Origin of the sequence: Aliiroseovarius lamellibrachiae (assembly GCF_018599245.1) — a bacterium.
Lineage (GTDB): Bacteria > Pseudomonadota > Alphaproteobacteria > Rhodobacterales > Rhodobacteraceae > Aliiroseovarius > Aliiroseovarius lamellibrachiae.
On sequence record NZ_JAHEVJ010000005.1, the window covers coordinates 109,061 to 166,731 of the forward strand.

Genomic DNA, 57,671 nt, shown 5'->3' on the forward strand with positions numbered 1-57,671 from the left:
CCGCCCATGCGCCGACAGTTGAAATCACCCAGATAAGTGCCGCCCGGATCACATTTTGCATTTGCTCTTTCCTCTTTTCACAATCTCCCTTATAAGCCACGAAAGTTCCCCCACAACGGAAACCGGTCTGGAAAGTTCCCCGTAACCCCAGACAGCCCAGCCAGGGCGCGGGAAAGTTGTATCCGGGACCCAGAGTTTTAACAGGAGTGTTCCGATGTCGAACAAACCGATTATGGCCAAAGCAACCGCCGTTTGGCTGGTGGACAACACAACGCTGAGCTTTAAGCAGGTCGCAGATTTCTGTGGGCTGCACGAGCTGGAAGTACAGGGCATTGCCGATGGCGATGTGGCCGCTGGCGTGAAAGGGTTTGACCCGGTTGCCAACAACCAGCTGACCCAGGAAGAGCTGGACAAGGCGCAGGAAAACCCGCTGCACAAGCTGAAGCTGAAGTTTTACGCCGCCGCTGTGGGCGAAGAAAAACGCCGTGGGCCACGCTATACCCCGTTGTCGAAACGTCAGGATCGTCCGAATTCGATCCTGTGGCTGGTGAAATTCCACCCCGAACTGGCAGATGCGCAAATCGCCAAGCTGGTCGGCACCACCAAGCCAACCATTCAGTCGATCCGCGAACGCACCCATTGGAACATTTCCAACATGGAACCAATTGATCCGGTGGCCTTGGGTCTGTGTAAACAGTCCGAGCTGGATCTGGCCGTGCAAAAAGCCGCCGCCAAGCAAGAAAGCGTAATGTCGGATGACGAGCGCCGCAAGCTGGTGTCGACCGAGCAAAGCCTTGCCATGGACGCCGAACCCAAAATGCCAAGCGCAATTGAGGGGCTTGAAACCTTCTCTTTGTCGCCTGAGCCGAAGGAAGAAAAAGAAGAAGATGTGCGCGACGCAGACAGCTTTTTCAACCTGCCGTCCGGCGACGATGACGACGCCGAAGACGACAAGTAATCTTTCGCGCCTTTTACAGGTTAGAATTGGAAAGCCCCGGCCATGTGTCGGGGTTTTTCTTTTGGAACAAATGGTTGCGGGGGCTGCCGTGCGCCTTTCGCATTGGATGATGTGCCGCCGCTTTTCCGGCTTTCAAAATCCCGCTCATTTTTAGAACGATTTTCTGCATCTTGTTAAACTCCTGTTCATCCTCGTCGGGGCAATGTTGCCCATGACCGGAACGCAGAATGCGGAGTATCAGATGAAAATCGACGACATCCTTGCACAGGAACGGCGCGCCAGAATGGCCGCCGAACGCTTGTTGGCTCAGAAACAAGCTGAGCTTTCCAACGCAAACAAGATGCTCTCGCTGCATGCGCGGTCCCTGTCGGAAGAAATTGTGGAAACCCGCGAAGAGATGCAGGAAACCTTGACGGAAAATACATCCGTAAAGGCCGATTTGGAACGCGCCACCCAAGAGGTGGTCATCGCCAAACGACGCCTGTGGGACAGTCTGGAAACCATCGAAGATGGGTTTGCGGTGTTTGACCAAAGCGAACGGATGATTGCCGCCAATTCTGCCTATCTGAAACCCTTTGACGGGCTGGAATGCGTCGGGCCCGGTATTCCCTATATCGACATTCTGCAAATCGCGCTGGACGAAGGCATTGTGGACATTGACGACATGCGCCCCTTGGCTTGGCGCGACATGATGCTGGCCCGATGGCGCGCGCCCAAAATTGACCCGCACACCATTCGCCTGTGGAATGGCACCTATATCAAACTGGCGGATCGACGGTCGCAAGACGGGGATACCGTTAGCCTTGGTCTCGATATCACCGACACCATAAAATACGAGTCTGAACTGGTGGATGCACGCTCGAAAGCCGAAGCTGCCAGCCGCGCTAAATCCGCTTTCCTCGCCAATATGAGCCATGAAATTCGCACCCCAATGAATGGCGTGGTCGCGATTGCCGAACTGATGGCAGATGGCGATTTGGACGATGAACAGAAGCTTTATGTCGACACGATCAAAAAATCTGGCGAGGCGCTTTTGACGATCATCAACGACGTCTTGGATTATTCTAAAATCGAAGCGTCAAAACTGACCCTACATCCAGAGAGTTTTGATCTCGAACGTAAAATTCACGACGTGGTGACGCTTCTGAAACCTTCTGTTCAGGAAAAGGGGCTGCAACTCTCCGTCGACTTTGACATTTTCATGCCAACCAAGCTCAGGGGCGACCCGGTGCGCATCGGGCAGATCTTAACCAACCTTTTGGGCAATGCGGTCAAATTCACCACCAAAGGCCACGTTCTGGTGCGTGTCTTGGGTTTGCCGGTCGAAGATGGCGCAAAGCAAAAGATCCACATCACGGTTGAGGACAGCGGGATTGGCATTCCCGCCAGTATGCGGGACCATATTTTTGGCGAATTCAATCAGGTCGAAGACGAGCGCAATCGTAAATTTGATGGCACCGGCCTTGGTCTTGCGATCACCCGCCAACTTGTCGATCTGATGGACGGCGAGATTTGGGTGGAAAGCGAAGAGGGCGTCGGCTCTTGCTTTGGCCTGCATATCACGCTGCCCGTCGAAGAAAGTGTAAACATCCCCAAGCTGCCTTTGGGTCTGCGCCACGCCTTGCTGGTCATGCAAGATGGCCTGCATCAAGCGATCTTGGAAAAAAGCCTGCTGGCCTTGGGCCTGACGGTCACCCATCTTCCCGACCCCAGCCATATGCCAGCCACCCCAGAGCCACATCAGGTTGTATTTGTTCAAGAAGACCTGCCCAACAACGCCGCGCAAATGCTTGTGGATCAGTTCCACGCAAACGGCTCTTCTGCAAAGATAATTCTGCTCAACGCGCCCATCACCTCCGGCGCCCGTACCAGCGTTTTGACCGATAAGGTCGACAGCGTTCTAAGCACCCCAATCCTGCGAAAAGAACTCTTTAAAACACTTGAAAGAATAGATGCCCCATTGGCGCAACATCTTCCAGTGGAGGAGAGTAACCTCGCCGCGAAAGACAGCACAGCCGAGGCAGTTGCGGATCTTATTGCCGACCCGACGAGCGATTTGAACGCCGATCACACAGCCGAGATCATCGCCCCGGCTGATATTCCGGCCCCCGTCCCAAACCTCACGCCGACTGAGGAAGGCACCACAGATAATATCTTCGCCGAGGCCCCATCCACGCCCAACACCACAGCGTTCGATAGCGTCCCGAGCGAACAGCGCACGATGCGCGTTTTGGCGGCAGAGGACAACCGGACCAACCAATTGGTCTTTTCCAAACTCGTGAAAGCCCTGGATATCGACCTGAAGTTTGCCAACAATGGCCGCGAGGCGGTAGAGCTGTTTCAATCCTTCGATCCGGACATCATCTTCATGGATATCTCCATGCCCGAGGTGGATGGCAAAGAAGCAACCCAGTGCATTCGCGCCTTGGAGCAAGAGCAAGGTTTACAGCGCACCAAAATTGTGGCCCTCACCGCCCATGCCATGACCGGCGACGCCGAGGAAATCTTGTCACACGGGTTGGACAAACACCTGACCAAGCCGCTGAAAAAGCCCGTGATCCTGTCTGAAATCGCAGACGCCTGCCCCTCTGAGGCCCGCGCGCCCATCCCCGAGGATTAAGCTTCACCGTCGCGCAAAAACACCAGGTTATCCCCTTGGCTCATCTCGGGGTGATGGCGGTAGCCCCCCAAATCGAATGTTTTCAGATCTTCAGGGTCACTCAACCGGCGCTCGATCATAAACCGCGCCATCGCGCCACGGGCCTTTTTGGCAAAAAACGAAACGATCTTTGGCGCGCCGTTTTTCATCTCATAGAAGCTGGGTGTGATCACCCGAAGCCCCAATGCATCGCGATCTGCGGCGGTGAAATACTCAACTGACGCGCAGTTGACCAAAACCTCGGTCCCCGCAGATTTCGCACGATCGTTCAGTGCCTCTGCCACGCGATCGCCCCAAAATTCATAGAGGTTCTTGCCGCGGGCATTTGCCAACCGCGAGCCCATCTCCAAGCGGTACGGGGCGATATGATCCATCGGGCGCAGCAAACCATAAAGGCCGGACAAAATGCACAGATGATCCTGCGCATACCGCATTTCATCCTCGCTGAGGCTGACCGCATCAAGGCCCGCATAGGTGTCGCCCGCAAACATCTCAATCGCGGGTTTCTCGCCCTGACCAGTTCCAAAAGCCTCAAACCGGTCTACATTCAACGCCGCCAGATTGGGCGAAATATGCATGAGCTTTTCCAGCTCGCCCGCGGTCAATGCACCAGCGGTTTTGGCCAACTCCTGAGCCTGCTCGAAAAATACCGGCGTGCTGCCGCCATCGCGGCGCGCCTCTGTTTCATCCAATCTTTTCGCGGGGGATACAGCCACCAACATCACTCGGCCTCCATCAAGATTTCAAAAAAAGTGGGGCCGAAACGGTCGGCCTTTGCTTCGGTCATGCCTGACAATCGCGCAAGATCGCCAATCGACATGGGTTTACGTTCGGCAATTTGGCGCAAGGTGCCCGGCGTCAGGGTCAGGTATTTTCCGGTGCCATCTTCGCCGCGCAAAAGCTCGGTCGCGGCGGCTTGCAATTGATCGTAAAGCCCACCGGACGCGCGCCCCGCAAGCTTGCGACGCACCGGGTGTAAATCAGGTGCATCCCCGGCGATCACCTCAAGAAAGGCTTGGCCATATGTCTCAAGCTTTTTGGCACCAACCCCACCAATTCGCGCCATATCATCCAGCGTCATCGGTCGGCGTTCTGCCATTTCAATCAAGGTCTTATCGGTGAACACAACATAGGCAGGCGCGCGGGCCGCTTCGGCCAAAGCCCGGCGTTTCGCCTTAAGCGCGGACAACAGTGGCGCATCCTCTTCTGACACCATCATCTTGGCGGCCGGACGGCGCGTGGCTTTTAAGGTATCACGCCGCAGCTGCACCTCTGCCTCGCCCCGCAGCACCGGATGCGCCTTGGTCGTGATGCGCAGCGCCCCGTGGCGTTCGGGATCTGGCCGCACCAAATCAAGCCCAAGAATTTGCCGGAAAATCGCCTGCCACATGCGCTTGTCATGGTCACGTCCAACCCCAAAGGTCGGCAGGGCATCATGGCCGCGTTCACGCATTTTTTCGGTTTTATTTCCACGCAGAATGTCGATCAAATGCCCGGAGCCAAAGCATTCATCCGTGCGCAAAATTGCCGACAGCGCCTTCATCACGTCGACAGTCCCGTCAAACAATTCCGGCGGGCGATCGCAAAGATCACAGTTTCCGCAAGGCTCTGATGCCTCGCCGAAATAGGCCAAAAGCTGTTGGCGGCGACAGCCATGTGCCTCGGCCAGACCCAAAAGCGCGTTCAGCCGCCCGTGATCCGCACCGCGCCGTTCGGCTGGTGCCAACCCTTCGTCAATTTGCGTGCGTCGCAGGCGAATGTCATCCGGGCCGAACAAGGTCAGGGTTTCGGCGGGTGCCCCATCGCGTCCAGCGCGGCCAATTTCCTGATAGTAGGATTCAATGGATTTCGGCAGATCCGAATGCGCAACCCAGCGGATGTCCGGCTTGTCGATGCCCATGCCAAAGGCGATTGTGGCCACAACAATCAACCCATCTTCTTGCTGAAACTGACGTTCCACATAGCGGCGATCGTCGGCCATCATCCCGCCGTGGTAATGCACAGCACTATGCCCCGCATCGCGCAACGCTTTGGCCAGGGTTTCGGTACGCGCGCGGGTGGCGGTGTACACAATGCCCGATTGGCCGCGGCGCGCGTCCGCAAAATCAAGAATTTGCGCGCGCGGGCTGTCTTTCACCGCAAAGGCGAGATGAATATTGGGCCGATCAAAACCGCGCAGAAACGACGTCGGGGGCTCGCCTGCAAACAGTTTTTCAACAATCTCTTCGCGGGTTTCTTCATCTGCTGTCGCGGTGAAGGCGGCGAGCGGCACGTTCAGCGCCCGTTTGAGGTCCCCAATGCGCAGATAATCCGGGCGAAAATCATGGCCCCATTGGCTGACACAGTGGGCTTCATCGACCGCAATGAGCGACGTCCCGACCCGTTTCAACAGATTAAACGTCCCGCCCGAGGCCAGCCGTTCAGGCGCCATATACAAAAGCTTAAGCCGCCCCTCGCCCAGCGCATCAAAGACGGCGTTGTTTTCCTCTTCGGTGTTGCCAGAGGTCAGCGCGCCGGCCTCTACCCCCGCCGCTTGTAACGCGCGCACTTGGTCGCGCATCAGGGCAATCAGCGGTGAAATCACCACCGTCACGCCGCCGCGCACCAGCGCAGGCAATTGAAAGCAAAGGGATTTCCCGCCACCTGTGGGCATGATCGCAAGGGTATTTTCCCCCGCAATCACAGCGTCCACAATCTCGGCCTGACCAGGTCGAAAGTCATCAAACCCAAAAACGGATTTCAAAAGGTCCATGTCGCGGGGCATGTTTGGCAGCTGCTCGTTTGTTTCAGCGACACTCTCATGCGGGGCGGCGCGCGACAAGCATTTAACGCGCGGTTAGTAGAAACTTGAGGCGTTATTGATCAGCACAATGCGGATCGCCATCAGCCCCAGCAAAAGCACCAGCGGCGCAAGGTCCAGCCCCCCCATTGGCGGCAGGAACGACCGGATTTTGGCATAGATCGGCCCCAAGAGACGCTCGAGCCCATACCAGATTTGCGCGACCAATTGCTGACGCAGGTTCAGCACCTGAAAGTTGATCAGCCATGACATCACCACATGGGCAATCACGACATACCAAACGATTTGGATAATCATCAGCAGAATCTGGATCAACGACAGCATGGTGGCTCCTTTTCATGGTCTTCATCCCATCTAGGGACAGCGGAGCAAAAGGGCAAGAGTGACGCGCGGTCTTGGTTGACGGCGCGCGCCCCACGCGGCAAGGGGGATTTTTTGACAGGAGCGCGCCATGTATCCCATTATCCGCATGTTCAAAGAGCTGGCCATCAATGCAAGGGCCAAGCCGCTGCCCATCACCGGCGTGCATGTCAGCCATCATATCTGCTGGCCGTGGGATTTGGATTTGTGGCGCGAGCTGAACAATGGGCGCACGCTGACGCTTTATGATCTGGGTCGGATCCCGCTGGCTGGGCGCACGGGATTGACCAAAGTGCTGTTGAAAAACCGTTGGGGGCTGACGATGGCCGGTGCTTCGGTACGCTATCGCAAACGCATCCGCATGATGGCAAAGTTCGAAACGCGGTCGCGCCTTGTTGGGTGGGACGATCGCTTTTTCTATGTGGAGCAAAGCATGTGGTTGGGGGGCGAATGCGCCAATCAGATCGTTTACCGATCCGCCGTGACCGGGCGGCGTGGCATTGTGCCTTCGGCCGATGTGATTGCGGCGATGGGCGTTACGGGTGCCGCACCAGACCTGCCCCGTTGGGTGCAGGCGTGGATTGACGCCGACGCCGAACGCCCCTGGCCACCAGAAATGCCCGTAGAAACCCCCGCCCAGCCCCCCGCCCAGCCCCCTGTGAACGAGGCGAAAACCGACGCCGCATAACATCCCATAGGCGCCGCACGGCACTTGCAGCCTTGCCCCCGCCCCACAAACCCTGTTTGATCGGTCCAAACAGGCGCGAATAGGGGCAGCAGATGGCAGAGATTTCCGCACGCAAGCGTATTTGGGGATGGTTTTGGTTTGATTGGGCCAGCCAGCCCTATAACACGCTGATCCTGACATTTGTGTTTGGCCCCTACATCAAGTCACTGATCGGGGATGGGGCAGAAGCACAGGCAACATGGGGGTTTACCGTTGGGGCTGCTGGGTTGTGCATCGCTTTGCTCGCCCCGATTTTGGGTGCCATCGCTGACACCTCTGGCAATCGCCTGCACTGGATCTGGGCCTTTTCGGTCATGTATGTGGTGGGCAGTGCCGGTGTCTGGATGGCCGCCCCCGGCATGGACAATCTGACCTTTGCGCTTGTGATGTTTGCCATCGGTCTGGTTGGCATGGAATTTGCCACAATCTTCACCAACTCGATGTTACCTGATCTTGGCACCCGCGAAGAGATCGGCCGCATTTCCGGCAATGGCTGGGCCTTTGGCTATATCGGCGGGCTGCTCGCGTTGATCATCATGCTGACGCTATTTGCCGAAAGCCCGCAGGGCAAAACCCTGATCGGGATCGACCCCATTTTAGGGCTGGATCCAGCCACGCGCGAAGGCACCCGTTTTGTCGGCCCGCTAACGGCCCTGTGGTACATGGTGTTTATGGTGCCGTTTTTCCTGTGGGTTCGTGACCCGAAACACAGCAAACCCAGCCCACGGATGATCAAAAACGCGATGACCGAACTGGGGCGTACCCTTCGAAAATTGCCGCAATCCGCTAGCCTGTTTGCGTATCTCGGCAGCTCAATGTTCTATCGGGACGCGCTGAACGGGATGTATACGTTTGGCGGGATTTACGCCGCTGGTGTCTTGAATTGGAGCGTGGTCAATGTTGGGATCTTTGGGATTGTCGCCATTATCACGGGTGCGATTTTTGCCTGGCTCGGCGGCAAGGCCGATCACCGTGTCGGCCCAAAACCCGTCATCACCGTTTCGATCTGTGTGCTGACGCTTGTGGCGATCAGTGTGGTTTTTGTCTCACGCGAAAGCGTATTTGGCGTGGCCGTTGGCCCGGGCAGCAGCCTGCCGGACATCGCCTTTTACTTCGTTGGTGCGGTGATTGGCGCCGCCGGGGGCGCATTGCAATCTGCCAGCCGAACCATGATGGTACGCCAAGCCAACCCCGAACGGATGACCGAAGCGTTTGGCCTTTATGCGCTGGCAGGCAAGGCCACCAGCTTTATCGCGCCCTTCTCGATTGGCGTGGTGACGGCACTGACCGGCAGCCAGCAACTCGGCGTAACACCGCTGATTGGGCTGTTTGCCGTAGGACTTATCCTGCTTGTCTGGGTTAAACCTGATGGGGAACATTAAGAAGGTGCATTTATGATCAGAACATTGGTTGTGGCGTTGGGCTTGATTATTTCGCTGGCCCCACCCGCGTTGGCAGAACGCCCCGCGAAAGAATATTTTGGTGCCGTGCGCCAAGGGTCCGCCCAGCGCGCCGCGCCGTTCGGATCTTACGCCAAAGGCTGTGTTGCCGGTGCCGTCCAATTGCCGCAAACCGGCAAAACATGGCAAGCGATGCGCCTGTCGCGCAACCGCAATTGGGGCCACCCTGAATTGGTGGATTTTGTCAAAGACCTGTCGCGTAAAGCCGCCCGCCAAAAAGGGTGGAAGGGGCTTTATGTTGGTGACATGAGCCAGCCGCGCGGTGGACCAATGCTATCTGGTCACCGCTCGCACCAAATTGGGTTGGACGCTGATATCTGGATGCTGCCGCCCAAACGCCTGAACCTGACAGCAGCAGAGCGTGAGGGGATTTCCTCGATCTCGATGCGCCGCGCGAAAGGTGCCTATGTGAACAACAACTGGACCCGCCAACACCACAACATCCTGCGTGCCGCCGCCAAAGACCCACGCGTGGCGCGGATTTTTGTCTTTCCCGGCGCCAAAGTGCAGATGTGCAAAGATGAAAAAGGCGACCGGAAATGGCTGCGCAAAATTCGACCTTGGTGGGGGCACCATTATCACTTTCATGTGCGCCTGAAATGTCCTAAGGGGGCGCGTGGCTGTCAAAATCAGTCGCCGCCGCCCGCCGGGGATGGCTGTAAAGATGCAGAGAAGTGGGTGCGGGACATCCTGTCCCCGCCGCCGCCTAAACCCGCCCCGAAAAACCCGAAACCGCGCAAGCCGCGCGGCCCCCTCACTCTAGCGGATCTTCCCAACCAATGCGGATCGGTTCTGTCCTCACAATAGCCTCGGCGCTGGTTTTTTTGACCGCCTGGAGCGAGGCCCAATCGGTGGAGAACGCCGATTTCCTGCAGTCGTTTCGCTGGCGGGGCGATGACGCGCAGTTCGGTGGATTCTCTGGGATCGAGGTCGGCCCCAACGGGCGCGCCTTCACCGCGATCACCGACAAAGGCTATTACGTCACCGGGCAAATCACGCGCGGTAACAACGGCGAGATCACCGGGGTGGAGCATATCCCCCCCACCAGATTGCGTACCGACAAGGGCAACGCATTGCCCAAGTTTTTCAACGACAGCGAAGGCTTGGCGATCGGCCCCGATGGTCAGACCTATGTCAGCTTTGAGGCGAAACACCGCGTGCAGGCCTATGACGTGCTGGGGCTGGCCTCGCGCAACCTGCCCAAGCACCCTGATTTTGCCAAGATGCAAAACAACTCGTCGCTTGAGGCATTGGCCATTGATGCGAACGGCACGCTGATCATCATCCCGGAACGCAGCGACAGCAGCTCGAGGTTCCCAGTTTACCGCCTGCGTCAAGGGGCTGAAAACTGGGTCAAATCCCATTCCATCCCGCGCACAGGGCCTTATTTGCCGGTCGGCGCAGACGTTGGCCCCGATGGGCGGCTTTACGTGTTAGAACGTCACCTGGCCGGGATTTTGGGCTTCACCAGCCGCGTGCGCCGCTTTGATCTTGGCCCAAATGGTCCCACGAATGAGGTGGAGCTGTTTCGATCTGGTCTGGGGGTGCATGACAATCTGGAAGGCATCGCCGTGTGGCGGGACGATCAGGGACGGATCCGCCTGACCATGGTGTCGGACGATAATTTCCAGTTCTTTCAGGTGACCGAATTGGTGGAATATGTGGTGCCTGAGGCGCCACAAAGCTAGCCTGAGTTGACGCAAACCGCCCACGCGGGGCTTGATTTGCCGAAAGAACCCGGCTATGCCCGCCCTGCTTCTCAATCCTGAGAGGCCAAGTCTCCGCGACCTTGATAAAACGGATCAGATAAATGACCAAACTCCTTCCTGGCGTTCTCGCCATGGCCGCCGTTGTGGTGGCATCAAACATTCTGGTGCAATACTTGCTGGGCTCATGGCTCACCTGGGGCGCCTTCACCTATCCCATCGCTTTCCTTGTCACCGATGTCATGAACCGCGTTTACGGCGCGGGCCCTGCGCGCAAAGTTGTCTTTGCGGGGTTTGTCGTGGGCGTGATCTGCTCGTTCATCGGCACACAAATCATCGGCGAGTTCGGCCCACTTGTGACCCTGCGCATCGCCATTGGGTCGGGCACAGCCTTCTTGACGGCACAGCTTTTGGACGTTGCCATTTTTGATCGCCTGCGGGCGGGCACATGGTGGCGCGCACCGGTTGTGTCGACCTTGGTGGGCAGCTCGGTTGACACCCTATTGTTCTTTACGATTGCGTTCTCCGGCGCGCTGACCTTCCTTGAACCTGCCAATGATGTCAGCTGGGCCGGCGAGGTTTTGCCCCTGCTTGGCATGGGTCCTGCGGCCCCGTTGTGGGTGTCTTTGGCGATCGCTGACTGGATGGTCAAACTCACGCTTGCTCTCATTGCGTTGATCCCGTTCCGGGTTTTGGTCACAAAGCTTTCACCAAGTGTTGCGTAAAAAAGTTTGACATACACCAGATATGTGTCACCATCCTTGTATAGCAACATTGAGAAAGGAGGTGTCCATGTCCAGAGATACTATGGAGCGGGGTGTCGAGACAGCTTAGGTCGCGCGCTTCCGGGGCAGCCCCCGGTGGTGTTGTGGGTCTGAATTGACGGGCGCTTGATGATGCGGGCAACCGTGCTAACCGGCCTCACCTCCGAAAATCTCGAAAGGGTCGTCCAACGCGGGCGGCCCTTTTTGCTGTTTGGCGCAATACTAGAAAACTAGTTTTCTAGTTTTCTAGTTTTCTAGTTTTCTAGTTTTCTAGTTTTCTAGGAACCACACATCCATCGCTGCTCCCAAGTCAAATGGCCCCGCCGCATTTATTGTATCAACACGCCGCTTGCCCCCCATTCGGGCTTCCATTTTGGATCCAATCCGCTAGGGTGCGCCCATGATCCGCGTGACCGACGATATCATCCTGCAAGACTGGGAGTTGAGCGAAAGCTTTTCACGCTCCTCCGGTCCCGGCGGGCAGAACGTCAACAAGGTCTCGACCGCAGTCGAATTGCGGTTCGAGGCCGCGCGCAGCCCCGCCCTGACCCAAGCCGTTAAAACCCGTCTGCGTCGCATTGCCGGGCGAAAATGGACCCTAGAAGGGGCCATTCTTCTGCGCGTCGAAGACACCAGATCACAAGCCCGCAACCGCGAGATCGCCGCCGAACGGCTGGCCGAAATGATCCGCAAAGCACTGGTTGCCCCCAAACGCCGCATCGCCACACGCCCCACCTTGGGGTCCAAAAAACGCCGCTTAGATACCAAAACCAAACGCGGGCAGGTGAAATCCCTGCGCGGCCGCGTGCAGGAGGACTAATGTCAGATACCCCCGCCATTCTCGCCCGCCGCGAACGACTGCTTGGCCCAAACATGACCACCTTCTACGAAAACCCCGTGCATTTGGTGAAAGGCCAGGGCGCTTGGGTGTGGGACGCCGACGGCAACCGTCTTTTGGACTGTTACAACAACGTGCCGCATGTGGGGCACGCCCATCCCAAAGTGGTTGAGGCGATCACCAATCAGGCGCTGACCTTAAACACCCACACGCGCTATTTGCACGAAGGCATTCTGGATTACGCCGACCGTCTGACCGCCACCATGCGTCACGATCTGTCCGCGATGATCATGGTCTGCACCGGGTCCGAGGCCAATGATATCGCCCTGCGTATGGCGCGCGCGGTCACCGGCAAGATCGGCATCATTGGCACCGACAACACCTATCACGGCAACACCGATCTGGTGTCACATCTGTCGGCCAAGAAAACACCCATCGGCGGCCACGCGGATTTTGTGAAAAAGGTTCCCGCCCCTGACAGTGTGCGCCCGCTGGGCGGATCACATGACCGCCACGCACAGGCGTTTGCCGACGGGGTGCAAACCGCCATTGATGAACTTGAGGCCGCAGGTCACGGCTTTTCCGCGCTCATTCTTGATCCGTTTTTCGCCAACGAAGGCTGCCCCACCCTGCCGAAAGGCTTCCTTGATCCCACAGTCGCTGTGGTCAAGCGCGCGGGCGGCGTGATCATCGCCGACGAAGTGCAGCCCGGTTTTGGCCGCACTGGCCATGATTTCTGGGGGCATGAACGCATCGGTCTGGTGCCGGATATTGTGACCATGGGCAAGCCAATGGGCAACGGTCATCCGGTGGCGGGCGTGGTGGCTCGGCCCGAGATTTTGGCTGAATTTCGCAACGCTTTTGGCTATTTCAACACCTTCGGCGGCAACGCGGTTTCCGCCGCCGCCGCCAATGCGGTGCTGGATGTGCTTGAAGATGAAAACCTGGTGGAAAACGCCCGCGACACCGGCGACTACACGCTTAACCTGATGCGCCAGATCGACCATCCGATGATTGCGGATGTGCGCGGGTCCGGCATGTTTTTGGGCATGGAATTCACGCAAGAAGGCACCGTGACCCCCGCCGCCAACTTCACCAAACAGGTGGTGGAAGAGATGCGCAATCGCGGTGTTTTGCTGCATTCAATGGGGCGAGAGTATCACGCGATCAAAATCCGCCCGCCGATGTGTTTTTCCCGCGAACAGGCTGATTTCCTTGTGGAAACACTGGCATCCGTTCTAAAGGACCTGCCCGTATGACTGAGCTGAAAGACGCGCTGACCGCATGGGGTGCCCAGCATATTCGCATGATCAAAGATCGCGAAAATCAGGTGCATGAGATCAAGATCAAGGGCGCACGCGCTGCATTGCGCCTGCACCGACCGGGTTACATGACGAAGGCGGAAATCCGGTCGGAACTGATCTGGATGGCCGGTCTGTCAGACGCCGGAATGGACGTGCCCGCCCCCCTGCCCGCACAGGACGACAGCACCGTTGTCACGCTCTCATCGGGGCGTCTGGCGACGGTTGTCACTTGGGTCGAAGGCGCCCCCATTGGGGATGGCGATGTGCCGTTTGAGATGCCGGTTGCGGAACAGATTTCGATCTATCACAAGCTGGGGCGTGAACTGGCGCGGCTGCACAATATCACCGACACGCTGACCTTGCCTGCGGATTTCACCCGCCACCGCTGGGATTTGGATGGTCTGCTGGGCGACACGCCGTTTTGGGGGCGATTTTGGGAGTGCCCGGCGCTGAATGCCGAAGAACGCGCGCTGATCAACCGCGCCCGCGCTGTGGCCCATGACCGGGTACAGGCTTACGTCGAAAACGGTGCTGATTTTGGCCTGATCCACGCCGATGCCCTGCGCGAAAATGTGTTCATCAAAGATGGCGCGATCACCTTGATTGACTTTGACGACGCAGGTTTTGGCTTTCGCCTTTATGACCTTGCCGTCATGATGACCCAGAATGAGCGCGAACCCGCCGCCGCCGAAATCCAAGCCGCCGCCATCAAAGGCTATCGCGAATTGCGGGCGTTTTCCGATGAGGCCGAAGAGCTGTTGCCAATGTTCATCATGATCCGCCGCTTTGCGTCGATGGGCTGGGCCGTGCCGCGGTATGAAGTGGGTGGGGAAGCGATCTACGCCTATACGGAGAAGGCTGTGCGGGCGGCGACCTCATTTTTATAATCGGCTAACAGTGCCACTTCAGCCGGCGCATCACCAAACCTATCCATTTAAGATTTCTTTGCTATTCCCCCACAGCAGCAGCATCCCCAAAACCCCCAAAAATGCCGATATCCCAAATACATAGCTTTGAGAAATATACGAGGGTTCATAAAGCACATAAATTCCATCCCGCGCCTGCCCCACCACATGGACTAGCGGGTTTAGCCACAGATATCCTTTTACGGCCTCTGGAACACTCTCAAAGGTGAAGAATATAGCGGATCCGATAAAAAGTGGACGCGTAATAACAGACCAAATTCGTTCCCATGCGGGAAACCGCCAAAACAGATAGCAGTTAATGGTGCCAACGCCAACAGCCAAACTGATCGCCATTACGTAAGACCAAAACAAAACAGGCGCATTTAAAAAGATGTGAGTACGACTAAAGGGAAGGATGCAAGCCAAAAAAATCGCACCAATCATTAGTTGCGTCAGTGAATTAAGAACTACACGCGCAATAAGTGCGTCGACAAAAGTCACCCGCGGATAATAAAGCAAACTCTTGGAAAATCGAATCGATGTCGCGGTTTTTCGGGAAAGATCCATAAAGGCTGAAAAGGGCAAAAAACCCGAAGCGTAAAAGAGTGCAAAGCTATCACCCAAGCCGGGCGCGCGCAAAGCAAGCGAGAAAACAAAGGTTAGGATTGCAACGCCGCCTACCGGTTCAGCCAGCGCCCAAAAATATCCCATGATGGAGTTGCCGTAGGTCGACGACATCTCTCTGAGCATCAGGGCTGAAATTGCCCTGAGACCACGGTAAGATGACGCAGAGGCTGGTTGGGGGTTCGACATAAGTATTTACCCGTTGATACTGCACGTCCAATAACAGATAAGAGCGAGTGGGTCCATAAGGCACTCGCGGACAGACGTAATTGCTTTTTAATTGGCATTTACACAAAAGGGTAAAAAGATGAAAGACGGTAAAGCGCCTGCGGCAGCTGCATCTAACAACACGACCGCTGCGCCACAAAAACCAAAACCAGCTTCGGCTGCTAAAATGAAACCGCGCCATCGTCGGGTAATCTATGCCTTTTATCTTTCAGTATTAGTTCCAACCATCGCTGCAGCAGTCTATCTTTTTGTCTTCGCGAAAGATCAATACGCCTCAACAATGGGGTTTTCTGTCCAATCACAGGAAACTAGATCACCGATTGACCTTCTTGGCGGGATTACACAGCTTACAGGTAATACGGGTTCAGACACTGACATCCTGTTCGAATTTATGCAAAGTCAACGCTTGGTTCAAAATGTGGATGCGGCGCTGGATCTACGAAGCAAATACTACCAGCCCTCCGACCCTTTCTTTAGCCTCTCGAATGATGCTTCTATTGAGCAGTTGGTGAAATACTGGTCTCGTATTGTGAATATCTATTACAGTAAATCAACAGGGCTAATCGAAGTCCGCGTCACCGCGTACGACCCCAAAGATGCACAAATGATCGGCCAAGCCATCTATGACGAAAGCGTGCGGATGATCAACGACCTGTCGACTACAGCTCGTAACGATGCAACGCGCTATGCCCGTGAAGAGCTGCAGCTCGCAAAGGATAGAATGAAGAGGTCACGCGAAGCCATCCAAAGGTTCCGTCTCAGTACACAGATTGTTGACCCACAAGTGGATATCGTGGGCCGTATGGGGGTTCTCAATTCGCTGCAGGAACAATTGGCCACCGCGCAAATCGAGCTTGATTTGCTATTTCAAACTGCGGGAACAGGGGACCCTCGCGTCAAACAAGTCGAACGCCGGGTTAGCGTTATCCAGAAACGCTTGGACTCCGAACGTGAACGCTTTAGTTCCGCAGAGGGTGATACTTCTGGCGCCTACGCTACTTTGGTCGGTGAATATGAAAGACTGTCAGTTGATCGACAATTTGCTGAAACGTCCTACCTCTCTGCCCTCAGCTCACTAGACACCGCCGTAGCTGATGCAGCCCGAAAATCACGATATCTGGCCGCTTATATCGAACCTACGCTTGCGGAAACCGCTGAGTACCCACGCCGCGTAATCGCATTGGCCACTCTCGCGGGTTTTCTTTTTGCAGCTTGGGCGATTTCTGTAATGATCTACTACTCAATCCGCGACCGCAGGTGACACGCCGTGATTGAACTCGTCAACTTAACAAAATACTTCTACTTGCGCGGCTCACGCACGATAGTTGCCGATAGTATCAATGCAGTCTTTCCCTCAGGAAAAACAGTTGCATTGCTTGGTCGAAACGGCGCGGGGAAATCCAGTCTCTTGCGTATGATCGCAGGCACCGTGTGGCCCTCTAGTGGCGAAATCAAAATCACCGGAAGCATGTCTTGGCCGGTGGGCTTTGCAGGCTCGTTTCATGGCGACCTAACCGGATCTCAAAACGCAAGTTTTATTGCAAGAATCTATGGCGTAGATACCCAAGAGCTGCGCGAATACGTTCAAGATTTTGCAGAACTCGGGCAGCACTTTCACCTCCCCGTTCGCAGCTACTCATCAGGCATGCGATCACGTTTGGCTTTTGGTATATCCATGGGCATCCAGTTCGACACTTATTTGGTAGATGAGGTGACATCCGTTGGCGACGCAGCGTTTCGGCGTAAAAGCCGCGAGGTGCTTGTCGACCGCATGAAAAGCAGTGGTGCAATCATGGTTTCGCATGATATGGGAATTATCCAGGACGTCTGCGATCATGCGGCGATACTCGAAAAAGGTAAAATGATATATTTTGAAGATGTTAAAGCCGCGATAGCCGCACACCGCGAATTGATGCTTTAATTATATGTGGCACTTATACGTCCAATTATTTAAACTGCAGTTCTCCTGTTGAGCGTCACACATGATGCTTCTAAGTTGGCACCACAGCAGGGTGGAAAAAGGAAGCAATGTATGTTGCGTCTAGTTTTGTCAGTCGGTGCGATTGCACTTCTATCAGCATGCAATCTTCCACGCGGGGCCGCATTGCAGTCGGAAATTGTAGCGGCAGCAAACGCCCCAACTCCACAGATCGCTTTGTATCAAGTTGATCGCAGCACTTTGCCAGAATATCAAGCTTGGCCAATGACGGGTGGGGTCAAAAACCACGGCTGGTTGCGGCACAAACACCAAGGCCCTGAAAATGCCATTTCCGCTGGGGACGAAATCTCCATTGTGATCTGGGACAGCGAAGAGGCCTCTCTTTTGTCTGGTCGCGGAAACCGCGCCACCCAAATGAAATCTCTGAAAGTCTCCACTGGCGGAACAGTCTTTTTGCCTTTTGCAGGTGCAGTTCAGGTGGCGGGTCTATCCGAAACCAGCGCGCGCAATCGCATTCAACGCAAGATGTCCGAGGTAGTGCCCTCGGCTCAGGTTCAGCTTGCCGTAACCAAAGGGGCCAAAGGCTCCGTATCCGTTGTTTCAGGCGTTTTGCGCCCCGGCAGCTATCCAGTCGACTCCTCACATTTCACTGTGCTGAACGCCGTGGCCACAGCAGGCGGGGCAAATGCGCGGATTGAAAACCCACAGCTGCGCTTAATTCGAGCAGGCAAAGTCTACACCAAGTCCATGTCTGCACTTTTAGAGAACCCAGACCTTGATACTGTGCTGCGCGGCGGGGATAAATTGTCCGTCGAAACAGATAAGCGCTACTTCCGGTCGCTTGGTGCCGCAGCAAAAGAAGCCATCATACCGTTTAGCAAAGACGAGATCAGCGCATTGGATGCAATGTCAATGATTGGCGGCTTATCAGAAAAACGCGCCAACCTGAAAGGGATTATGGTGTTGCGGGACTACGATGCCGCGCATGTTCGCCAAGATGGAAGCGGCCCTTCAAATGAACGTTCGGTTTTTGTCTTTGATTTGGCCTCAGCAGATGGGCTGTTCAGCGCGGGCGAGTTTGCAATCCACCCCAAAGACACCGTTCTTGTGACCGAAACCTCGATCGCATCGGCCACCACGGCCCTGACCGTCTTGTCTCGATTGGCTGGCATAGCATCAGATGTGAATTCGCTGAACTAACTTGCGCAATCCCAGTTTCAAAAACCCGAATGGCGTTCGCCGCACTTAGCGGCCAACGCCATTTTCGTTTCCGGCACACGGTCTGCATCACCAAGTCATATGCACAGACAGCCATTTGGTAACGGACCCAAAAGCTTGACCCTCGTGTTCACGCAACTTACCCATATAAAAAAGATGGAGCCAAAGATGCGCGACGCCACCCACGCCCTGATTGTCATTGATGTTCAAAACGATTTCTGCCCCGGTGGCGCGCTGGCCGTCGCCGATGGCGATGCAATTATCGCCCCAATCAACGCCGCATTGGCGGAGTATCCTGTCAAAGTGTTCACCCAAGACTGGCATCCGGTAGGGCACAGCTCGTTTGCCACATCGCACACAGGAAAAGCTCCGTTTGAGACCACCGAAATGCCTTACGGCACACAAGTTCTGTGGCCAGATCACTGCGAGCAAGGATCCAATGGCGCCGCATTCCACCCTGATCTGAACACCACGCCGGGAGATCTTGTGATCCGCAAAGGCTTCCGCCCCCAGATCGACAGTTATTCCGCGTTTTTCGAAAATGACCGCATCACACCAACCGGGCTCGAGGGCTATTTGCGCACAAGGGGTGTCACCCATCTAACCCTTGTGGGGCTGGCCACCGATTTCTGCGTTGCCTATTCCGCCATCGACGGCGCGACCCTTGGCTTTGACGTCACCGTTGACACGACCCTGTGCCGCGCCATTGATCTGGACGGATCGTTGCAGGTCGCTCTGGATCAGATGAAGGCCGCAGGCGTCACGCTGGTCTGATCCGGATGCACCCAAGCCTATACAAGCACATCCCGCCATGCTCTAACAAGATTTCATAGAAATGGATGGCCCCGATGGTTGATATTGCAACCCGTGTTTTTGATCACAACTGGAAAATCGACCCCATCGTGCGGTCATTGATCGACACGGATTTCTACAAGCTTTTGATGTGCCAATCGGTATTTCGCAACAAACGCGACACGCAGGTGACATTCAGCCTGATCAACCGATCAAAACATGTGCCCCTTGCCGACCTGATCGACGAAGGCGAGCTGCGCGAACAGCTGGATCACATCCGCACACTCAGCCTGTCGCGGGGCGAAAGCACATGGCTGCGCGGCAATACGTTTTATGGCAAACGCCAGATGTTCCGATCTGATTTCATGGAGTGGTTCGAAAATCTGCGTCTTCCACCCTATCATCTGGAACGTGTCGGGGATCAGTATGAGCTGACCTTTGAAGGGTCGTGGCCCGAAGTGATGATGTGGGAAATTCCGGCGCTGGCTGTGCTGATGGAACTGCGGGGACGCGCCGTTTTGCGCGATATGGGGCGGTTTGAACTGCAGGTGCTATATGCCCGGGCCATGACCCGCACTTGGGAAAAAATCGAGAAACTGCGCAAGTTAGACGGGCTGAAACTGGCTGACTTTGGCACCCGTCGACGGCATTCGTTTTTGTGGCAAGACTGGTCCGTACAGGCCATGATTGAAGGGCTGGGCGACGCCTTTGTCGGCACCTCAAACTGCCGCATTGCGATGAAACGCGACATTGAGGCGATCGGCACAAACGCGCATGAATTGCCGATGGTCTATGCCGCTTTGGCCAAGGGCGACACAGCCCTGCGACAAGCCCCTTATGATGTGTTGGCGGACTGGCAGGAAGAACACGACGGCAACCTGCGCATCATCCTGCCTGACACCTATGGCACCAGCGGGTTTCTGGACGGCGCGCCCGATTGGCTGGCCGGTTGGACCGGGATGCGCATCGACAGCGGTGATCCCGCGACGGGCGCCGAGACGGCCATTCAGTGGTGGAAAGACCGGGGCGAAGATCCGCGCGACAAGATGGTGATTTTTTCGGACGGTCTTGATGCTGACAAAATCATTGAGCTTCATCAACAGTTTGCCGACCGCGTCAAAGTCAGCTTTGGCTGGGGTACCATGTTGACCAATGATTTCAAAGGGCTTGTGCCAAATGATGCGCTGGCGCCATTCTCGCTGGTCTGCAAAGCCATTTCTGCCGACGGGAATCCCACCGTCAAACTGTCAGACAACCCCAACAAAGCCATGGGCCCTTCGGATGAGATTGCGCGTTATAAGCGCGTGTTTGGGGTTGGTAAGCAGGATCCGCAGGAGGTTTTGGTGTGACAGACAACTCTGGTAGCGGATCGTAGCGCCAATGCAGCAGTAATCATAGCGTCACAAAGCTTCTCTTGCAGAATACGTTGGATGGTTTTATGTCCATCTGAAAGCCATTGTCATGGGAATGAATATGTCAACTGATAACAATGAAAAGCTAGTTGGGGCCTTTGTTGAGGCTCTGCAAATCGAAGCAATTACTGTGACGGATGAGTTGCAATACAACACCATCAAAGAGTGGGATTCTGTTGCGCACATGACATTGGTCGCCGCATTGGAAGAGGTTTTCGACATTATGCTCGACACCGATGATATCATTGACATGTCTAGCGTTGGGAAGGCTAAGGAAATCCTGGGACGATATGACGTTAATTTCTGATCGCTTTCAATTAACGGACCAAGTGGCGCTCGTGACGGGTGCCAGTCGTGGAATCGGAGCTGGAATTGCACGCCTTTACGCAGAAGCCGGCGCTCATGTTTGGTTGTCTAGTCGCAATATTGCGGATGTAGAAGCGCTTGCAGAAGAACTTCCAAATGCGCGCGCCATTACATTAGACGTTAGCGACGCCGCATCGGTCAAAGCTGCTATAATGACCATCCGCAAAGAGGCCGGACGGCTTGATGTGCTTGTCAACAACGCGGGGGTTATGCGCCCAGCGATGCTTGCAATGTCGTCAGAAGCGGATCTGGATATGATGCTGGACACGAACTTGAAAGGCGCATTCCTTTGCGCCCAACTTGCGGGTCGCTTAATGGTCGGCAAAAAGCACGGCGTCATTTTGAATATGGCCTCAATTATGGGGCGCATTGGCGCTCCGGGACATTCTGCCTATTGCGCAACCAAAGCTGGTATGATCGGATTAACCCATGCTTTGGCAAAAGAGCTTGCCCCCCACAACATCCGCGTCAACGCACTGGCACCCGGGTTTATTGAAACCGACTTAACCTCGGATATTTCTGGTGATGCCCGCGAACACGCGCTTGCAGAGATTGGCCTGGGCCGCTTTGGCACAATTGAGGATGTCGCAAACGCGGCGCTCTTCTTAGCAAGCCCCGCAGCGGCTTATGTGACAGGGCAGGTGCTCGGCATCGACGGCGCCATGCAAATCTGAGGAAGCTATGCTTTGTGAATTACGACCAAAGAATGTGTCGCCTGAGGCAATACTAGCGCAAGACGATACAGGTGCTCGGCTCTGCTACGGCGACTTGGATGCTCTTAGAGACCGTTGGGCCGCACAGGTGCCCGGCCGGCAGATTGTTGCATTGCTTTGTGCCAACACCGTGCCGATGTTGGGTGCATATATTGGGTTGCAGGCGGCGGGCCACACCGTGTTGTTGTTGTCATCCAAGATTGCCAAATCAACGCTGGATAGCTTGACGCAATTATACCAAATTGGCGCAATCGTCCAACCAGGCCCAGAAGACGCCATTGTGGAGCTGCGCACTGATGTAACGGCCCCTGATTTACATCCTGATCTCTCAGTTTGCTTGTCTACATCCGGCTCAACCGGCTCCCCCAAACTGGTCCGCTTTACGGCAAAGCAATTGGCGGAAAACGCACTTTCAATTGCCAGCTATCTTAATCTAACACCTGACGAAAAGCCCCTCGCCCACCTTCCGTTTGAGTACTCGTTTGGGCTGTCCGTTCTCCACAGCCATATGGCTGTTGGTGCAACGCTATTGCTGACAGAACATTCCGTTATGCAAAAACAGTTCTGGGAACGTTTCGAACATGCAACGAGCGTTGCAGGCGTTCCGTTTCACTTTGAAATGCTTCTAAGAATGCGACTGGGGCGAAAATCTCTGCCGAACTTACGTACTCTCACACAAGCCGGCGGTCGTTTGGAACGAAAAGACGCTGAAGCGATGCATACCATTGCCACAGAAAAAGGGTGGAAGTTCCACATTATGTACGGCCAAACTGAGGCCGGGCCACGGATTAGCTGGTTACCTTTTGATAAAATGGCATCACATTTTGACTGTATTGGTTATGCCATTCCTGGCGTGTCGTTAGAGCGCTCAAGCGAGGGAAATTTGGTTGTCAACAGCCCCTCAATTATGATGGGCTATGCCGAGACTGCCGATGACCTTTCCAAAGGCGACCAAATGGCTGGAAAACTGATGACTGGTGATCTGGTCGAAGAACCCGAGTTGGGACTATTTCGGATCATTGGTCGAAAGAACCGGTTTATTAAGTTGCAAGGCAACCGTGTGAGCCTCTCGGACGTTGAAATCAAGCTAGGGGAACTGGGTTTTCCTGTTTGCTGCTCTGGTGAAGATGACACGCTTGTGGTGTTCACTGAGCAAAGCGATACCGACATCATCCGCAGCACCGCCATCGGCTTGTTTTCGTTTCCAACACGGTCCCTTAAGGTGGTGCATATCGAAGCCTTTCCACGAAGGTCAAATGAAAAAATTGACTATGCGGCACTGCAACTTTTGGCGCAGGAAGAGATTTGATAATGTCTGATCAGCTAGAAACCCTTTTCACCCAACCGGTCTATGCATTTAAGCAAAGTGAAAAGGAAAAGACGCTGCTTGCTGCCTTGAATGAGCTGGAAGCCCATCATCGCGCGCATTGCTCTGCTTATTCTGCAATTACCGCAACTAAAAACGCCCCAAATAGCGTTGAAAAACTGGCTGACCTTCCGTTTTTGCCAGTTCGCCTTTTTAAATCACATCTTCTTGAATCGATTTCACCTGAAGACAGATTCAAAATGCTGGCGTCATCTGGCACCACAGGTCAGCAGGTGTCGCGCATTTCCCTGGACCGCAGAACCGCAGGATATCAGACCAAAGCTATGGTTCAAATCATGCAAAGCTTCCTAGGCAAGCAACGCATGCCAATGCTGGTTCTGGATCACCCATCCGTCGTCAAAGACCGTTTGAACTTTTCCGCCCGTGGCGCGGGTATCCTTGGTATGGCCAATTTTGGACGAAAGCATTGCTATGCCCTGCACGATGAAACAATGCAGCCGAATTGGGACGCTATAGATCCGTTCCTTGAAGAGTTTGGCGATGGGCCAGTTTTCCTGTTTGGGTTTACATTCATGGCTTGGAAATACTTTGTGCGCGCGCTCGAAGAAAGCGGACGAACGGTCAATATTCCAAACGGAATTCTGGTTCATTCTGGTGGCTGGAAAAAGCTGTTGAGTGAAGCCGTTGACAATGACGCTTTTAAGCAACGAACAAAAGCTGTGACGGGGATTTCAAAAATCCACAACTTTTACGGCATGGTCGAACAGGTTGGCTCTATTTTTGTAGAATGCGAAGCAGGCCGCCTTCACGCTCCGTCGTTCGCTGACGTTATCATCAGACGAGCACAAGATTGGAGTGTTGCGGATCACGGCGAAGAAGGCTTGATCCAAGTCCTTTCGTGTCTGCCCCACAGCTATCCCGGACACTCACTTTTGACAGAAGACCTGGGGCAAATAACCGGAGTAGACGATTGCCCATGTGGCCGTAACGGGCACACATTCGCGGTACATGGTCGGCTTCCAAAAGCAGAAATCCGCGGCTGTTCAGATACTTTTGATGGAGCAGCCTCATGAAAAATTTCTTATTTCGTAAAGCTACTGACAACGACATTTGGGATGTGCATGCATGGCGGAATGCTGAAAAAGTGCGAAATGCGATGCTCACTCAGCACGAAATCTCCGGCGAAGAACACCAAAAATGGTGGGCGCGAAAAATGCAAGATCCGAGTTTCAGCATGATGTTGCTGGAGCAAGATGGCCTTGTCAAAGCCGTACAGATTTTCTTTGATATTCAACAAGAAAAGACCGCCTGGTGGGCATTTTATTTCACGCCTCATGCCCCGGAAGAAATGGGGCCAATGTTGCAGTTCTGGAAAATGACCGAGTTGGCGGGGCTTTCATATGCATTCGATACATTGAAGCTCGATCAACTGACCTGTGAAGTTTTGCTTAGCAATCAAGGTGTCTTGAATTGGCACAAACGATTTGGTGCTAATGTTATCGATCAATCTACGTCTCAGAATACGCAACATTACGACTTAGAGGTAATGGAGTTCACAAGGACGGGATATGTTGACAAGCGGGATACACGCTGGGCCCAACCTCTCTCCGAAATCACCATTCAAACAGAGCTATACTAGTATATCGTCCGCTAGTGCTAGGGTATTCGAGTTCAACACTGTCAACTGATCACCACTTGCAAAGTAAAATACAACGGAACTACCATTTTGTGTGGCACTCGTCAGTGCAGCTGCGGCATTCGCAAAGCCAAATCCTGCCAGTAGCAATTGGTCTTGATTGTCTTCAAAGTCACGGATGACGGCTTGCTGATTGCCCCTGAGAAACACAAACTGATCATCGCCACTTCCACCATGGAATGTGTCATTACCCGCTCCGCCATCAAGGGTGTCATTCCCATAGCTACCTGACATGTAGTCATTGCCATCTCCGCCATAGAACAAATCATTACCAGCGCCGCCATGCATTGTGTCGCGTCCAGAACCTCCATGAAGTGTGTCATTTTCGGATCCTGCGTCTAAGTAATCATTACCCGTGCTGGCGGACATGTAATCATTCCCCGCCCCGCCCCAGAAACTATCGTTACCACTTCCAGCGTGCAGCGTGTCATCACCAGATCCGCCATAAAGTGTGTCATCGCTGGAGCCGCCATCAATGTAGTCATTGCCAAAACTACCAGATAGATAGTCCGCCCCAGTTTCACCAAAAAGCCTGTCATTTCCGCTTCCGCCATGAAGTGCATCGTTACCCAAGGCCCCAAATATTTGATCTGCGCCACCATTCCCTGCAATGTAGTTATTGCCACTATTCCCATGCAAAGTATTGGCACCTACGCTGCCATAGAGATTCAGGTTTGCCGTCCCGAGTAAGGTTGCGTCTTCTAGGTTGGAGTGGAGAGCCACGTTAAAGCTAATATAGCTATTGGCTTTGTCTTGCCCGCCGTTGCTCGCTTCGTAAATTCGGTCACTTGTCGAATTTACGTAGTAGTGATCATTGCCAGTCCCGCCAGACATTGAATCCGATCCAGCTCCACCATCTAGGGTGTCATCACCCGAATTCCCGGACAAATACTCATTGCCACTTCCACCAATCAACCGATCACGCCCTTCACCGCCACTCAAAGTGTCGTTACCAGCCCCTCCGTTGAGCGTATCATTTCCTGACCCACCCTCTATGTAATCGTTACCAGTGCTCCCAGAGATATAATCATGCCCGTCATGCCCGAAAGCACGATCATTGCCACTGCCTGCATGCAGAGTGTCGTTTCCAGAGTTGCCGTACAGGGTGTCTACACCACTATCCCCAACGATGTAATCATCGCCAGACTGCCCCAGCAGGTAATCGTTGTCACTGCCAGCGTAAAGCCAATCATTTCCGGTCCCACCAGACAGCGTATCGTTACCTGCTCCACCATGCAGGGTGTCATTCTCAGACCCACCCTCTATGTAATCGTTACCAATGCTCCCAGAGATATAATCATGCCCGCCATGCCCGAAAGCACGATCATTGCCACTGCCTGCATGCAGTGTATCATTCCCGGAGCCGCCATAGAGAGTATCGACACCTCCACCTGCAACCATGTAGTCATCACCCGAGCTCGCTGAGAGGTAATCGTTACCATCCCCGGCGTAAAACCAATCATTTCCGGTCCCACCAGACAGTGTATCTTTGCCCGCTCCACCGTACAGGGTGTCGTTATGTGCACCCCCCTCAATATAGTCGTTTCCAGTACTTCCTGACAGGTAATCATTGCCATCCTCACCGAAGAGCCGATCGTGACCGCTCCCGCCATGCAGGGTGTCCGCGCCCAGATCACCATAAATTCTGTCATTCCCACCATTTCCAACAAAATAGTTATTTCCAGAATTCCCTCGAAGCACATTTGAGCCTGCGTTACCCGTGAGGGAAAGTCCCGAAGCCCCCAAAAGAGTAGCGTTTTCAATATTTACATACTGGGTCAAGGTCATGCTGAACGTACTGCAAATCAGGTCCATACCGCCACCCGAATTCTCATAAACTATATCACTCCGTGAATTTACATAGAAAACGTCATCGCCACTTCCACCATGGAATGTGTCATTACCCGCTCCGCCATCAAGGGTGTCATTCCCATAGCTACCTGACATGTAGTCATTGCCATCTCCGCCATAGAACAAATCATTACCAGCGCCGCCATGCATTGTGTCGCGTCCAGAACCTCCATGAAGTGTGTCATTTTCGGATCCTGCGTCTAAGTAATCATTACCCGTGCTGGCGGACATGTAATCATTCCCCGCCCCGCCCCAGAAACTATCGTTACCACTTCCAGCGTGCAGCGTGTCATCACCAGATCCGCCATAAAGTGTGTCATCGCTGGAGCCGCCATCAATGTAGTCATTGCCAGCATCCCCTAGGACACTGTCCGCACCATTCTCTCCATATATGTAATCGTTTCCAGCACCGCCAAATATCGTATCATTGCCATCACCACCATAAACGGTGTTGCGCGCAGCGTTTGCGATGACATGATCCTGAGCAGATCCACCTTTATAGTTTTCCAGAACGGTCCCCAATGCCACAACCATATTGCCACGGCCGCCACCGACGTCACTAATGCCGCCCTGTCGCATATCCACACGCTGGGCCGTTGGTACGTTGGACAGATCAAGTGTATCGACGCCCGCACTATCCACTACACTCAGCCCCATCTTATCAAGTGTACTGAATTTTCCATCAGGGTTTGCGTCACCATCGAACAAAAATCCCATGACACTCCCCAAAAGGCCGCTTACATTGTTCGAAACGCCCCATACGGTGTTCCCGGGATTCACGTCCCTCGGCGCGCCATATAGCTGCCAAATAGCGGCGATATCGGCGATCATCGGCGAGACTGGATTATAATCGCTTCCGATCACATTGGTGTTCGTCTCAGCATTAAAGTAGGACATTATGGTCATTTGATAGCTATCATTGAGGAAATGGTTACTTACCCCATAGGTTGCAGAACCATTGTATGAACCGCTGTGCATCAACCCAAGAGCATGCCCAATTTCATGTAAATATGTTAAAAAAGAGTATGACCCAATGGACGTTCCATATTGTTGCAGCCATTGGGTACTTATATTCACGGTTGATGTCAGAATAGCCCCTGTCGCTGGAACAAAACCAGATGGGCCAGCGAATGCCCCAGAAGCTGAATCATCAAACGTAATCTTAGCGCTACCTGTGGTTTCGGTGAAGGTAAGCGCCGACACATCTTTCCACGCTTCCAAAGCCCATCGGGCTAATTGTTTGCCCTCACCAGTCAAACCAGACAAGTTAACAGTCAATGCATTTGTGGTGAACGCTAATGGGGTTGAGTACCCCCAACCATGCTCGGCCAACTGATTTACAACCTGATCCACCGTGAATACGTCTGTGGCCGCTTCTAAAATGTACTTCCCGGACCCACTAGCGGCCCGTAGTTCCAAAAAATAAGTACCGCTGGAACTTGGAGTGTACGAAATCTGAGAGAACAGATTGCCGTCGGCTACGTTGACATCATCATTTTGGATAAGCTCGATTGCATTTGCATTTAGTATTCTCAGAGATGTATCACGAACCCCTGCGCTGCCACCAGTTCCCCATGCGGAAAAAACATAAGTCTGATTGGCTTCTAACTGTATCTTGACCCAGTCCCGGTCGTTAGTTGATGACAAGGTCCCATGGAACTCTTCCCCCACAGACAACATTGCCATAGTGTCGGCATTCGCTTTCGCATCGCTCGTCTCAATGACTGGTTTGATCTTGTGGTCTGCAGCAAAGCTCATGTAATTGCGCCCGATTAATAAGTGTTCAACATGGATATGTGTTGCCGAGCCCCATCAAGCTATCAAGCTTTTGGAGCAGAAGGTTGAATGATTAGCATAAACTGTTGCAGATTTAGTAAAAAACACACAGTGAAATGCCCACACCGCAAATTGAACGCCCCGTCTTACAAATCCAAGTCCCAAATTGCTCCGACATAAATTGTGTCATTCCCAGCATCACCATAAATGATATTTCCCATCCCCCCCCCACTAATCAGAGTGTCATTACCATCGCCGCCATATAGCTCGTCGGTGCCATTGCCGCCTACAATCTGATCATCCCCGGCACGTCCCCGCAGAATACTGTTCCGATTGGGGGCAATCATTCGATCATCATTGGGAGTACCCGATTCCTGATATGGGCTAACATCTGGTGTCGAGTTGTTTGGAATAGGCTCTGGCACCATGGATATTCGATCAACGCCGATCAGCGCCGTCTCAGGCAATGTGCTTATGGTGTTACTGCCCCAGTTGGAGGATCGTACAAGCAAAGTCTCATCTCCAAACACCAACTGAAAACCATCAGCCAAAGTCGCGATCTCGAGTTGACTGGCTCCACGCAAACCGTACCACTGAGACAAGTCAATTCGGTCGTTTAGGGGATCAAAATCTATGATCGTATCAGTGTCTCCGTCTCTTGAGAACACAAACGTGTCGGCCCCTGATCCACCAGTCAGCGTATCATTGCCTGCTCCGTCTGAAAGTACGTCATTCCCTCCACCGCCGCTCAGAACATCGCTTCCATCCCCCCCATCTAAGATGTCTGTTTGGTTGCCACCAGTCAAAACATCTGAGCCATCCGAACCAGAGTAGACACTGCCCGCAGCACCTAAGTCGTACTGAAGGCGCGTCACTCCTATTTCGGATGCGCTGGTGACAAATATAGCCAACCCACTTCCGGTTGCTTGCGCTTCGATAGCGCTTACATTTGCCAGGCTAGATTGCGCGGTGTCTACCATTGTACCTTGTTCAATCAGGTGTCCATCAGGAAGTAACAGGAAAACCGTGACCCCACCATCGCTCCCCCCTGCAACCACATAGGTCAACTCGCCGAACCTAACGGTATCCATCGCCTGCACATTGTTAAAACGAGTATTCAGGTTGTCCAATACATGATCTACAACCCTCATCCCTCCCAAAACATTAACTTCAACCACGGTCAAAGAGTTGGTTCCTGCTGCGGCCATAATTAGGAACGTCCTACCATCGACGACGCTCACTTCTAGGCACGTAGGCGCAGAAACCCAGAGGTTTTCTGATGCCGACAATGTTGCAACCGCCTGTAGAGAACCATCATTTTGCACGCTCCAAGATGTCAGGCCAACATCTGTTGTTCCGGCGGAAAACACAAATTGACTACCCGCAATAACAGCGGCCGCCAAATCAACGCCTGCCTGAGTGGATATTGATGCAGTGTCGGTCACCTTCCAAGCATGTTCTACCGTTCCAGATGAACTAAACCTGATCTGGCCAATACCGTTCCCGTTCGTCAGCGCCCCATATACAGCCACATCCCCGCTATTCAGCACATGAGAAACCATACCACCCATGTCTCCGGCCCAGACAGAATAGGTGCCAATTTCATTGCTTCCTGTGATTGCACCATTGCTACCAACTCCAAACGCAGTCAGCACCCCTGTGCCCCCACCGCCGGAAATTAAATAGTCGGACCCACCGAATTCTACAGCAGATAACCTAGCGACAACACCCGCGGCCGCAGTTCGGGGGTGTGATGCAGAACTGAACCTAGACAGTCCCCCCCCCGTTACGCTCCAAGCCTCGACATTGCCATCGTATCCGTTGGTTGCATACAAAACTCCGTTATGGAAAAGCAAATCAGTGTAGCGTGATCGATCATCGTCACCGGCATATTTTCGATTAAGAACAAACGTGGGAGCTAAACGAGGCATAGTCACATCCGATAGAGTTTTGGTACTCCATCATGACACCTCTATCCCTTGCTTGATTGGCGGCAGCATTGAGGCAACACTACGACCTATACCTACGAAAAACTTCAAATATTTAGAGATTTTTCGACCAATTACCCAATTTCAAACTCCGCTAAAGCTTGCCTCAAATTCAACTCTAATACAGTCGGGTCAGTTTCAACTGCAGAATCAAAGCTTGCCATCCTCGACACCCAGTTCACATCAAAAAATGCGACTGCGCTCTTCGGGTCTGCCAGCCATTCCATATCAAAAACGGGTAGGATCTTTTCTGCTACGAATCCGTAATAATCCCTCGTACTGAGATCCCCCTGATCCCAAAAAAATGTTGGGCACCCGGCTCTTAACAATTCCAATGCCACACCAGAATTACTCACGATGCAAACATCACCCTGGTTTACCACATCTTTAACACGCAATCCCTTAGGGGACACATCCACCCCATCACGATTAGCAAACTGAGCAAGATTCAATTGGCACCTTGGGTGCGGACAAAGTGTTACACTCGACACCTGTGGCTGTGAAACCAAGTCTGCCAACATGCTGTCCAAAACAGTCAAGTTAGGAAAAAACGATAGCGCAATATAAACTGTAAAAGGGGACGACGGCGGAGCGATTTTGCAAAACGGCGCCGACTGTGGTGGAAGTAAAAAAATCTTACTGCGTTCCATTTCTGGCAACCTGCAACGGTTAGCGGATGCGCTATACAAGGCGATTGAACGTTCATTGTATAAGACCGAGAGATCATAGCGTAACGGCGGAAAACTCTCAGTCACACTACCATGTTGAACATAACAGCTGCGCAATTGATAAGCCCTTGCCAGAGCGAACAAGGACACCGTAGCAGGTGAGTGATCGTTCGCAGCCATCACCAGTTGCGGGCGACTTTGCCTCCAATCTTCGGTGAATAAAATCGCGCAAGCCACTCCTGCGATCTGGTGCAAAAATAGAAAGTCCTCTTTGCTACCCGATTTAAGTAGCAGATCAACCTCTCTCCTTTTCATACACATTGAGCGCAGTCGCTGAAGGAGCGTTGCACACAAGCAGTTTATCGCAATGCGCTCCTCAAACAACACGGTGACGCGTTGCAAAGCAGATTTGTTGTTTTCTGTTAACGAAACAATATAGACTTGCTTTGGTTTTCCGCGTGAAAACCAAGCCTTAGGGTAAATCCAAATCGCCATCCAAATCAACGCAATCACCCCAATGCGTGTCTTCCTTAAGGCCGAGACCAGCCTCAACATTACCCCAAGGGCCCTACGCTTCTGAATAAGTTGCTCTTGAAGGAGATGCATGCTGGGCTGACTATGGAAATCGGCCAACGTCGAAAGAGTGTCCTCCAATGCATTCAGACGGTTAGTATAGTCTATGAGCATTGCTCCCCCAGTCGGTCTTGCAATAGTTTTATAACTTGCTGAATAAGTTTACTCGATCGATCAGGGGCCGGTTCTAAATATCCAGCAGCATGGCGCGGGTATATAATTTTACCATTGAGCGTTAGGCGGTCTGCGTTGCCCTCAGATGCCCCCAACCTCAGCCATTTTCCCTCAGGCGATATCGCACATAACCAACATTCAGTGCCAACGGCCGCTGCCAACTCATATGGTAATGAGGAAATGCCAATCACCAGGTCCAAACCTGCTGTTAGGGCAGCCACCGCCTCAAAATCATTATAAAAATCAATTTTCTCATCAAGAAAGTGAAACCCAAGTGCTTCCCCCTCTAGGCGCTCCGCAACCGTAGATTGATGCTGAATGGAGTAAACCGAGATAGGTAAGCCGGCTAGGGGGGCAAATTCCTTCAAAGCCATATAATGGCGACGGCGGCTCTCATTAATCATACCAGAACGCCAAATAAGTCCAACCTTCAGCTTTCCCCTTGAGTTACGGTCCAAATACTTCAACCAAAACTCAGCGCGCTCAACTTCGGGAATTAAGCTAGATCCAACGCTCCTACCCCCGCATGGCGGAGACTTCAAATCACGAGTTTTCCAATCTCGCACTGGAACATCCTCAATAAACATCACCTCATCTGCCTTTTTTGAAGCATCGAACGCAGCATTATCCAATCGCGCTGCGAGTTCCAAATTCGGAACTTTATCTCGCAAGTTCTGAAAATCTCTTGACTGAGTGTGCCCCCAGTTTCGCTTTACCGGATAGAAATCTACTTTAGGAAAACTACGTCGGAAAAGGCCAAGCAGACGCGGATCACAAGAAATCCCAACATGGCGATAATACCTAAGAAGCTTCGAGTAGTAATATGACCACCGCACTTCATCTGACACGCCATCACGCCCAATAACAAACGCTGAATTTTCCTGCTCGGAGAAGGGCTGCGCAGCACGTCCCATGCTTCTTCTAACCGCAGCGCCATATTCCTGTCTAGCTGCAGCATTGCCCGATTGGTCGTCACGCGACTCTAGATAAGATCGATAGTCGCCCTGCAAAATGTAAGCTAATCCTTGCAGCACGTCATACCCTAGGGGACGCGAGCCAGCACGTAAGCGCAAACACAAGAGCCGCTCAATTTTTGCTTTCGCATCTGCGTGCCGTAAGGCCAGCTCCCCCAAATCCAAATAATTGCGTGGATCGTGAGGTGCGTATTCCATTGCCTTTTCAAACCAAAACTCAGCCTCACCCCAATTCGCGTTGTGGGCTGACTGGCGCGCCAAATACCGGCAGACCACAGCATGGCTTGCTAGCGGTTTCAAAAAATCTTGTTTGATACTAAAATCTTCGAATGCATCCATGCATTCTATCGCCCTCACAACACTCTCTTGAGACGCGACTTGAGAGACGCTAGCTATATCATTCTTAAGTCTAGCGCATATCTGACGCGAAGCAGCTTGCATCAGTGGATGCGCATTTTTTCGTTCTGCAATAAATTTAATATTTTGGGGAAAGTAGCGTTCCTGTGATTGCTCAATACCAAGTACCACGTCCAGCAACTCATCATTTTGTAACAACCACGCAGTCTTCAGCAACATATTTCGCAACCGGAAATTGGCCACTGGGTATCGGTCCATTTTGATGATGTCTTGGGCAAGCTTTTCAAGTTCCAGGCGCCTATTTAGCACGTAGAGACAGCTCAAAAGCAAAGTAGCAGAAAATGGCCTGTCCACCACATCGTGGAGTAGCTTTGCGACCGCAAGCGCTACACTCATTTTGCCCCCCCCCCGCAACGAATACGCTTGGCGAAGAAATTTGGACTTAACCCAATGAATTCGCTTTTTTACAAAGGCGCGCCAAATGCTAGACACCGTTTTCAAACCTCACCGTTAGTGCCCTTTTCTCCAAATCAAGGAAAATTCAGTGCGCCAACATTTTGCAGATCTAGCCTTTAGTGTCTAGGCCAGCTTAGGACCCTTCGATGGAAAACACACACTGGCAGCACCTCAATATAACCTCCAGCATGGTTGAGTGGACCTGTTGCGCTTTAGTGCCGCCCCAAGTGCTCGTTTCGGCCACTTTCCTTTCGAAGCGACGGGGCTTTTCCAACCCAGTGCTGAATGACGGCGAAGTGGGTTATAGAACCCATTGATGTATTTCGCTGCACGGTAGTGGTTTGCTTGCAAACCATGAGATTGGAAGATGGTGATCTCAGCCTGTCTTCGTGTTTCCCACGAACGACGCCAGATCAGCTCTGCCTTGATGGTTTAGAAGAATGCCTCTGCAACTGCTGAAACGGGAACGGATCAGGCGGCAGACGTATCTCACATGTGATGCAGCAAGGCAGAATGTGTTCGACTACATCGAGATGTTTTACAACCCGACACGCCAGCACACGAACAATGGCATGCTGTCCCCAGTTGACTATGAAATGAAACAGCAGGAAATGAACGAGGCAGGCGTCCAGGAAACTAGGATCTCCTTGTGGCACACTCAATTCCATAGGGTTGCTATCAGCCCCAAAAGCGGCATAAACACCACATAAACTCGTGGATGCGTTTCTTAAAGGTCATACGTTTCTTAAAGGTCATACAATGAAAATCTTAAATTCTGTAACTTTTGTTGCGTTCTTTGACGCACTTAAACGAGGTGATCTTGGAAAAACGAATAGATACTTCAAAGAGGGACTTTTTATTTTATCAACCCGAATAAGGCGTCGGCTAACGAACATTAGGAAGCGACCAGCCGTGTCAAAGCCAGATAAGAAGTCAGCCCAGCACTATCTTGCCGAAGCTCAAGCGCTTTTGTGGCGCTGGGAAATACCAACAGCACTCGCCGCCGCGAATAGGAGCATCGGTGCGCTGTATCGAAATGGGGCAGCTCATAGACTTAACAGTATCTTGCTTGAGTACTCTGGGGATTTACCGGCTGCTAAAAGAGCTGCAATTGCAGCGCTGCACAGCGACCCGCTCAACCCTCAATCGTTCAAGCTGCTACAGAAACACGATCTTCACGACGAATTGATTACCGGAGCAGATGCGCTCCGCGCCATTGTCGAAACGCGCAATTGGTCACGGCATTCGGTCGTAAGCGCAATCAAGTGCTATCTAGAAATCGGATCTGCCAAAGACGCAAAAGCTTTGATTGACGAGGCTCTCGAAAAAGAAGCTTTAACCGACAATGATGAAACTAAGTACCTGCAAGGGTTAATTCATTTTGCAATGCAAGATTTCATTTCCGCCATTCACGCCTTCCAACCCTTGGTCGACACTTTAGCATTTGGTCGAAATGCTGGTTTGAAAATCGGCGAGTGCCATATGGGACTAGGGCAGTTTGAGCGAGCATATGATGCTATTAATGATGAAATCATACGAATGAACCCCAATAAGCCGCGTGGATTTAACACCTCTATGCACCAAATCTTGTTCATGCGCGGCGAATGTCGCAGAGCCTTTTTGGAATCTCGCGAACGTCCGTTCACCGCAGCACTCCGAGACGACACCGAGGGAAACTATGTTCAGTATGCATCCGATCTAAGACATGCAGACGAAGTTGTTATTCTTGCGGATTTTGGAGTGGGAGATGAGATCAGATTTGCCAGCGTATATGATGATGTTATCCAAGACGTTCCTCACGCAACGTTCACTTGTGACCCACGCATCGTCACCTTGCTTGAACGAAGTTTCCCGCGAGCCAACTTTCTACCCGTTAAACGGTGGCGCGAAGAGATGCTTGTTAGCCACCCCGAAAGTCGAAACGGCATCGGCAGTCAGCGGTTAACACCTCACCTTAACAAAGAGGCACTGAACCTGATTGAGAAGGCGGGGGCATTCACCTCGATTTTCGATATGCTTGCAGAGTTCCGCCCAACCCATGCTGATTTCGGAAAACAAAGTTCTTACCTAAAAGCCGATCCCGACCTCTCGCAACATTGGAAAAGAGAAGTCGCATCCAACTCAGTGGCGGGAAAACCAAACATTGCCCTTTCCTGGCGCAGCATCCTGCGTCAGGGAGGTAGAAATATCCACTACTTGGATGTCGAAGACTTGGCTCCGTTAGCAGACACAAAAGCAGTTTTTTGGCTATTCCAAAGCCAGCTGGAAGAGGCCGAGGTTGAGGCAATCCAGCACATTCTGCCCAATGTATGCATCCCAAATGGGCTTGACCTAATGGATGACTTTGAAGGTCAGGCAGCATTCCTAAAAAATATGGATTACGTTGTGGCTCCGTGCACAACAACTGCAGAGCTTTCTGGTGCCTTGGGAGTTCCTACATTCCTTTTTGGTCGCACTCATGGCGCACGAACACGTTTGCACAACGACTCGGTCGACATCTGGCACCCAAGCATGCGGGGCATCCTGAGCGATCCGATCGGCGACAAGCCAGAAACCGCCAGAGCAATCGCAGAAGCCCTCGAAGAGTGCATTCCTGAAGAGAATGATGCTAAATCAACTCAGTAGTATCCGTCCGGTCTTGGTGCTCTGAACCGCCCCGGTTTTACCGGAGACTGTTTAGTTCTTCTCAAGCGACTTTATCGAATGTGTTCAGGTTTGCATAGAATGCCTCCTCTGCTTCGGTTGGTGTGATGTATCCGATGGGTTCGAGCAGGGTAAGCGGTGCGCTGCCCCGACCTTCCAGACGACAAGCTGATCTGCGAGTCCGTTTCCACGTGTAGATTTGGAATGGAGGCGGCGTTGGTAGGACATATAGAGCACCATATGGAGGACATTGGCCGAATGGAGGTCATGGTTGGGCCTTCCGGCAAGCGGACTTGGTCGGACGCATTCAAGGGCCGTGTTGTGGCGGAAACGCTGGTTCCCGGTGTGACGGTCAATGAAGTGGCACGGCGGCATGACCTGCGGCCCAACCATTTGTCGTCATGGCGGCGGTTGGCGAAGGACGGCAAGCTGGTCGTGCCGGACTTGGCGGGTGCTGAATTTGCATCGGTGGTGTTGGAACCGGAGGCGACACCGTCGGCGGCTGCGTCAGCAAGTGCTGTTGAGATCGTGCATGGTTCGATCACTATCCGTTTGGATGCAGGAACCCAGCCGCCGCCCGAAGTATGCTTGTCGCTCCTGCACGAACGGAGTCGTCCAAGCGCCCGCATCCGCCCGGCTCATTCCCGGTGGCATGCCGACAGAGGCCACAGTGGCGCATGTGCTGGTCAGCAAGTATGCGGATCACCTGCCGCTGTATCGTCAGGCGCAGATTTACGCACGGCAAGGGGTCGATCTGGATCGTTCCACCCTCGCAGGGTGGGTTGGTAGAGCCGCCTATGAGCTACGACCGGTCTTCGATGCGTTGATCGCCAATTTGAAGCGGTCCACCAAGCTATTTATGGACGAGACCCGCGCCCCGGTTCTCAATCCTGACCGCCTGCCGGATCACAAGATCAACCGCATCGGTGAACTGATGCCGTGGGCGTGGATGGAACCCGCACAATGACGATGGAAAAGGTTGTTCTTGAGCGTAAACCTTATGAGCCTTGGGTGGCGAAACAAGGCGATCAACTGACATATCACCTGCCCGTTGAAAGTGGCTTTGCATCGCTGCTCTTCACCTTTGCAATTACAGCTGACCACCTAGCCGTCCTCAAAGCCGACGACGAGCGGTACTACTTCCTGTTCGCCGTGCTCCATCGGCGATATCAAATGCAAAATCCTGCCTCTGCCCCCAAGGTAGACAGGCATTTTGATCGCGTCCTGTTTGGAGATATCCCAGACGTCGAGCGGCTACTGAATTTGCAAGACGCAGAAGGCAATGGAGCCGTATCAAACCTCATACGGATAACGATGGGTCGTGAGCAGGCGCCCATGCTCAGCGGGCAATGGTTCATAAGCCAATGAACCCTGCGCCTTCACCGGACGGATACACTCAGTAGCCAAAGCACGCGTGACAAGGGCATTCTGGAATCCCAAAGCCCCTGTCAGCAATACTATTAGGCTGACAGTATACGCCGCAGGCTCGCAACCACATGGTCAAAATCAGCATCACTTAACAATGGGAACATCGGTAACGAAATCGCTCGGCTGTAATACTGTTCAGCCTCGGGGAAATCGCCGGCAGAAAAGCCCAGCTCTCGATAGTACGGTTGAGTATGCACAGGAATGTAGTGCACATTTACACCAACACCAGCTGCACGCAGTGCATCAAAAACTTCGCGACGATTATGCTCCAAGACTTGAATTGGATACAAATGCAAACCAGAGACTTGATTACTCATTTGCGCCGGTAACTTGAGGGGAAGGCCCGCAAGAGCATCGTTATAACGAGCCATGATCTCGTGCCGCTTGTCGATATATTCGGACAGTCGGCCCATTTGAGAGACGCCAAGCGCCGCATGTAAATCCGTCATGCGGTAATTGAAGCCCAAATCCACCTGCTCATAGTACCATGGATCAGGATCTTTCTCATGCAGGAGATCAGCATTGCGCGTCACGCCATGGGATCGCAGCAACTCCATTTTTGTGGCCAGTTCAACGCTGTTTGTGACCGCAGCCCCACCCTCTGCGGTGGTGACAATTTTAACAGGGTGAAACGAGAACACACAAATATCAGAGTAGGTACACTGTCCCACCGGAACATCTTGAAAATACCCGCCCACTGCATGTGAGGCATCTTCGACGACAGAAAACCCGTAGATTTTTGCCAACTCAGATATCGCCTGCATATCGGCTGATTGCCCCGCAAAGTGAACGACACTTACGATTTTGGGCAAACGCCCTGCACCCTTCGCGATCTCCAACTTTCGCTTAAGCTCTGGGATCGACAGATTGTAGGTGTCGGGATCAATATCGACAAAATCAACATCTGCACCGCAATAAAGCGCGGCATTGGATGTGGCAACAAAAGTATTGGGACTGGTCCAAAGAATGTCACCAACGCCCAACTCAAGGGCAAGATAGGCAATATGCAACGCAGACGTGGCAGAGTTCACTGCGACGGCATGCTTCACCCCTGTGGCCGAGCAGATCGACTGCTCGAACTGTGGAACCATAGGGCCTTGCGTCAGGAAAGGGCTGCTCAGAACTTTCTGAACAGCCTCGATATCTGATTGCCGAACATCCTGGCGACCATAGGGAATCATGCCATTGCCGCTTTGTTGAATGAAGCGATTTCATCAACAGTCAGGAAATGTGGGTTGGTACCGGAGTTATATTCAAAGCCACGGCCAACAGGCTTACCAACTTCACCAAGACAGTTTTTGTCATAGGAAACTTCCGCATCATAAAACTTGATGCTGGGGCTCAGAACATAGTGGTCCTCAAACTCGACAGTCAGGTGGCTATCATCTGCTGGGCACATAATTTCATGCAGCTTTTCGCCGGGGCGAATGCCGATGATGCGTTGCTCAAGGTTCGGCGCAATCGCAGAAGCAAGATCCGTAACACGGATAGATGGGATTTTTGGAACAAAAACCTCACCGCCATGCATGCGTTCAAAGTTCTTAAGAACAAAGTCAACGCCATCTTGCAGTGAAATCCAGAAGCGGGTCATGTCAGCGTCAGTGATCGGCAGGTGGTCTGCACCCTCCGCTACGCGCTTTTCAAAGAACGGCACAACAGAACCACGCGACCCCACAACATTACCGTAACGCACAACGGCAAACCGCGTCTCACGACGGCCAACCATATTGTTAGCCGCAACAAACATCTTGTCCGACGCCAATTTGGTTGCACCATAAAGGTTGATCGGGTTCGCAGCTTTGTCAGTCGACAACGCAATGACCTTTTTTATACCACATTTGATGGCGGCATGGATCACATTTTCGGCGCCACGGATGTTGGTGTTAATGCACTCCATGGGGTTATATTCAGCTGCGGGCACCTGCTTCAACGCCGCTGCATGGATGATATAATCAACACCATCGCAAGCTTGAACCAAACGCTCTTTGTCACGCACATCACCAATCATATAGCGCATGCAAGGATCGTTATAATCTTGCCCCATGTCAAACTGCTTCAACTCATCGCGCGAGTAGATAATAATACGTTTTGGCTTGTATCGGCTCAGCAAGGTTTCGGTGTATTTTTTACCAAAACTGCCCGTTCCGCCAGTAATCAGAATTGTTTTTCCGTCAAACATTGCCATGTCTCGTCTTTTTGCCTCCGATGAGCGCTTAATAATTGGGGCGGACATTAGAGATTCACGCCAAAACTGCAACACCTCATATCGGTGATCCGCGTTGGTATCCCTACAACAACCAAACTGCAACAATCCCTTTGACTACTGGGTTACAGCCCATCCTGACATCACATCTCACGGGTCCCGGAAAAAGTTGCGTTACTTTACCATTTGACCCATAACAAATTCACATTGGGCTCTGACCGACCGGCTGCTTTGTGGTCAAAATACTGGCCATCTGAACTCATATAATTAGACGAAAGACTCACATGAAAGTTGCGATTATTCAGGCGCGTACCGGTTCCACACGCCTCCCCGGAAAAGTGTTAAAAACACTTGGCACAGAAAGTATCATTTCCCAGCTCTATCAGCGGATCAAACAATGCCGCCTCTTGGACGATGTTGTCATCGCTATGCCAGAAGGAGCCGAAGACGACGCCCTCGCCCAACATGTGGCGAATTTCTGCCCATCCACAGCACGCGGATCCGAGAAAGACGTCTTAGACCGCTATATGACAGCCGCAGATCAATTTGGCGCCCAGACCATTGTCCGCATCACCTCGGACTGCCCTTTTTTCGACCCTGACATTCTGGACCAAATGCTAGCAGCGTTTGATCATGATGGTCCAGATTACATGAGCAATACCATTGATCCGCATTTGCCACGCGGACTGGATGCAGAAGTGTTCACGATAGATGCGCTACGACGCGCCCATAATTCTGCCACGGCACCCCACGAACGCGAACACGTAACACCCTATATTTATCAACACCCGGAATTGTTCTCAGTGAAAGGGTTTCGAATTGATGGGAATTGGGCCGACCTTCGCTGGACGTTAGACACCGAAAAAGATTGGTCCCTTATCCAGCGTATGTACGACCTGCTGGAGGTCTCTTACCAGGAGGCGCGACTGCCAGACTTCCTCGCCGTGATAAAAGCACATCCAGAACTGCGCGAAATCAACGCTTCAGTGAAACAAAAAACACTGGATGAATGATGGACATCCTGATTTGCGCTGACGCACAACCACAAGTTGGCACCGGACACTTACGCCGCATGCTGACGTTAGCCGGCAGCCTAATAGAGCGCGCGCCAAACATTCAACTAACGATACGTACAAGTACCTTAGGTGCCAGTATTGCGCGTGAAATTGGACCAAGTGGCCTACAGGTTTCAGCGGCATCCTGCGCGCCAGAAGCGGTCAAGACACACCTGGAAAACAAAAATTATGCGGCTGTCATTCTCGACAATTATCACTGGAACGCACAGCACGAAGCGCCACTTCGAGCTTTAACAGACTGCCTGTGCGTCATTGATGATCTGGCGGACAGACCCCATGATGTTGACTTGCTCTTGGATCAAAATGCTTATCACACTGACCGCGATTACGACGGGTTGGTTCCATCAGATTGCACGCTGCTTGTTGGCGCAGAATTCTGCTTGTTGTCACCGCAATTTCGTACAGAACAGGTGCGCACGGCCAATCCCTTGCTTTTAGAGAGCACGGCGCCCATTTTTGTCAGCCTCGGAGGAGGCGATCCCAATCGAGATCTCTTACCCATAACGCAGACTCTGCTGACCGAGACGCCCTTTTCGCTCACACTCGCAACGGGAAGCCACATCGCGGATGCAGAGGCGCTGCAGTCCCTAGTAAAGCAACATAACGACAGAGTTGAATTGATTTTCGACAGCCCACGCGTGGCGGAACAAATGCTGAAAAGTAAGTTCGCGGTCGCGTCAGGCGGCACAATGACCTGGGAGCGCGCCGCCGTTGGATTGCCATCGCTCTGCCTTATCGTTGCTGACAACCAATATAAAAGCGCCCATTGGCTCGCTGATCGAAATGTGCATGACATTTTCGATATTCGCGCAAGCTGGTCACCCCAAAAATTGGCACAAGCCGCATTAGCCCTTGGCAGCAACAAACAGCGCCGAACAGACTTCTTCAATGCCTCGCGTGCAATGTCCCTGGAAAATGGGGTTGTTCGCGTCGCTACGACATTGCTAAAGAAGATCAACGCAACTCAATACTGAAATGAAGGTTTTATCCGTGACCATCACTCGATTTTCTGATCTCAACATCGGCGGCGACAACCCTTGCTTTATTATTGCAGAAGTCTCAGCCAACCATAACAATGACCTGAACCGTGCGCTGGAGATTGTAGAAGCCTCTGCAGAAGCAGGTGCAGATGCCGTGAAACTCCAAACCTATACACCAGACACTCTCACGATTCAGTCGGATCGCCCCGAATTTCAGGTATCCGGCACCATTTGGGAAGGTGAGACACTTTACTCTCTGTTCGCAAAGGCATCTCTGCCCTGGGAATGGCATGCCCCTATTTTTGAGAAAGCGCGCAGCCTTGGAATGCAGGTCCTTTCCACGCCTTTCGACTTCTCATCGGTTGAATTCCTGGAAGAGCATGGTGTCGATTTCTACAAAATCGCCTCCAGCGAATTGGTTGATATTCCCCTGATTAAACGCGTTGCCCAAACAGGAAAACCCGTTCTTATCTCAACAGGAATGGGAACCCTGTCCGAAATCGAAGAGGCGGTTGACACCCTTCGCGCAAATGGATGCCCCGACATCTGCATGTTAAAATGCACAGCCGCGTATCCGGCTAAGGTTGACCAAGCAAACCTGAACACAATGTCTGAATTTGCTCGGCGTTTCGACGTCATCCCCGGACTTTCAGATCACACAATGGAAACAACCGTGCCAACAGTTGCCGCAGCGTTGGGGGCTAAGGTCATTGAAAAGCACATTACCCTGTTGCGGTCAGATGGTGGCCCAGACGGTGCCTTTTCTCTTGAGCCTGCTGAATTCAAAGAGATGGTCGATGCCGTGCGCAACGCCGAAAAAGCGCTTGGGCAAGTGGTGTTTGAACCCAGTGCCGATGAAGTCCGTCCACGTGATTTCCGACGGTCGCTATATGTTGTGAAAGCGATCAAAGCGGGAGAAACGTTCACCGCTGAAAACCTGCGCTCCATTAGGCCAGCAAACGGCCTGCACACGCGCAACTATGAAGTTGTTTTGGGGAAAACTGCCAAACAGGACATCCCAGCGGGCACCCCGTTGAATAAGGATCATTTTGATGCCTGATAGCAAGACGATGCCCCCACTGGATCAAATTTCAGTCGTGGTGCCTACTAGTGGCGATTTGCAGGATATCTTCAAGGCGCCCGACATCCCGCCTTTCAGCAAAGAACTAACCGATTTTGTTGCGGCCTTATCGCGCGCGTTGATGAAAGACACAGAGGCCCGCGCGTATCCTGAAATCATTTCTTTGGCCCACTGGATGCGACCGCGCGCTTTACTGGATCTTTCTGAGCGGTTCACTGCCTCTCATTCAGAGACCTCCATCCCCCTTGCACGCGGGGTTGCGTTGCATTTCGCACCGGGGAATGTGGACACAATTTTCCTATACTCAGCATTGCTTGCTGTGTTGACGGGGAACCGAAACATCGTGCGTATTTCGTCCCGTCAATCGCCACAAATTGAACTTCTCGTGCGTGTATTGAATAGCCTTTTGGAGAACCCCAAGTTTTCGGCCATGCGATCACGCCTCTTCATTGTTCGCTACGGACATGACGCCGAAATTACCGCTGCCCTTTCCAATGTTTGTGACCTTCGCGTCATCTGGGGTGGCGACGAGACCGTCGCGAGCATCCGCGCCATTCCGTTGCCTGCACGTTCTAGGGATGTGAGTTTCCCCAACCGCTGGTCCCTCGCGGTTCTCCAAGCACAAGCTGTCCTTGATCAAGACGAAACCAAAATGGACATCCTTGCCAAAAACTTTGCCAATGACGCCTATTGGTTTGGGCAGATGGCATGCTCATCGCCTCGACTGGCAGTGTGGGTTGGAGACAAGTCCACAGTCACCAAGGCCTCTGACCGCTTTTGGAATGCCGTTCGCCAACAAGCCAAACAGTTTGGAGACGAAATCGCCCCGGTAAGTTTCGTTAACAAACTCGTCGCACAGAATATTGCCGCAATCGAAGGTTCGATAAAAAGCGTCCGCTCACTGGGTGACAATGTTGTTTCTGTAGGTGAATTGACAGATCCAAGCCGTCCAGACGATGACCTTTGTGTCGGAGAGGGCCTGTTTTGGGATGCTCGGATCGAGAACCTTGAAGACCTCGCGCCCGTGCTAGATAACCAAAGCCAGACCCTCATTAGTCACGGCATTCCCCACCAACGCTGGGTCGAGCTTATTCAGAAGCAAAGCTTGCGTATTGACCGGATTGTGCCCTTTGGTGTTGCATTGCAATTTGGGCATGTCTGGGATGGAGTTGACTTACTGGTTGAGTTCTCTCGCATCGTCAGTCTAGAGGCTTAAGGAAGTCCAGTAAAAATCGGCATCAGACTGGAAAAGGCATCATATGAAGGCCACTGTCAGATACGGCGCATCCGCCCATAAATCCGCCGCGCACGACGCCCGGGTAGCTTCACGAACATCGCCGCTGTCAGGTAAAACACATAAAAATCCATCCGAAGCGACTTATGCTTTTGATAGATCAAATCTATCCGGGCCTTCCGCGGGACAGAGCGGCGGATATAGACCGCTTCGGTCTCATCAGGGCTCGCGCATTGCGCCAGAATCCATTCCTCGTGACGATGAAATACCACCGACGCAAGGCCCGTAATGCCGGGACGATCTTTCAGCACCTGACGATAGATATCAGGACAGGCCCGCACATATCGCGGTTCCGGCGGACGGGGGCCAACAAAGCTGATGTCCCCCTTCAGCACATTGATCACCTGCGGCAGCTCATCCAAACGCGTTTTGCGCAGCTTGCGTCCCAAAGGTGTGATCCGTGATGATTTATGCCCACCGGTCACCCCCTTATTGTCGCGATCAGCAACAATCGACATGGTGCGGACTTTATAAAGGCGAAACTTGCGGCGGGCCGTTTTCATCCGCACCGAACGATACAAAAACGGGTGACCGTCCTGGCGTATGACAATCACATACAGCACCAGAATGATCGGCGCGATAAACACCGATAATGTGCACGCAAGCACAAGGTCACATACGCGTTTTACACTCAGCGTTCTGCCCCCAAACCACAGCCGAAGCTTACGCCCCGTCATACCCATACCCAATGCGTCCAATCGAAGTATAGGCTTCGAATCCCGCACGTTTTGCATCTTTACCAGCGTATATATTGCGCAAATCCGCCAGTCGAGGGGCAGACATCCGTTTCGCCAACCGCTTCAAATCCAAGGCCCGGAATTCGTTCCATTCCGTTAGCAAAACCACCGCATCGGCATTTTGCGCGGCTTTATACGGGTCGTCGATCCAATGCGCGCCGGGCAAAAGCGCCTCGCCTTCGTGGCGCCCTTGGGGATCCACCACCCGCACTTTCGCGCCGCTGCCGATTAACGCCGGCACAATCGTCAGGCTGGGGGCATCCCGCATGTCATCGGTGTTTGGCTTAAACGTCACGCCCAGAACGGCAATAGTTTTCCCATTCACCGAGCCGTCGCACATGTCCATGATCTTGTCGATCATACGACGCTTCATTTCTTCGTTCACGGTGATGACAGTTTCGGTGATCTGCATCGGCAGGCCGTGTTCTTGGCCAATCCGCGCCAGGGCTTTGGTGTCTTTGGGGAAACAGCTTCCGCCATATCCCGGTCCCGCGTGCAGGAATTTATTGCCGATCCGACCGTCAAGCCCAACCCCCTTTGACACTTGTTTCACGTCCGCACCGACCCGTTCGCACAGGGCAGCGATTTCGTTCACAAAGGTGATCTTGGTCGCCAGAAACGCGTTGGCCGCGTATTTGATCATCTCGGCGCTTTCCAGATCGGTGGTGACGATGGGGAATTCGCGCAAGAAAAGCGGGCGATAGATGTCGGCCATCACCTCTGACGCCGCATCCGACTGTATCCCGACAACCACACGATCCGGGCGCATAAAGTCGTCAATCGCCGCCCCTTCGCGCAGAAATTCCGGGTTTGAGGCCACATCAAAGTCCAAATCTGGCCGCGCCTTGTGGATGATCTGTTTCACCCGGCGATTGGTGCCAACAGGCACGGTCGACTTGGTCACCACCACGGTATAGCCGTCAATGGCTTCGGCAATTTCTTCTGCCGCGGCAAACACATAGGTCAGATCCGCGTGACCGTCGCCGCGCCGCGTGGGTGTTCCCACAGCGATAAACACCGCATCGGATTGGGCGACCGCATCGGCCAGATCAAGCGAAAAGGACAGCCGCCCCGCCGCCACATTCTTCGCCATCAGCTCATCCAGGCCCGGTTCGTAAATTGGAACTTCACCTCTGTTGAGCATGTCAATCTTGCCGGGATCTTTATCCACGCAAATGACTTCATGCCCAAAATCTGAGAAACAAACCCCCGAAACCAGACCAACATAGCCTGTCCCGATCATTGCAATTTTCATATCTACTGCCCTCTTAAAGCGTTTCGGGATAAACGTGCGGCACATGCTTATTTCGAAACGCCCACAACTTCGATCAATCTTTTGCCTCTCGGATCTTTTCCATTTTAGGTGAATCCGAAATGCTTTCGCTGTGGTAATTCTTATCTAATTGGGATGCGACATCACACCCCCGGTGTCAACGAAAACTGCCCAATTGGCGGGGGAATTCCGCCACATCACCGCCCCATTTTCATGCTCTCTTGCACAGATCCAAGTTGATATGATGAGGTGCGCCTATGATCAGAACTTTTGCCATTTCCGCAACTTTCGCGCTTGTCGCCGCGCTGTCCACCGCCGAGGCAGGATGCAGGTTGCATTCCGTCGCGGGGGCCAATCAGGCCTTGCCGGCCAAGAAAGTGAATCTTTCATTGCTCAATGCCGCGCTGGTCGCCGAGGTGAATTATGCGCGCTGCACCAAAGGTCTACCCGCATTGAAGGGCGTCGCGGCCCTCAGCAAGCAGGCCGATGGGCATAGCAAATGGATGGCACGATCACGACAGCTGACCCACAAAGGGCGCAACTCGTTGGGCGGTCGCCTCAAAGGGTCCGGCGTTCGGTTTCGCACAGGGGCCGAAAATATCGGTGTGTTTCATGTGTATCAGATTGATGGCGTGATGACGCGGGACGTTGATATTCGCACCTGCCGAATCGCTTACATGGACGGCAAAACCGTCCCCCGCCACAGCTATGCGTCGCTCGCTAAAATGTCGGTGCACTATTGGATGGCCTCTCCAAAACACCGAAAAAACCTTCTGAACCGTAAAATCCAGCTTCTCGGCAACGGATCTGGCATCGATTCTAAGGCCGCCCGATGCGGAAAAATCTATATGACTCAGATTTTTGCGGGTTAATGGTAAAGCTATGGCCGCATATATGGCATTGCTGCCACAGGGGCGGCCTCTTCTTGCATCTGATCGCTTGTTTCCAAAATCAAGCTTTCAAAATAAGCCAACTTATGGCAAACACAGTCCGAAGGCACGTCTTGCAGGCGCGGCCCGTTAATTAACTTATGGAGTAATACAATGAAAAAAGTAATCGCTCTGGCCGCTGCTGGCCTGATCGCCGCTACCCCACTCGTAGCTGGTAACCTGGAAACCCCAACTGTTGAGCCTGAGCTGATCGTTGTTGAAGAAGCTTCTTCTTCGCTGAACGGCACCACCGGCGCTCTGTTGGGCCTGGCTCTCGTAGGCGGCATCATTGCTGTTGCTTCGGGCACCTAAGAATAAAAAGCTTTTGGTGTTTTGCTAAAAGTTTGAACGGTAAGCCTTTTGGCTTACCGTTTTTTTTGTGCTTTCCCCCAACTGATGGGCAAACCCGCCTGACGTAAAAAAGGCCCCAGCACTTATCACAAGCGCCGGAGCCTCATTTTCCGATATCTCTTTTGCCCCCTGTGCGGGCAATAAAAGGCGCCGAATGCTTTAACGCAACGGCTGAACGATCAGGTATTTAACCGATTGGCTGACCCATTGACGCGATTTAACCACGCGCCCGGACCCATCCACCCAATACAGGTTTTCGAATGAAATACCCGCGGGGTGCTTACATGCCTCACGCAAGATCATGGCGTTTGCGTCAATCTCGCCAATCGCCACCCGCTCGGATTTCACCTTCGACAGCTCGCAATTTGCCACCAGAACCGAGTTTTCGCCCTGCCCGCTTAGATGTTCATAGGTCCGCGTGTAGGCGCCCGGTCGACGCGCATGGATGGCCGCAGCCGCAGTCGAAAACTCGGATGCCATCAGGTCATCGCCCAATCCACGGGTCGCGCTAAGCACGCCACCACGCAACGTGATGCTCTGCCCCTGCGCACTCATCCAGGTTTGATATCCGCCATTGGTTTGCACGGGGGTCATCGCAGACACCGCCGCATTGCTTTCGCGAACAACCAATGCAATCGGGCCGGGCGTGGCGGCCAATGCGCCGCGCACCACCTTATCTGTGTCGCCCGCTTTCGGGGCCGCCGCAGTGGCAGATTTATCTGCCCCCCCTGCGATCGAGCCAACTTTTTTCACGACGCCGCTGCCGATTCCTTTGACCAGCCCGCCCCACATCCGCGGGAGTTGCGTTGTTTTCTGGTCAGATCCACAAGCCGTCAAACCCACGATCATTGCCGTCGCAATGCAAATACTCTTCGTTTTGCTCGCCTTCAAAAAATCGGTACGCATCATCTCCAGAATTTCCCCCAACGCGACGCCAGCGCATCACCGTGGCCATCATTGACCCACTCAAACAATCTTCCTTCAACCTCGACACGCGCACCACCATCACGGGCGAGCGACTGGATATCCGTAACGGATTTCCCTTTTGAGGGTTGGCCAAGCGCCCATTCCAATGGGATCGTAAAGCGAATACCCTTGTCGAAAGAGCCCTCACCATATTCCTCCGCAGAAATATCTGTGATCGTGGCATAGGCACCAACCGTCCAGCCATTGTTGAACTTTCGGTCAACCGCCAAGGTCGCGCCCCAATCACCGGCCAGATATTTCCCGGCATGAACGGTCGAGATGAACCCGTTGTTCCAGTCATAATAGGCTGAAACATGGCCCGTGGTGGTGCTGTAATCCTGAAAGCCGAAAAGCTGATCATAATCGCGTTGCTTGACCCAGGCGACTTCCGCCCCCAAGGCAAGTCGGCTGTCCACCGGTTTCCAAAGAAGCTCTGCGGACGCCCCCCCAAACATGCTCTCAAGATAGCCAACTGTCACACGGCTATAAAGGTTCTTACCGGGGCGGGCGTACCACGCGGCGGTCAGATGTTCGATTGCCGGGTCGCCTTGTTGCGCATAAATCGGCCCGTGGGTGCGCACGGGTTGGATGTTGGTCGGCGCGACCTCGCCTGTCCCGATATTGCCCCAGATGGATTTTGTCACCGCACCAGACAGGATCAAACTTGGGGTGATTTCATAACTGGCGGCGGCGCGGATCCCAACTTCGGTGCGCACCGGATTGTCCGGGTCGAAAAGGCTCAGCTCTGCGTAAGGTGTAAGGGACCATTTAAACCGGGGGAACACATCAGGGGTTCGCACCAGATCCTTGTTGCCGAGGTCCGCTTCTACAATTTCTGCATGTTTAAAGATCTCGGACGAAGATGCGTTTTCCAGCCGCTCAAGATCCGAACGCTTTACCACCACAGACGAAAGCGGCAACCCGCGTTCGGTCAAGGTGATGCGAAATGTCTCTACGGATGCGGGCATAACACGGGTCAGCAAGCGCGATGCACGCCCAACGGCCTGCGCCGGTGAGAAGTAGCGATTGTTGATCACCCGAAGTTCAACCGCATGTCCTGACAAGGACATGGCTTCCAGTCCCTGCCCATCTTTGGCCAGCTCCGCCGACAGCAGTTTTTGCAAATCGGTTTTGTTGGTCGGGTCAGAGATCCAGTCTGCGGACCAGGTTTTTGCGTCATAAGATCCGCGCGGCGCAACAGGCAGCGGCGCCTTTTCCAACCCCGAGCGTGCGGCGGGGCGACGGGCATTAAATTGCATCGTCATCTGCGCGCCCAATGTCTCGCCATTCAGATAGAACAGGGACAGGTTGGTGATCGGCGAAAGCTTGTAGTCAATCCCAAAGCTAAGCGGCGATTTATACTCAAGAATACCAACATCCGCTTCGCGGGCGTAGATGTCAGACGAGTATTCCGCCTTTAGGGTCAGCTTATCATTCACCTGATATGAAATACCGCCAAATGGCGCAAAATCACCACGGAACCATTGGCCCGCGCTCAGCGTGCCGCCTTCGCCATAGTCCCAAACAGGTCGCGACCCAAAGGTTTGGCCGAGCGAATTGCGCCCCCCCAGACGGCCCCAGCCAAGACCACCGGTCACGCGCAGGCGGTTGTCCAGAAGGGATTTGGTCGCGACGATATATTCGCTGGAGTAAACGCCGGTGCCGATAAAGTCGTTCAGACCGATGGACACGGCGGGCAGGTATTTGCTTTCATTCAGCAGGCGAAACCGAACGTCAAAGCTCCGATCGTAATAGTCGTATGCCCCGCCGCCGCCGAACATCGCCAGTTTTGTATAGCGAAAGCTCGCTGTCAGACGCGGTGTGACCTGAAATGTCAGCGCCCCACGGGCTTGCGGCCCATATTGCACATAGGTCAGCACAAATTCGCTATCTGGCGCCACTTCGGCTGTGGGAAGATCCACAAGACCCGGCATACCAATAATGTTGTAAGACGTTGAAACCGTGCTAATTTCAGCCGCCGCCAGATTTGGCAAAGCAGCCATAATGGCCCCAATTGCCAGAGATTTAGTTGCGCGCCCCCGCATGACCATAATCCATATTAAGTAAAGTTCCCCCTTCCTTACAGGATGGCAAGGGCGAAAGCATCCTCAAACACCGTGATTACGAATTTCCATGCAAGTTGTCGCCCAATTGCACAGATGCTCGCCCCGCGGTGTCGCCAGCCGCATTCCCCCACGTCGCAGGTGCGCGTTGTAACGCCACGTTACCAGCGTACCCGGCCAAGGCGTTGCTATAGTCAAACGAAAGCCAAAATACGTGAGAGCGCACCATGACCCTGATCACCCAAACCACCCATTGGGCCACCGACGAACACCGCATGTACGCCGAAATGGCCAACCGCTTTTTTGCCGACGAACTGGCCCCAAACATCGACCGGTGGGTGGATCAAGGCATCGTTGATCGCGACTTTTGGCACAAAGCGGGTCAGTTTGGCATCATGGGCGGCGCCATCGCCGAGGAATACGGCGGCGCGGGCGGCGACATGGGGTTTGAGAGCATCACCATCTATGAACAAACCCGCACCGGGGATTGCGGTTGGGGCTACGGCATCCAGTCGATTGTCGTGCATTACATCACCGCTTACGGCACCGAAGAACAGAAACAGCGCTGGCTGCCGGGGCTGGCGTCGGGCGAAATTGTCGGCGCGATTGCCATGACCGAACCGGGCACGGGATCCGACCTTCAGGCGGTGCGCACACGGGCCGAAAAAGACGGCAACCAGTATAGGATCAACGGCTCCAAGATTTTCATCACCAACGGCCAAGCCGCAGATCTGATCATCACGGTCTGCAAAACCGACCCCGATGCCGGGTCCAAAGGCGTGTCATTGATTGTGGTTGAGGCAGATAAGGCCGAAGGTTTCAGCCGTGGCAAAAACCTGAAAAAACTGGGCATGAAAGGCAATGACACCTCGGAATTATTCTACCAGGACGTCAAAGTCCCGCTGACCAACCTGCTGGGTTCGGAAGAGGGGCAAGGGTTTTATCAGCTGATGAAACAGCTCCCGTGGGAGCGGCTTTTGATCGCGATCCAAGCCCTTGGCGCCATTGATTTTGCGCTGGAGCAGACCGTGGCCTATACCCAAGAGCGCAAAGCCTTTGGCCAGCGCGTGATGGATTTTCAGAACACGCGATTTAAGCTTGCCGAATGCAAAACCAAAGCCGAAGTGCTGCGCAGTTTTGTAAACGACGGCATCGCACGGCTGATCGACGGCACGCTGGACGCGCCGACCGCCTCGATGGCGAAATACTATGGGTCGGAAATCCAAAACGAGATCATGCACGAATGTCTGCAACTGTTTGGCGGCTATGGTTACATGACGGAATATCCGATCGCGCGGCTTTATGCGGACGCTCGGGTGCAGATGATTTATGGCGGGACCAATGAGATTATGAAGGAACTCATTGCGCGCTCTATTGATGTCTGACGAGTTGAAAGGCTGGGAAAGGGGCTCTGCCCCTTAAACCCCGGGATATTTACAACAAGAAAAAAGCAGGAGCAGGCGATGTCAGGTCACGGCCCCCTTTCAGGTGTGAAAATTGTTGAAATACAGGGTCTTGGCCCAACGCCCTTTGCGGCCATGTGGCTTGCTGATATGGGCGCGGATGTGGTGCGGATCGAACGGCCAAACCTTAAACCGCTGATCCCACAGAAAGTGGATGTGCTGAACCGTGGTCGCGGATTTGTGGGGTTGGATTTGAAATCCGAGGGGGACCGCAACGTCGCGCGCGATCTGATCAACGGAGCTGATATGCTGATCGAGGGGATGCGCCCCGGTGTGATGGAGCGGTTGGGGCTTGGTCCCGATGATTTTCCCGACAATCCCAAATTGGTCTATGGGCGCATGACCGGCTGGGGCCAATCCGGCCCGCTGGCACAATCAGCGGGGCATGACATCAATTACATCGCCATCACCGGCGCGCTTCATGCCATTGGCGGCGCGCATCCGGTTCCGCCTTTGAACCTGATCGGGGATTTTGGCGGTGGTGCGATGTATCTGGTGTCGGGCATGTTGGCCGCCCTGCATGCTGCGGGGGTAACGGGCAAAGGTCAGGTGGTGGACGCCGCGATCACCGATGGCACCGCGCATCTGATGGCGATGATTTATTCCATGTATGGGTCCGAAATTTGGGTGGACGAGCGCGAAGCAAACCTGCTTGATGGTGGCGCGCCGTTTTACACGACCTATCAATGTGCCTGTGGGGGGCATATGTCGGTCGGTGCGCTTGAGGCAAAATTCTATGCGGAGTTTGTGGATCGGGTTGGCTTATCAGGTGCCGATCTTCCCGCGCAAATGGACGTGGCTGGCTGGCCGACATTGCGCGATGCTTTCGCGGCCAAGTTTCTTGAAAAATCCCGCGACGCCTGGGCGGCGCTTTTGGACGGCACCGACGCCTGTTGCGCACCAGTTCTGTCCCTGGCCGAGGCCGCAAGCCACCCCCACAATCAAGCCCGGGGAAGTTTCACCCGGATCGCAGAAGTCACCCAACCCGCCGCCGCCCCACAGCTGTCAGGCACCCCGGGATCGGCCCGTGCAGGGGACGAGCGGGAACCGCAACCGGTGGCGGATGTTTTGGCGCGTTGGGGCGTGCGTTGATCCACAAAACGTACCTTTAAACAGTTTAAAGTTTTCCCATTTGGGCCTTTAAACTGTTTAATGTTTTGCGATTTTCACCTTTAAAGAGTTTACAGTTTTGCCATTTCAAACTTTAAACTCTTTAATGTTTTCACATCCCGAGATGACGCGGCAAAGACGGCCCTATGGCTCGCGAAATGCCTCGCGCGACTTGTAAAGCGGCTTCAGCAAATACTGCAAAATGGTCTTTTCGCCGGTGTGCAATTCGACCTGACCCAACATGCCCGGACGCATTTCAATCGCCTTTTGCCGGTCGGTCAGTTTGGTCAAATCCACGCGCACTGATACGCGATAATGCGGTGGGATATTGGGGTCGCGTTCATCTTTGAATGTATCGGCAGAAATGAAGTTCACGGTGCCTTTGAGAGAGCCATAAATCGTGTAATCATAAGCAGATAGCTTAATTGTCGCCTCTTGTCCCGGCATCACGTTGGCGATGTCTTCCGGCTTGATTTGCGCCTCGATGAACACGTCTTCATCCAAGGGAATGATCTGGAAAATCTCTTCCCCCGGACGCACAACGCCGCCGATTGTGGTCACGCCCATATTGTTCACGATGCCGCGCATTGGGCTGGTCAACACGGTTCGGTTCAATTGGTCTTGGCTTTGCTTCAGGTTTTGCTTCAGCGTGGCCAGCTCTTTTAAGGTGTCTGAATACTCTTGTGCGCGCTCAAGTTCGGTCTGAGTGACCACATCATTATAGCGATTTTCGGCATCACTATGCGCCTTACGAACCTTGGTAACCTCAATCAAAGCAACGATTTTTTCGGCGTATAGGTCTTCGAGCACCTTAAGTTCGCGCACCGTTTCATCCAGCACACGCTTGGCACCTTCGCGACGACTGACATAGTCGCTCTGGCGGGCCGCCAACAGCGCGCGTTCCGAGGCCACGATATCAGGTGTGCGCGCCGCCAATTGCTCCGGCGGGATGAAATCAAACTGCCCTTCAAGCTCCGCTTCAAGGCGCAAACGACGGATATCCAAGGCGGCGATTTGGTCTAGAAAATCATCAACGGACGTCTGAAATTCGGTGCCATAAAGCCGCGCAAGCACGTCACCAGGCTCCACCACATCCCCCGCCTTCACCATTAACTCGGCAAGAATTCCCCCTTCGAGGTTTTGGATAATTTGCGGGCGAGATGATGAAATCACCGTGCCTTGTCCGCGTACAATTTCATCCACCCACGCGAAGGCCGCCCATATAATAAAGGCCGCAACCGCCAAAGCGGACAGCCAGATCACCATCGACGGACCTTTAAGATCTTGTTCGAACTGCGCGTCCAAAGATGCCATTAGCTTGCCCCCTGCCCAGTTGTTTTCAGGTGCGCCATGACCTGATCACGCGGGCCATCCACGGCCAAACGACCGTTTTGGAAAATCAACGTCCGGTCGGTCAGCGTCATAATCGGCATCCGGTGTGTGGCGATGATTGCGGTGCGCCCAACAAGCCAGGTTTCCAAACGGCTCACCAAGGTGCGTTCCAACGTCTGATCCAAGGCTGCGGTGGGTTCATCCAGCAGCACAATTTTCGGGTCCTGCAACCAGATCCGCGCCCAGCCAATGGACTGACGTTGACCAATGGAAAGCCCTTCGCCCATGTCGCGAATTTCCAGATCCAACCCTTTGGCATGACCCCGCACAAAGGGACCAAGCCCCGCAAAATCAAGGGCTTGCAACAGACGGTCGTCTTCGCGTTCTAACATCGACAGGTTCAGGTTATCACGCAAACTGCCCGCAAACAGACGCACATCCTGGCTGAGATAGCCAATGCCACGGCGCAGATCCTTAGGCGCGATTTGCGCCATGTCCACACCATCGAGCATCATCCGCCCGCTGGTCGGCGCATAAAGGCCGGACAAGAGTTTCAGGAAAGTCGACTTGCCCGACCCATTGGCGCCCAAGATGGCAACGCGCTGTCCCGGCTCGATGGCGACGGCCGGCACATCGACGCCCGGCGCATCTTCGTCATAGGAAAACCGCATCTCGCGGATCTCAAAATGGCCCTTCAATGTGTCGCGGCGCAGATAGGTGCGGCCTTGTGCTTCGTCCTGCTCCGAGTGGGCGATGCTGTCCAACCCATCGAGTGCCGATTTCACATTGGACCAGCGCGCCAACGTGCCCGACAGCTGGGTCAACGGCCCCAAAGTACGCCCCGACAGGATGCCCACGGCGATGATTGACCCCACGGTGAATTCGCCCGCGAATACCATGTAAGTGCCTAAGATCACTGCGGAAACATAAGTTGCCTGTTGCAAACCCTGCGACCAGAACGTCAGCCAAGAGGAAAGCTTGCGTTGCTCGCTGTTTTTCACAGCCGAAAGCATGTTCAGCTCGGTCCACAATCGGCGCACACGGTCTTCGCCGCGTTGCGATTTGATGGTGTCCAGCTCGTAGATCGCTTCGTGCAACAACCGCGAGGCTTTGGTCGACGCCCCTTGGGTTTCTTGCGAAATGGCGATCATCCGCTTTTGCAAAAAGAACCCCGGCAGAACCATCAAGATACCGCCAGCAATCAACACCCACACCACGTTTCCGGCAATGGAGGCCACCAAAACGAGGAACAGCGCGATGAACGGAATATCGGTCAACGTGCCCACAGAGGAGGCCGTGAAAAATTCGCGCACCGACCCAAATTCGCGCATGGCAGAAAAGAGGCCAGAGGGCGACGTCGGGCGGTTGTCTGACCGCATGCCAAGCACACGGTCCATCAAGAGTTTCTGGACATTCAGTTCAATCGCGCGCCCTGCGCCGTCCATCAATTTGGCGCGGGCGGCTTTGAGTGTTGCCTCAAGCAGGATCGCCACGAAAGCGCCCGCCGCCAACACCCAAAGCGTGGCGGTGGATTGGTGTGGAATAACCCGGTCATAGACTTGCAACGAGAACAATGCGACGGCCACGGCGAGCATATTGGCCACAAATGACCCCAGCGCCACATCCATGAAATATCGTTTATATTTAGGCAGTTCCCCCCAGAACCAATGATCCTGAATACGCTTTGGCGCATGGCGGGTGGACAGATCCTGAAGCGTGGCTTCCGCCGTAAGGGTGGTGCCGGAAAAGAACCCGGAAAACTCATCCACCGCCACCTCGATGCTCGCGCCATTTGCGCCGGCTTCATAGACCCGCAACTGGTCGCCGTCTTGTGACAGCACCAATACGGCCTGACCGTTTTTCATCATCGCCAAACCGGGCCATGTTGCCGGTGCGCAGGGTTGGTTTTGTTGCGTTTCCGTGCTGAGGCCAAGCGATGTTAATGCCGCCTTCAACATCTCAAAGCTGTTGTCTTTTTGGCCCTGCGCCAAAGCGGTTTGCATCGCTTCGGTAAGGTCGTGCAACACGGCCTCTTTGCCCAAAAGCCCCGCGTAAACGGACACCAGATCGGCGCGCGCTTTTAGGCGGTCGTGTTGGCCCACCTTTGGTTGAGAGGGCTGTTTGCTGGGGTCAATCGTGGTGCTTGCCAATACCGGTTTGGTGACTTTGATCCGCGGTTTCGGACCCTTTGCTTTGGGGGATGCGCTGGTTTGGGCCTTGGTCTTATCGGCGGTCTGATCAGCAGGTTTTGCACCCACAGCTTTCACCACGGGCTTTGGCGTAACCACTTTCACAACCTTGCGCGCGGTTTTCTTTGTCGGCTGAGCTGACGAGGTGGCATTTGAGTTCGCGGTGTTTTTCGTCGCGTGTTTGACCCGCGCACCCGTGATGGTCGTGGGCAGGGATGTCTTTGGCGAGGGCTTGGATTGGGTCATATCTTGTCCCCGCTGACCAACGCCCCGTATTCCCGCGCGATATCAACCTGCGTGCGCGCGATCTCATACCGGATTGCCACGTTTTCCTGTTCCAGCCGGGCGAGGTTTTCAACCACCCCAACCACGTCCATCACAGTGCGACGACCAGCATCAAACTGACGTTTGAAAAGATCGGTGTTGGCACGGGCTTGTCCGGCCAAATCATTGGCCTGACCTGAGCGCGCCTGAAGCGAGGCGAGCTTTTGTTCCAAGGCGGCCTGACGGCGGCGGCTGTCTTCTTGGGCCTGCACAATACGGCGCGTGGCCCCATCGCGCGCGGCCTCGACCGCGGCCAGATTGTCCATCGTACCAAAGCCAAAGCCCTGATCAGAGGTCATCACCAGACCGGCGGTGCTGTCTTTGCCGACAGAGGCGCTTGCCCCCAATCCGGGCAACAACCCGGCGCGGTCAATCTTGGCCTGCGCCACGTCACGGTCAAGTTCCGCTTCGGCCAACAAAACGGTCAATGGTTTCACACCTGCATCCCGCGTGCGCATCACCGACACACCACGCAGATCGGACACATCCCGCGCCGTCATCGCCTTGAGTTCCGCCATCGCGGTTTTGGCGTTCAACAGCTGGGTGTCATAGTTTGAGCGGAGTTCTGACAGTTTGGCGCGGATCACATTTTGGTCGGACATATCCGACACACCAC

Annotated in this window: 48 protein-coding genes and 4 pseudogenes (2 of these 52 running past the window's edge); 33 read left to right on the forward strand and 19 right to left on the reverse strand. The window is 53.6% G+C overall.

What is annotated here, in order from left to right; genetic code table 11:
* Nucleotides 1-61, reverse strand: the start of a protein-coding gene (locus tag KKW20_RS10180; RefSeq protein WP_214567773.1) for a ribonuclease T2 family protein. The gene continues 581 nt to the left of window position 1, outside the view; 61 of the gene's 642 nt are visible here — the first part of the coding sequence; it begins with the start codon at nt 59-61; the stop codon falls past the left edge of the window.
* Nucleotides 62-214: 153 nt separating this feature from the next.
* Between KKW20_RS10180 and KKW20_RS10185 the strand changes: the two genes are divergently transcribed.
* Nucleotides 215-958 carry a DUF1013 domain-containing protein gene (locus KKW20_RS10185; protein WP_214567774.1) on the forward strand — a complete coding sequence of 248 codons (744 nt, stop codon included), beginning with the start codon at nt 215-217 and terminating at the stop codon, nt 956-958.
* 211 nt (nt 959-1,169) lie between these two features.
* Nucleotides 1,170-3,578 (forward strand): ATP-binding protein, encoded by a 2,409-nt coding sequence (locus KKW20_RS10190; RefSeq protein ID WP_246534549.1) that lies wholly within the window; start codon nt 1,170-1,172, stop codon nt 3,576-3,578.
* On the opposite strand, the gene yaaA is transcribed toward KKW20_RS10190, so the two are convergent.
* The 3 genes from yaaA to KKW20_RS10205 form a co-directional block, all read right to left on the reverse strand.
* Nucleotides 3,575-4,339, reverse strand: coding sequence for a peroxide stress protein YaaA (yaaA, locus tag KKW20_RS10195; RefSeq protein WP_214567775.1), 765 nt, complete (start codon nt 4,337-4,339; stop codon nt 3,575-3,577). The two genes, KKW20_RS10190 and yaaA, sit on opposite strands and share 4 nt — an antisense overlap.
* Nucleotides 4,339-6,381, reverse strand: a complete 2,043-nt coding sequence (gene recQ / locus KKW20_RS10200; protein WP_214567776.1) for a DNA helicase RecQ — start codon at nt 6,379-6,381, stop codon at nt 4,339-4,341. The genes yaaA and recQ overlap by 1 nt, the downstream gene beginning before the upstream one ends.
* 72 nt (nt 6,382-6,453) lie before the next feature.
* The gene (locus KKW20_RS10205) at nt 6,454-6,741 is read right to left on the reverse strand and encodes a YggT family protein (protein WP_214567777.1); all 288 of its coding nucleotides are present in this window, start codon (nt 6,739-6,741) and stop codon (nt 6,454-6,456) included.
* Nucleotides 6,742-6,868: 127 nt separating this feature from the next.
* On the opposite strand from KKW20_RS10205, the gene KKW20_RS10210 reads away from it, so the two are divergent.
* From KKW20_RS10210 to KKW20_RS10245, 8 genes are all read left to right on the forward strand, one after another.
* Nucleotides 6,869-7,465, forward strand: coding sequence for an acyl-CoA thioesterase (locus KKW20_RS10210; protein WP_214567778.1), 597 nt, complete (start codon nt 6,869-6,871; stop codon nt 7,463-7,465).
* Nucleotides 7,466-7,557: 92 nt separating this feature from the next.
* Nucleotides 7,558-8,886: an MFS transporter gene (locus KKW20_RS10215; RefSeq protein WP_214567779.1), complete on the forward strand. Its 1,329-nt coding sequence runs from the start codon at nt 7,558-7,560 to the stop codon at nt 8,884-8,886.
* A gap of 12 nt (nt 8,887-8,898) precedes the next feature.
* Nucleotides 8,899-9,771, forward strand: a complete 873-nt coding sequence (gene mepA, locus KKW20_RS10220) for a penicillin-insensitive murein endopeptidase (RefSeq protein WP_214567780.1) — start codon at nt 8,899-8,901, stop codon at nt 9,769-9,771.
* Nucleotides 9,744-10,652, forward strand: a complete 909-nt coding sequence (locus KKW20_RS10225; RefSeq protein ID WP_214567781.1) for an esterase-like activity of phytase family protein — start codon at nt 9,744-9,746, stop codon at nt 10,650-10,652. Before mepA ends, KKW20_RS10225 begins: the two co-directional genes overlap by 28 nt.
* A gap of 122 nt (nt 10,653-10,774) precedes the next feature.
* Nucleotides 10,775-11,395, forward strand: coding sequence for a queuosine precursor transporter (locus tag KKW20_RS10230; RefSeq protein WP_214567782.1), 621 nt, complete (start codon nt 10,775-10,777; stop codon nt 11,393-11,395).
* Between the two features lie 439 nt (nt 11,396-11,834).
* On the forward strand, nt 11,835-12,254 hold the full coding sequence (gene arfB / locus KKW20_RS10235) for an alternative ribosome rescue aminoacyl-tRNA hydrolase ArfB (RefSeq protein ID WP_214567783.1): 420 nt from the start codon (nt 11,835-11,837) through the stop codon (nt 12,252-12,254).
* Nucleotides 12,254-13,531 (forward strand): aspartate aminotransferase family protein, encoded by a 1,278-nt coding sequence (locus KKW20_RS10240; RefSeq protein ID WP_214567784.1) that lies wholly within the window; start codon nt 12,254-12,256, stop codon nt 13,529-13,531. The genes arfB and KKW20_RS10240 overlap by 1 nt, the downstream gene beginning before the upstream one ends.
* Nucleotides 13,528-14,463 carry a phosphotransferase enzyme family protein gene (locus KKW20_RS10245; protein ID WP_214567785.1) on the forward strand — a complete coding sequence of 312 codons (936 nt, stop codon included), beginning with the start codon at nt 13,528-13,530 and terminating at the stop codon, nt 14,461-14,463. Before KKW20_RS10240 ends, KKW20_RS10245 begins: the two co-directional genes overlap by 4 nt.
* 39 nt (nt 14,464-14,502) lie before the next feature.
* Here KKW20_RS10245 and KKW20_RS10250 read toward each other — a convergent pair whose 3' ends face one another.
* Nucleotides 14,503-15,294, reverse strand: coding sequence for an ABC transporter permease (locus KKW20_RS10250; protein ID WP_214567786.1), 792 nt, complete (start codon nt 15,292-15,294; stop codon nt 14,503-14,505).
* A 118-nt stretch (nt 15,295-15,412) separates the two neighbouring features.
* Here KKW20_RS10250 and KKW20_RS10255 point away from each other — a divergent pair, with 118 nt between their 5' ends.
* From KKW20_RS10255 to KKW20_RS10300, 10 genes are all read left to right on the forward strand, one after another.
* Complete coding sequence (locus tag KKW20_RS10255) at nt 15,413-16,594, forward strand: KpsE/RkpR family capsule polysaccharide export protein (protein WP_246534550.1); 1,182 nt, start codon at nt 15,413-15,415, stop codon at nt 16,592-16,594.
* A 6-nt stretch (nt 16,595-16,600) separates the two neighbouring features.
* Nucleotides 16,601-17,254 (forward strand): ABC transporter ATP-binding protein, encoded by a 654-nt coding sequence (locus KKW20_RS10260; protein WP_214567787.1) that lies wholly within the window; start codon nt 16,601-16,603, stop codon nt 17,252-17,254.
* Nucleotides 17,255-17,365: 111 nt separating this feature from the next.
* On the forward strand, nt 17,366-18,472 hold the full coding sequence (locus KKW20_RS10265; protein ID WP_214567788.1) for a polysaccharide biosynthesis/export family protein: 1,107 nt from the start codon (nt 17,366-17,368) through the stop codon (nt 18,470-18,472).
* 186 nt (nt 18,473-18,658) lie between these two features.
* On the forward strand, nt 18,659-19,264 hold the full coding sequence (gene pncA / locus KKW20_RS10270) for a bifunctional nicotinamidase/pyrazinamidase (RefSeq protein ID WP_214567789.1): 606 nt from the start codon (nt 18,659-18,661) through the stop codon (nt 19,262-19,264).
* A 74-nt stretch (nt 19,265-19,338) separates the two neighbouring features.
* Complete coding sequence (pncB, locus tag KKW20_RS10275) at nt 19,339-20,631, forward strand: nicotinate phosphoribosyltransferase (protein WP_214567790.1); 1,293 nt, start codon at nt 19,339-19,341, stop codon at nt 20,629-20,631.
* A 124-nt stretch (nt 20,632-20,755) separates the two neighbouring features.
* A complete protein-coding gene (locus KKW20_RS10280; protein WP_214567791.1) occupies nt 20,756-21,001 on the forward strand; it encodes an acyl carrier protein in 246 nt (81 codons plus the stop codon).
* A complete protein-coding gene (locus KKW20_RS10285) occupies nt 20,985-21,734 on the forward strand; it encodes an SDR family NAD(P)-dependent oxidoreductase (RefSeq protein WP_214567792.1) in 750 nt (249 codons plus the stop codon). The genes KKW20_RS10280 and KKW20_RS10285 overlap by 17 nt, the downstream gene beginning before the upstream one ends.
* 94 nt (nt 21,735-21,828) lie before the next feature.
* Nucleotides 21,829-23,082 carry an AMP-binding protein gene (locus tag KKW20_RS10290; RefSeq protein ID WP_214567793.1) on the forward strand — a complete coding sequence of 418 codons (1,254 nt, stop codon included), beginning with the start codon at nt 21,829-21,831 and terminating at the stop codon, nt 23,080-23,082.
* Between the two features lie 2 nt (nt 23,083-23,084).
* Complete coding sequence (locus KKW20_RS10295) at nt 23,085-24,173, forward strand: LuxE/PaaK family acyltransferase (RefSeq protein ID WP_214567794.1); 1,089 nt, start codon at nt 23,085-23,087, stop codon at nt 24,171-24,173.
* Nucleotides 24,170-24,739: a hypothetical protein gene (locus KKW20_RS10300; protein ID WP_214567795.1), complete on the forward strand. Its 570-nt coding sequence runs from the start codon at nt 24,170-24,172 to the stop codon at nt 24,737-24,739. Before KKW20_RS10295 ends, KKW20_RS10300 begins: the two co-directional genes overlap by 4 nt.
* Here KKW20_RS10300 and KKW20_RS10305 read toward each other — a convergent pair.
* The 5 genes and pseudogenes from KKW20_RS10305 to KKW20_RS10325 all read right to left on the reverse strand — a co-directional run.
* Nucleotides 24,731-28,405 (reverse strand): M10 family metallopeptidase, encoded by a 3,675-nt coding sequence (locus KKW20_RS10305; protein ID WP_214567796.1) that lies wholly within the window; start codon nt 28,403-28,405, stop codon nt 24,731-24,733. The two genes, KKW20_RS10300 and KKW20_RS10305, sit on opposite strands and share 9 nt — an antisense overlap.
* 164 nt (nt 28,406-28,569) lie before the next feature.
* Nucleotides 28,570-30,354, reverse strand: coding sequence for a calcium-binding protein (locus tag KKW20_RS10310; protein WP_214567797.1), 1,785 nt, complete (start codon nt 30,352-30,354; stop codon nt 28,570-28,572).
* A gap of 131 nt (nt 30,355-30,485) precedes the next feature.
* Nucleotides 30,486-31,685: a hypothetical protein gene (locus KKW20_RS10315; protein WP_214567798.1), complete on the reverse strand. Its 1,200-nt coding sequence runs from the start codon at nt 31,683-31,685 to the stop codon at nt 30,486-30,488.
* A gap of 71 nt (nt 31,686-31,756) precedes the next feature.
* The gene (locus tag KKW20_RS10320; RefSeq protein WP_214567799.1) at nt 31,757-33,553 is read right to left on the reverse strand and encodes a hypothetical protein; all 1,797 of its coding nucleotides are present in this window, start codon (nt 33,551-33,553) and stop codon (nt 31,757-31,759) included.
* Nucleotides 33,554-33,851: 298 nt separating this feature from the next.
* A pseudogene (locus tag KKW20_RS10325) lies at nt 33,852-34,045 on the reverse strand (hypothetical protein); the annotation flags it as partial.
* A gap of 17 nt (nt 34,046-34,062) precedes the next feature.
* Here KKW20_RS10325 and KKW20_RS10330 point away from each other — a divergent pair.
* The 5 genes and pseudogenes from KKW20_RS10330 to KKW20_RS10350 all read left to right on the forward strand — a co-directional run.
* Nucleotides 34,063-34,224 (forward strand): annotated as a pseudogene (locus KKW20_RS10330) (IS3 family transposase); the annotation flags it as partial.
* A gap of 148 nt (nt 34,225-34,372) precedes the next feature.
* Nucleotides 34,373-36,238, forward strand: a complete 1,866-nt coding sequence (locus tag KKW20_RS10335) for a glycosyltransferase family protein (RefSeq protein ID WP_214567800.1) — start codon at nt 34,373-34,375, stop codon at nt 36,236-36,238.
* Between the two features lie 285 nt (nt 36,239-36,523).
* Nucleotides 36,524-36,643 (forward strand): annotated as a pseudogene (locus tag KKW20_RS16560) (transposase); the annotation flags it as partial.
* 181 nt (nt 36,644-36,824) lie between these two features.
* A pseudogene (locus KKW20_RS10345) lies at nt 36,825-37,154 on the forward strand (IS66 family transposase); the annotation flags it as partial.
* Between the two features lie 65 nt (nt 37,155-37,219).
* Nucleotides 37,220-37,624, forward strand: coding sequence for a hypothetical protein (locus KKW20_RS10350; RefSeq protein ID WP_214567801.1), 405 nt, complete (start codon nt 37,220-37,222; stop codon nt 37,622-37,624).
* A 92-nt stretch (nt 37,625-37,716) separates the two neighbouring features.
* On the opposite strand, the gene pseC is transcribed toward KKW20_RS10350, so the two are convergent.
* Both pseC and pseB read right to left on the reverse strand, forming a co-directional pair.
* Nucleotides 37,717-38,865, reverse strand: coding sequence for a UDP-4-amino-4,6-dideoxy-N-acetyl-beta-L-altrosamine transaminase (gene pseC / locus KKW20_RS10355; protein ID WP_214567802.1), 1,149 nt, complete (start codon nt 38,863-38,865; stop codon nt 37,717-37,719).
* Entirely contained in the window at nt 38,862-39,869 is a 1,008-nt protein-coding gene (gene pseB, locus KKW20_RS10360) for a UDP-N-acetylglucosamine 4,6-dehydratase (inverting) (RefSeq protein WP_246534551.1), read from the reverse strand. The genes pseC and pseB overlap by 4 nt, the downstream gene beginning before the upstream one ends.
* 302 nt (nt 39,870-40,171) lie before the next feature.
* Between pseB and KKW20_RS10365 the strand changes: the two genes are divergently transcribed.
* Genes KKW20_RS10365 through KKW20_RS10380 form a run of 4 tightly spaced genes read left to right on the forward strand, consistent with a single transcriptional unit; the run spans nt 40,172 to nt 44,240 of the window.
* Nucleotides 40,172-40,900, forward strand: a complete 729-nt coding sequence (locus tag KKW20_RS10365; protein WP_214567803.1) for a cytidylyltransferase domain-containing protein — start codon at nt 40,172-40,174, stop codon at nt 40,898-40,900.
* Nucleotides 40,900-41,937 (forward strand): UDP-2,4-diacetamido-2,4,6-trideoxy-beta-L-altropyranose hydrolase, encoded by a 1,038-nt coding sequence (gene pseG, locus KKW20_RS10370; RefSeq protein ID WP_214567804.1) that lies wholly within the window; start codon nt 40,900-40,902, stop codon nt 41,935-41,937. The genes KKW20_RS10365 and pseG overlap by 1 nt, the downstream gene beginning before the upstream one ends.
* Nucleotide 41,938: 1 nt before the next feature.
* A complete protein-coding gene (pseI, locus tag KKW20_RS10375; protein WP_214567805.1) occupies nt 41,939-43,003 on the forward strand; it encodes a pseudaminic acid synthase in 1,065 nt (354 codons plus the stop codon).
* Complete coding sequence (locus KKW20_RS10380) at nt 42,996-44,240, forward strand: acyl-CoA reductase (protein WP_214567806.1); 1,245 nt, start codon at nt 42,996-42,998, stop codon at nt 44,238-44,240. The genes pseI and KKW20_RS10380 overlap by 8 nt, the downstream gene beginning before the upstream one ends.
* A gap of 56 nt (nt 44,241-44,296) precedes the next feature.
* On the opposite strand, the gene KKW20_RS10385 is transcribed toward KKW20_RS10380, so the two are convergent.
* Nucleotides 44,297-45,001 (reverse strand): sugar transferase, encoded by a 705-nt coding sequence (locus tag KKW20_RS10385; protein ID WP_343207577.1) that lies wholly within the window; start codon nt 44,999-45,001, stop codon nt 44,297-44,299.
* Complete coding sequence (locus tag KKW20_RS10390; RefSeq protein WP_214567808.1) at nt 44,982-46,310, reverse strand: UDP-glucose dehydrogenase family protein; 1,329 nt, start codon at nt 46,308-46,310, stop codon at nt 44,982-44,984. The genes KKW20_RS10385 and KKW20_RS10390 overlap by 20 nt, the downstream gene beginning before the upstream one ends.
* A gap of 275 nt (nt 46,311-46,585) precedes the next feature.
* On the opposite strand from KKW20_RS10390, the gene KKW20_RS10395 reads away from it, so the two are divergent.
* Nucleotides 46,586-47,200, forward strand: coding sequence for a CAP domain-containing protein (locus KKW20_RS10395; protein WP_214567809.1), 615 nt, complete (start codon nt 46,586-46,588; stop codon nt 47,198-47,200).
* A 171-nt stretch (nt 47,201-47,371) separates the two neighbouring features.
* The gene (locus tag KKW20_RS10400; RefSeq protein ID WP_214567810.1) at nt 47,372-47,569 is read left to right on the forward strand and encodes a hypothetical protein; all 198 of its coding nucleotides are present in this window, start codon (nt 47,372-47,374) and stop codon (nt 47,567-47,569) included.
* Between the two features lie 198 nt (nt 47,570-47,767).
* Here the strand turns inward: KKW20_RS10400 and KKW20_RS10405 are convergent, their stop codons facing one another.
* A complete protein-coding gene (locus tag KKW20_RS10405) occupies nt 47,768-48,457 on the reverse strand; it encodes a YjbF family lipoprotein (protein ID WP_214567811.1) in 690 nt (229 codons plus the stop codon).
* Nucleotides 48,458-48,513: 56 nt separating this feature from the next.
* Nucleotides 48,514-50,577, reverse strand: a complete 2,064-nt coding sequence (locus KKW20_RS10410; protein ID WP_214567812.1) for a YjbH domain-containing protein — start codon at nt 50,575-50,577, stop codon at nt 48,514-48,516.
* Nucleotides 50,578-50,864: 287 nt separating this feature from the next.
* Here KKW20_RS10410 and KKW20_RS10415 point away from each other — a divergent pair, with 287 nt between their 5' ends.
* The gene (locus KKW20_RS10415; RefSeq protein WP_214567813.1) at nt 50,865-52,022 is read left to right on the forward strand and encodes an acyl-CoA dehydrogenase family protein; all 1,158 of its coding nucleotides are present in this window, start codon (nt 50,865-50,867) and stop codon (nt 52,020-52,022) included.
* A 78-nt stretch (nt 52,023-52,100) separates the two neighbouring features.
* Nucleotides 52,101-53,192 (forward strand): CaiB/BaiF CoA transferase family protein, encoded by a 1,092-nt coding sequence (locus tag KKW20_RS10420; protein WP_214567814.1) that lies wholly within the window; start codon nt 52,101-52,103, stop codon nt 53,190-53,192.
* Nucleotides 53,193-53,354: 162 nt separating this feature from the next.
* Here the strand turns inward: KKW20_RS10420 and KKW20_RS10425 are convergent, their stop codons facing one another.
* The 3 genes in view from KKW20_RS10425 to KKW20_RS10435 are tightly spaced (each overlapping or abutting the next) and all read right to left on the reverse strand, a layout consistent with a single transcriptional unit that may run on beyond the window.
* Nucleotides 53,355-54,524 carry a beta-barrel domain-containing protein gene (locus KKW20_RS10425; RefSeq protein ID WP_214567815.1) on the reverse strand — a complete coding sequence of 390 codons (1,170 nt, stop codon included), beginning with the start codon at nt 54,522-54,524 and terminating at the stop codon, nt 53,355-53,357.
* Nucleotides 54,524-56,977: an ATP-binding cassette domain-containing protein gene (locus KKW20_RS10430; RefSeq protein WP_214567816.1), complete on the reverse strand. Its 2,454-nt coding sequence runs from the start codon at nt 56,975-56,977 to the stop codon at nt 54,524-54,526. The genes KKW20_RS10425 and KKW20_RS10430 overlap by 1 nt, the downstream gene beginning before the upstream one ends.
* Nucleotides 56,974-57,671, reverse strand: partial view of a TolC family protein gene (locus tag KKW20_RS10435; protein WP_214567817.1) — the 3' portion only. It continues 580 nt past the right edge of the window; 698 of the gene's 1,278 nt are visible here — the last part of the coding sequence; its start codon lies off the right edge, out of view; it ends in the stop codon at nt 56,974-56,976. The genes KKW20_RS10430 and KKW20_RS10435 overlap by 4 nt, the downstream gene beginning before the upstream one ends.

What these genes read in the sequence shown, in the direction of transcription:
- KKW20_RS10295 (WP_214567794.1), top strand. Translation starts at nt 23,085, where the DNA reads ATGTCTGATCAGCTAGAAACCCTTTTCACCCAACCGGTCTATGCATTT.
- pncB (WP_214567790.1), top strand. Translation starts at nt 19,339, where the DNA reads ATGGTTGATATTGCAACCCGTGTTTTTGATCACAACTGGAAAATCGAC.
- KKW20_RS10335 (WP_214567800.1), top strand. Translation starts at nt 34,373, where the DNA reads ATGAAAATCTTAAATTCTGTAACTTTTGTTGCGTTCTTTGACGCACTT.
- KKW20_RS10185 (WP_214567774.1), top strand. Translation starts at nt 215, where the DNA reads ATGTCGAACAAACCGATTATGGCCAAAGCAACCGCCGTTTGGCTGGTG.
- KKW20_RS10280 (WP_214567791.1), top strand. Translation starts at nt 20,756, where the DNA reads ATGTCAACTGATAACAATGAAAAGCTAGTTGGGGCCTTTGTTGAGGCT.
- KKW20_RS10250 (WP_214567786.1), bottom strand. Translation starts at nt 15,294, where the DNA reads ATGTCGAACCCCCAACCAGCCTCTGCGTCATCTTACCGTGGTCTCAGG.
- pseI (WP_214567805.1), top strand. Translation starts at nt 41,939, where the DNA reads ATGAAGGTTTTATCCGTGACCATCACTCGATTTTCTGATCTCAACATC.
- KKW20_RS10415 (WP_214567813.1), top strand. Translation starts at nt 50,865, where the DNA reads ATGACCCTGATCACCCAAACCACCCATTGGGCCACCGACGAACACCGC.
- KKW20_RS10385 (WP_343207577.1), bottom strand. Translation starts at nt 45,001, where the DNA reads ATGGGTATGACGGGGCGTAAGCTTCGGCTGTGGTTTGGGGGCAGAACG.
- KKW20_RS10400 (WP_214567810.1), top strand. Translation starts at nt 47,372, where the DNA reads ATGAAAAAAGTAATCGCTCTGGCCGCTGCTGGCCTGATCGCCGCTACC.
- pncA (WP_214567789.1), top strand. Translation starts at nt 18,659, where the DNA reads ATGCGCGACGCCACCCACGCCCTGATTGTCATTGATGTTCAAAACGAT.
- KKW20_RS10315 (WP_214567798.1), bottom strand. Translation starts at nt 31,685, where the DNA reads ATGCATCTCCTTCAAGAGCAACTTATTCAGAAGCGTAGGGCCCTTGGG.
- KKW20_RS10380 (WP_214567806.1), top strand. Translation starts at nt 42,996, where the DNA reads ATGCCTGATAGCAAGACGATGCCCCCACTGGATCAAATTTCAGTCGTG.
- KKW20_RS10410 (WP_214567812.1), bottom strand. Translation starts at nt 50,577, where the DNA reads ATGGCTGCTTTGCCAAATCTGGCGGCGGCTGAAATTAGCACGGTTTCA.
- KKW20_RS10430 (WP_214567816.1), bottom strand. Translation starts at nt 56,977, where the DNA reads ATGACCCAATCCAAGCCCTCGCCAAAGACATCCCTGCCCACGACCATC.
- pseC (WP_214567802.1), bottom strand. Translation starts at nt 38,865, where the DNA reads ATGATTCCCTATGGTCGCCAGGATGTTCGGCAATCAGATATCGAGGCT.
- mepA (WP_214567780.1), top strand. Translation starts at nt 8,899, where the DNA reads ATGATCAGAACATTGGTTGTGGCGTTGGGCTTGATTATTTCGCTGGCC.
- KKW20_RS10300 (WP_214567795.1), top strand. Translation starts at nt 24,170, where the DNA reads ATGAAAAATTTCTTATTTCGTAAAGCTACTGACAACGACATTTGGGAT.
- KKW20_RS10210 (WP_214567778.1), top strand. Translation starts at nt 6,869, where the DNA reads ATGTATCCCATTATCCGCATGTTCAAAGAGCTGGCCATCAATGCAAGG.
- arfB (WP_214567783.1), top strand. Translation starts at nt 11,835, where the DNA reads ATGATCCGCGTGACCGACGATATCATCCTGCAAGACTGGGAGTTGAGC.
- KKW20_RS10395 (WP_214567809.1), top strand. Translation starts at nt 46,586, where the DNA reads ATGATCAGAACTTTTGCCATTTCCGCAACTTTCGCGCTTGTCGCCGCG.
- KKW20_RS10350 (WP_214567801.1), top strand. Translation starts at nt 37,220, where the DNA reads ATGACGATGGAAAAGGTTGTTCTTGAGCGTAAACCTTATGAGCCTTGG.
- KKW20_RS10305 (WP_214567796.1), bottom strand. Translation starts at nt 28,405, where the DNA reads ATGAGCTTTGCTGCAGACCACAAGATCAAACCAGTCATTGAGACGAGC.
- KKW20_RS10285 (WP_214567792.1), top strand. Translation starts at nt 20,985, where the DNA reads ATGACGTTAATTTCTGATCGCTTTCAATTAACGGACCAAGTGGCGCTC.
- KKW20_RS10255 (WP_246534550.1), top strand. Translation starts at nt 15,413, where the DNA reads ATGAAAGACGGTAAAGCGCCTGCGGCAGCTGCATCTAACAACACGACC.
- yaaA (WP_214567775.1), bottom strand. Translation starts at nt 4,339, where the DNA reads ATGTTGGTGGCTGTATCCCCCGCGAAAAGATTGGATGAAACAGAGGCG.
- KKW20_RS10230 (WP_214567782.1), top strand. Translation starts at nt 10,775, where the DNA reads ATGACCAAACTCCTTCCTGGCGTTCTCGCCATGGCCGCCGTTGTGGTG.
- pseG (WP_214567804.1), top strand. Translation starts at nt 40,900, where the DNA reads ATGGACATCCTGATTTGCGCTGACGCACAACCACAAGTTGGCACCGGA.
- KKW20_RS10425 (WP_214567815.1), bottom strand. Translation starts at nt 54,524, where the DNA reads ATGGCATCTTTGGACGCGCAGTTCGAACAAGATCTTAAAGGTCCGTCG.
- KKW20_RS10420 (WP_214567814.1), top strand. Translation starts at nt 52,101, where the DNA reads ATGTCAGGTCACGGCCCCCTTTCAGGTGTGAAAATTGTTGAAATACAG.
- KKW20_RS10225 (WP_214567781.1), top strand. Translation starts at nt 9,744, where the DNA reads ATGCGGATCGGTTCTGTCCTCACAATAGCCTCGGCGCTGGTTTTTTTG.
- KKW20_RS10205 (WP_214567777.1), bottom strand. Translation starts at nt 6,741, where the DNA reads ATGCTGTCGTTGATCCAGATTCTGCTGATGATTATCCAAATCGTTTGG.
- pseB (WP_246534551.1), bottom strand. Translation starts at nt 39,869, where the DNA reads ATGGCAATGTTTGACGGAAAAACAATTCTGATTACTGGCGGAACGGGC.
- KKW20_RS10190 (WP_246534549.1), top strand. Translation starts at nt 1,170, where the DNA reads ATGACCGGAACGCAGAATGCGGAGTATCAGATGAAAATCGACGACATC.
- recQ (WP_214567776.1), bottom strand. Translation starts at nt 6,381, where the DNA reads ATGCCCCGCGACATGGACCTTTTGAAATCCGTTTTTGGGTTTGATGAC.
- KKW20_RS10240 (WP_214567784.1), top strand. Translation starts at nt 12,254, where the DNA reads ATGTCAGATACCCCCGCCATTCTCGCCCGCCGCGAACGACTGCTTGGC.
- KKW20_RS10265 (WP_214567788.1), top strand. Translation starts at nt 17,366, where the DNA reads ATGTTGCGTCTAGTTTTGTCAGTCGGTGCGATTGCACTTCTATCAGCA.
- KKW20_RS10215 (WP_214567779.1), top strand. Translation starts at nt 7,558, where the DNA reads ATGGCAGAGATTTCCGCACGCAAGCGTATTTGGGGATGGTTTTGGTTT.
- KKW20_RS10390 (WP_214567808.1), bottom strand. Translation starts at nt 46,310, where the DNA reads ATGAAAATTGCAATGATCGGGACAGGCTATGTTGGTCTGGTTTCGGGG.
- KKW20_RS10320 (WP_214567799.1), bottom strand. Translation starts at nt 33,553, where the DNA reads ATGAGTGTAGCGCTTGCGGTCGCAAAGCTACTCCACGATGTGGTGGAC.
- KKW20_RS10310 (WP_214567797.1), bottom strand. Translation starts at nt 30,354, where the DNA reads ATGCCTCGTTTAGCTCCCACGTTTGTTCTTAATCGAAAATATGCCGGT.
- KKW20_RS10365 (WP_214567803.1), top strand. Translation starts at nt 40,172, where the DNA reads ATGAAAGTTGCGATTATTCAGGCGCGTACCGGTTCCACACGCCTCCCC.
- KKW20_RS10245 (WP_214567785.1), top strand. Translation starts at nt 13,528, where the DNA reads ATGACTGAGCTGAAAGACGCGCTGACCGCATGGGGTGCCCAGCATATT.
- KKW20_RS10405 (WP_214567811.1), bottom strand. Translation starts at nt 48,457, where the DNA reads ATGATCGTGGGTTTGACGGCTTGTGGATCTGACCAGAAAACAACGCAA.